Source organism: Legionella maceachernii (assembly GCF_900167045.1).
GTDB classification, from domain to species: Bacteria; Pseudomonadota; Gammaproteobacteria; order Legionellales; family Legionellaceae; genus Tatlockia; species Tatlockia maceachernii.
Window position 1 is genome coordinate 55,799 of sequence record NZ_FUXJ01000011.1, and the last position, 54,523, is coordinate 110,321.

Consider the following 54,523-nt stretch of genomic DNA (forward strand, 5'->3'; position numbering starts at 1 on the left):
GCGTGATGACGATGAGGAGCGCTATGAACGCGGCCGATTAAAAATGCTCGAAGAAAGGAAAAAGCATCCTTTTAGCTTAGATCAGTTACAGTTCCGTTATTTTAAATCTCCTGCCACTGAAGAGGAGATAGACGCTTTACAAGACTATATTGGTCACCCTTTACCGAAATTATATAAAGAAATTTGCCGTCGTTTTAATGGGGGAAAGCCGAAAATTAATTATTTTAATGACATAGACGGCGACGTAGACCAAATTGGTTATTTTGAGCAAGTTACCAAAAAAGGAGAAGAAGGTTATACCATTTGGAATGTAATGAAAAATTTTAGTGCTGCGTTAAAAAGGGATGAATTACCGTTTGCTAGCGATAGCTTAACGCAAAGTATTTTTTACCTAAAATGGGTGGGTGAAAACGTACAAGTTTGGCGCCTTTTCTATGGTGCATTAGCCTATGCAGTAGATCCCTATGATGACGATGATGAAGACGATGACAATTACAAGCCTAAATATGTGCATGTATTAATCAATGAATCCTTTGAGGCGTTTCTGGAGACTTTGTATGCAGTCGAAGAATGATGGCTCTGTTACCCCCTCAAAGGATTACCCGCTCAAGCCAACTGCCTATAGTAACTATTTTGCAGTCCATCTGGATGAAGATGATTATGGTAAATCCCCAGCAAAGCATAATGCAATATGCAATCAACAGTTGTTAGTCCATTTAGAAGAATTAAGTGCAGAAGGAATTGAACTTTGTGAAATAGTGAGTAATGCTGAGCTAATAAACGCTATTAAAAAAAATCCACAGGAATCTCCCGATGAACGCCTAACTTGGCATCACTGTCATAGCAAGACCACCTTTGGTAATCAGCAAGGGCTTATGCACTTAGTCCCTCGAGGACAACATGAAGAGAAGAATTTTGGTGAGGTTTTTCATGTCTCAAAAAAAGGGGGCTATCATGAGTGGGCAGTGCCAAATGGAGCACCCGAACGTAAGCGTAAGGGCTATCCACCTAAGGTATCTGAAAACGACATCAAAACATTGCCTGTCGACAAACTTGGCCCGGCTATATTGGTGGCTGTTGGAACTAATGACCATAAGAAACTGAATTTGGTGTTAGCGCGAGCAAGGGAACTTAAACTTTCTGAAGAGGCATTAACCGCCCTGGTAACGCAAAATTATTCGGTAGGCTTTCGTAACAGACAAGAAAACCTGCTTCACTTAGCGACTGCGCATGGCAATTTGTCACTTATAAATCCGTTGTTAACCTACTTCACTAAGCTTCCCAATTTTTCTCGATTAGTTGATTCAAAAGGTAATACTGCGGCCCACATTGCTGCTGGGCGTAACCGTAAAGAGGCTCTCGAAAAATTAGCCGAGCTGGATATCGATTTATCGATAAGAAATAAAAAGCGGCAAACTGCATATGATCTTGCGCAGGCTAAACACTCAACCGCTTGCATAACTATATTGAGCATAAAATTATCTGCGTCATCCCACAAAGATGAAAAAGCAGTATCTCACCATGATACAGGGAGTAGTTCAAGTACTGATCAAGAAAATAGGGCCGATACTGAGAATAAACGAGAGAGGGGTGTTATCGATGGTCGTGATCCGTATTTTGTCTATGGGGATAGAGCCAGTCCACGTCCTAAGTTATCCGGATCTACAAGTATTGAAGGTAGAGCAAATAGTGTTTCAACAGTCACACCTCATAAATCTTTTCGAGAACTTATAAACTACAAACCTACGACTAAATCCGCGGAAACGCAAAATAGCTCCAAAGAAGTAACCCCTCCAGCGCCACGAAAAACGTTCAGAGAGCTTATTAACTATAAGCCTGTTCCTAAACCTAGTGAGGCACAACAGTCTGAGAAAGAGAAAACTGATACGCCTCGTAAAACTTACAGAGAGCTTATCAACTATAAACCTACACCTAAAGATCCTCAAAATACTCCTACGGAAACAACTGCTAGGAGGAAAACCTTTAGAGAGCTTATGAATTTACCCCCAATAACCTCTCAGGATGCCCCCAAAATAACCGCTGTTCAACCACGTAAGACTTTTAGAGAGCTTATGAATTTACCTAATTCTATAACCCCACAGGAGCCTTCCAAAGAAACCGCTGCCCAACGGCGTAAGACTTTTAGAGAGCTTATGAATTTACCTAATTCTATAACCCCACAGGAGCCCTCCAAAGAAACTGCTGTCCAACCACGTAAGACTTTTAAGGAACTTATTAACTATAAGCCATCTAAGCCGACAGAGACTGAGCAAAGCTCTGCTTCTCAATTTTCGGCAAAAAAAGCAGTCAGGCCTGAAGGAAAAAACAAAGCTGTAAAACAACAGGAGGAGGCTCAAAACTCGCTTACGGGCAGGCCTAAGTCTAACGAGAAAAAAACATTTAAAGATTCTTATATCAAGATTTTATCTAAAACTAGCCCTGAGAGTTCTAAAGGGAAATCTAAGCCGGATCAGAGCAATCAACATGTGCACGTGGAGCAGCAACAACAAATTATAAGAGTTCGCCACGCACAACAGCAAAGACCGCAGCCGGCTCAAAACCGGCAGCAAGAGCAAAAAGAAACACAGCAACAGACTCAACGGCAAGACCGACAACGCGTTCTGCAGCAAATACAGCAGCGCGCGGCACAGCAGCGGATATTACAACAAGCCCAACAGCGTGCAAACCAGCAAGTGCAAGAACGCTTGCAACAACAGCCATTGTATCGGGCTCAACAGCAAGCCCAGCAAAGACTTGAACAGCAAAAACAGCAGCGGGTTGAGCAGCAAGCCCAACCAAGAAATCAGAACCAAACACAACAGCATGCTCAAAAATCTGAGCACCAGGTTGCGCATATTCAACACCAAGTACAGCAGCGTGCAGAACAGCAGCGGATTTTACAACAGGCGCAACAGCGTGCGGCACAACAAATACAACACCGGTTACAGCAGCAGCCATTGTATCGAGCACAACAACAAGCCCAGCAAAGGCTACAACAGCAAGGACAGCAGCAGCGGCAGCAGCAACAAGCTCTACAAAGAAACCAAAATCAGTTACAGCAACGATTGCAGCAGCAGGCCCAGCAGCGCGTTCAGCAGCAGGCCCAACAACGTTCTCAGCAGCAGGTCCAGCAACGATTACAGCAGCAGGCTCAGCAACGTGCCCAGCAGCAGGCCCAGCAACGTGCCCAGCAGCAGGCCCAGCAACGTGCCCAGCAGCAGGCCCAGCAACAAGCTCAGCAACGCGCCCAGCAGCAAGCCCAGCAACGCGCCCAGCAGCAAGCCCAGCAACGCGCTCAGCAGCAAGCCCAGCAACGCGCCCAGCAGCAGGCCCAGCAACGCGCCCAGCAGCAGGCTCAGCAACGTGCCCAGCAGCAGGCTCAGCAACGTGCCCAGCAACGAGCTCAACAGCAGCAGGCCCAGCAACGTCAGCAAGCCCAGCAACGCGCTCAGGAGCAGGCTCAGCAACGCGCTCAGGAGCAAGCCCGGCAACGCGCTCAGGAGCAAGCCCGGCAACGCGCGCAGGAGCAAGCCCGGCAACGCGCTCAGCAGCAGGCCCAGCAACGCGCCCAGCAGCAGGCCCAGCAACGCGCCCAGCAGCAAGCCCAGCAACGCGCCCAGCAACAGGCAGCAGCTCAACGAGCAGCCCAGCAAGCAGCTCGCGCACCCTTCCGGCGCTAGGAGATCTATGCCCAATTTGTTTGTTATTTTTACCTAGAAGGTATCCGCTGAGAAACCACACAGCTGCTTGATGTTGAGCGCTAATCTTTTGTCAATAATCGATTAGCGAAAGCAATAGCCAAGACAGAAAGTAGCAGCGTTAGGTGAATGACCACTTGCCACATGACGGTAAAATTAGTTTGTTTTGTGGGATCAATGAAGGTTCTCAATAGGTGAATAGAAGAAATCCCAATTAGGGCGAGGGCAAGCTTAATCTTCATTGCCCCCGCGTCCAGATGGTCGAGCCATTCAGGTTGGTCTGGATGGGTTTCTAGCTCAAGGCGGGAGACAAACGTTTCATAACCACCAAGGACCACCATGATGAGCAAATTGGCAATCATCACGACGTCAATTAAGTCCAGGACACCGAGCATAATATGCGTGTCATCAAACCCATTGATATTGGTAACGAGATGAAATAACTCGATGACGTAACGGTAAACATAGGCCGCTAAAATAATTAAAAGGCCGATATAGAGAGGTAGCTGTAACCAGCGCCCCATAAAAAAGCCATGACCGATAATTGTTTTGAGTTTATTCATTCATTGTCCTGTTGGTGTGCAGACTTGTTTCATAAAGAGCATAACCAAGGCATTATGCCTCCTCGCTCAGGTTAGTCAATAGATCCTTTAGCCATTGCTCGATTTGCGCAAATTGATCCAGTTGATAAAAGCCTTGTAAATGACTCGCGCTCAGTTGGCTTTTGAAATAATAACGCACCAGGGATTTACTTTGTAATAAAGCTTTATGCTCATTTTCTAAAAGGGCTAATCCTTGCAGGTGCTGCATGAAAAGCCTAAGTTGCTCAGCCGTATTCACTTGCATGGGCTCATCGTTGAGCAATGCTTGATACAGCCACGGTTTGCCAGTTCCAGCACGGGCAATCATGAAAGCATCACAGTGAGTTTGCTTAAGCGCTTCGTTTATACTGAAGCGATCACAAAAGTCACCATTAGCAATAACAGGGATGTTTAAGTGTTGTTTTATTTTGGCGATTTGGATTAGGTTGTTGGCTTTATCGTAATCGTCATTCCAACGCCTACCATGGATAATTACTGCGTCTGCACCGGCATCGGCAACTCGTTTCGCAAGCTCAAAATCCAAAGGGTTACCCAAAATGCGAAGTTTTACCGTTAATGGGATTTTAATCGCTTTACGTATCGAGCTTACGATTTCTGCGAGCTGTTCTGGTTCTTCAAGTAGAGCACTACCCGCGCCTTTTTTACGAATCTTTCCTTTAGGACAGCCGCAATTCACATCAATGAGATCAGCACCGATTTCCTCAAGACGCGCTGCTGCTTGTGCCATAATTAAAGGATCCGTACCGGCAATCTGATAGCAAAGCGTTTTTTCTTTTTCTCCGCGATGCAAGTAGCGAGAATGTAGCGGGTGTTTATGGACCACATCATGGGCTGAAATCATTTCTGAAACAGAGTAAGCGGGAGGTGTGAATTGATAAAAGAGCTCTCTGAAGGGAGCACAGCTAAATCCGGCAAGTGGCCCTTGAATGAGGCGATGGGTTAGGTTGAGTGAACCAAGCGTCCATGGGCTGTGGAAGAAAGACGTCATTTGCGGATAACAACAAGATGAAAAGAGCTAAGATTGCTAGTATTATACCCCGCTCTTTGTGTTTTTAGGTTAATAATGGATAAAAAATATTATTCCCCTTTAGAGCTAATTAAAATCGCTACTCAGCACGCGTACTGCGCTGAGCACTTATTGCTTGATAATGCGGAAATAACCCTTTCTGGTCGTGGTGTGGTTGATACATTGAGCCCGTTTACCTCACTGATGTATTTAGCGTTTGAATTAACCCTGAAGGCCTACTTATTACATGACTACAAGACGAATAATCAGCATAAAAATTTACTTGAATTGCTTGCTCTAAGTCCCGAGTTAGGATTGTCTAATCAGGATATTCACTTATTAAAAAAATTATCTCGACAATATGCATTTCGTAAAGGTATCGATTATGAATTATGGGATGACAGACAACAATTACAAGTTTTTTGTGCGGAGATTATTGAGCTATATGAGCGTTTACAAGAGTTGATGCCTTTAGAATTGCAGAAGGATTATCATCAATAGACGCTTCCTTGCCCTACGCTTGGCATTCCTCTGGTTTCACGCTAGGATAGTATTTTTGTGCACAAGGTATGATGAATGGAGCAGTTAGATCTTGGTTCAACGCAAACAGTTCAACAGCAGTTTTTGCAATTAAGCGATTATCTTAATAGCCGAATCCTTGGACAAAAAGGGTTAGTTTCGCGATTGCTTATCGCTTTACTCGCGGACGGCCATTTATTAGTTGAAGGCGCCCCTGGACTTGCAAAAACGCGTGCTGTTAAAGAACTTTCTTCAGTGATTGAAGGTGATTTTCATCGGATTCAGTTTACCCCTGATTTATTGCCTGGTGATTTGACGGGTACGGACGTGTATCACCCTGAAAACAGCTCTTTTGTTTTTCAACCTGGTCCTATTTTTCATCATCTTATTCTTGCTGATGAAATTAATCGTGCGCCTGCGAAAGTGCAATCCGCATTATTAGAAGCAATGGCAGAACGACAAGTGACTATAGGAGGCAAGACTTACCCTCTCCCCGAGCTTTTTTTAGTCATGGCAACGCAAAACCCCATTGAGCAAGAAGGAACCTATCCCTTACCTGAAGCTCAGCTTGATCGGTTTTTAATGTATGTCCGTATTGGTTATCCCGATGCACGGGTGGAATATGATATTTTGACCTTGGCGAGACGAGAAGCAGCAGGGGATGAAGGGAAAGAATCGGCTACAATTAAGCCTCTCAAGCAAGTGACCTTATTTGAAGCAAGACGCCAGGTCTTGCAAGTTCACACCAGTGAAGCTTTGGAAAATTATCTAGTGCAATTGGTTGTCGCTACACGAAATCCTGCGGTTTATAGCGATGAGCTTGCGCGTTGGTTGCGATTTGGAGCAAGCCCCCGTGCAACGATAGCGCTTGATCGTTGTGCTAAGGCACATGCTTGGTTAGCAGGGCGCAATTATGTGACGCCTGAAGATATTCATGTGATTGCTCATGATGTGCTACGCCACCGTATTCTGCTGAGCTTTGAAGCAGAGGCAGAAGGAGTGAATAGCGATGATTTTATCAATTCATTATTACGTTTAGTTGCTGTACCTTAGGGTTTTACTATGACTGAAGGGATTACTGTCCAACTTGATGAGTTAATTGCTCTGAGGCGGTATGCGCAAAGAGTAAATTATAAGCCCGCTGGCAAAGCGATGCGTGCGGGTAATCATCTTTCTAAATTGCGCGGTCGAGGGATGGACTTTGCTGAAGCACGCAATTATCAAGCGGGCGACGAAATCCGCCATATGGAATGGCGGGTCACTGCACGCACTGGACGTCCACACGTCAAGCTCTACCAGGAAGAAAGAGAACGTCCAGTTGTCATTTTGAGCGATTTCAATCCGACGATGTTTTTTGGGACGCGATTGGCATTTAAATCAGTAACCGCCGCTCGCTTAGCCGCAATGATTGCCTGGACTGCGATAAAGCAAGGCGATCGAGTGGGGGGACTGTTGTTCTCAGCAAAAGCACATAACGAATTTACTCCACGCAGCCGCGAAATGGGAGTATTGCCGCTATTAGCGTCGTTAAGTCACTACACAAACAACGGCATATTAACGAATGATCATGCTAAGCCTTTAAGTGAAGCGTTAATTCGCGTTCGTCGAGTGACTCGTCCTGGAAGCATTTTGGTTCTCATCAGTGATTTTTACAATATGGATCCAGACAGCGAGCAACATTTAAGCCGGTTGCGTTCACACAATGATCTATTGGTGTATCATGTTTGCGATCCTTTGGAACTTTCGCCTCCAAAGCCGCAATATTATGCGATTACTGATGGCGAGCAAGAATTTTTACTGGATACCACAATGGCTGACGTCACCAAAGCCTATAAAAGCTATTGCGAAGAGCGAATGGCCACTGTACAAGCCCAATTCAAGCGATTGCAAATCCAATATGTGCAATTAACCGCGGAAACGAATTTACCTCAATTAGTGCGTCAGACTTTTCCTAGGAGGTCGCGTGGCTGAGTCACAAGCTGTGTTGGCAAAACTACACGATATCCATCTTCCTGCCCCTATTGGCTGGTGGCCTTTGGCACCCGGTTGGTATTTTTTGCTATTGTTAGGATTGATCCTCATTGCGTTGGGCATTTATTTCATCCGGCGCCAGTACATCCATGGACAAGCAAAGCGTCAGGCTTTGAAATTGCTTGAAATGTATGAACAAGAATATCGGCGTGAACAGAATAGTCAGGTGAGCAGTATGAAAGTTTCTGAGCTCTTGCGTCGTGTAGCGCTAGTTTATTTTCCTAGAGAAGAAGTGGCCAGTTTGCAGGGCGAGGCTTGGCTTGAATTTTTAAACAAGACGTCGAAAGGCATTGATTTTACCAAATTACGCCACTATTTATTGGACATTCCTTATCAACCGGCCACTGATATTGATTTACAACCCTTATTCCAATCGGCAAAGGCATGGATAAAACAGCGAGGTACACCATGTTCGAGCTAATTGCGCCTTGGGTTTTACTGGGTTTACCGCTGCCTTTGCTGATTTGGTTTTTAGTTCCCCGAGCTGTTTTGCGATTGCCGTTAGCACTAAAGGTTCCGTTTTATCAGGCCATGATCGCTGTCATGGGCAATAAAAAAACAGCTATCGCAGGAAAAGCACAAATGAGTATGTTATTCGTTATTTGGTGCCTATTAGTCTTTGCGGCTTCAGGGCCACGTTGGGTGGGCGAGCCTCAGCCCTTAACACGCGAAGGACGCAATATTATGCTAGCGCTTGATTTATCCGGTAGTATGGAGCTGGCAGACATGTTAGTAAAGGGGCGCCCCGTTAGCCGCTTGGATGTGGTCAAACGAGCGGCAGAACAATTTGTGCAAGCTCGCGCGGGTGATCGCATTGGTCTAATTCTTTTCGGTACTCGTGCTTATTTGCAAACCCCGCTTACTTATGATCGACAAAACGTTTTACTTCGCTTAGAAGACGCAACAGTCGGCTTAGCAGGACAAACGACCTCCATCGGCGATGCTATCGGCTTGGCCGTGAAGCGCTTGCAAGATGTGCCAGCAAAAGGGCGAATTATTATTTTGTTAACTGATGGAGCAAATAATTCCGGCATGCTGCCCCCTCTAAAAGCGGCTGAGTTAGCAAAACTGGATAACATAAAAATCTATACGATTGGACTAGGAGCAGAATCTGATCCCCGTGCGACGGGTGGGATCTTTTTTAATCCTAACCCTTCTTCTGATTTGGATGAGGACACATTACAAGAGATGGCTAAAATAACGGGTGGTCGTTATTTTCGCGCAACGGATATGCAGTCTTTACAGGAAATTTATGAAAGCATTAATCAGTTGGAGACAGTGAGCCAGGATCAGGCAACCATTCGTCCGCAACACGATTACTACCCTTGGCCTCTCGGGTTGGCGCTTTTACTATTGTTTTATTGGCTCGGCGAAAAAGCAGAGTTTAAGGCTATTTTTTCTCGTCGGAGGAGCCTGGGTTATGAGTGAATTTCATTTTCTTCGCCCTTGGTGGCTTCTGGCCATGTTGCCTCTGTTGGGATTATGTTGGTTGTTATGGCAGCAACGTCCACAATCGGAGGCGTGGACAGCAGTTTGTGATAAACATTTGCTTGAGCATTTAATACAAGCGAAAGGACAAGGTCGACGGCATCTTGCTCTATTTTCTTTATTCTTAAGCGGGTTCTTTATGTGTATCAGCTTAGCTGGCCCTACTTGGACCCGGTTACCGGTGCCTGCTTTTAGGCAAATTCAACCTAGAGTACTGGTCTTGGATATGTCAAATGCGATGCTTAATAGTGATTTGACTCCCGATCGCCTGACTCGGGCTAAATTTAAGTTGCATGATTTATTTAAACGCCGTGATGTGGGACAGTTCGGGTTAGTGGTTTATACAAGCGAACCTTTCGTTGTTTCCCCGCTCACCGATGACGCTCAAACCATCGACGCACTGTTGTCTTCACTGAGCCCAGAAATTATGCCGGTAGAAGGTCAGCAACTGGATACCGCTTTAGAAGAAGCCGGACAACTGATTGTTAACGCTGGATATAAAGAAGGCCAAATCTTGGTTCTAACGGGGGAAACACCAAACCCAATTGCTGTGACCGTCGCAAAAAATCTTGCGGCTAAGCACATTTACACCTCAATCATGCCCGTCATAGGCAATAAGACATTCAATCCGTTGTATCAAGATTTGGCTACTGCGGGGCAAGGCCAGCTCATTCATTTTGCGGATACCTCCGATGATCTTGATCAATGGCTAAAAGAGTCGGTAAACCGAAAGCAATTTAGTTTAAGTGAGAACGATGAGGTGCCTTTGTGGCGAGACGAAGGCCGTTGGTTTTTATTACCCGCATTACTCTTTTTTCTACCGGTCTTCAGGCGAGGTTGGTTGCAGAGGATAACGGTATGACTATTTTGGGCATTTTTTTATTATCCATTTTTACATGCAGTAGCTATGCATTTAGTTGGACAGACTTATGGTCAACCAAAGATCAGCAAGCGCAAGCATTGATGAAAATAGGGCAATTCAAACAGGCCGAGACCACCTTTCAGCATGCCGATTGGCGTGCTGCTGCGGCTTATCGTGCGGGGGATTATCAGCAAGCTGCAAAAGAGTATCAATTACTGCAGAATGAGCAAGGTTATTATAATCAGGGCAATGCACTTGCCCATCTGGGCCAATACCAGGAAGCGATTAAAGCATACAATCGAGCGTTAGCAATGAATCCAAACAATAAGGACGCGTTATTTAATCGTAAATTGCTAGAGGATTTACTGAAAAACAATAATACTCAACAAAACCAACAAGGCCAGAGCCAACAAAACAAAGACCAGCAAAGCCAAAATCAGCAAGAGCAAAACAAGCAGAATCAGAATCAATCAAAGAATGGCCAAGATAAAAACCAAGGTCAAAATCAACAAAATAAAAATCAGCAGGAACAGGGCCAAAATCAGCAAAATAATAATCAGCAAGGCCAGAACCAGCAGGGTAAAAACCAGCAAAATAATAATCAGCAAGGCCAGAACCAGCAGGGTAAAAACCAGCAGGGTAAAAACCAGCAAAATAATAATCAGCAAGGCCAGAACCAGCAGGATAAAAACCAGCAAAATAATAATCAGCAAGGCCAGAACCAGCAGGATAAAAATCAGCAAAATAATGATCAGCAAAGCCAGAGTCAGCAGGGTAAAAATCAGCAAAATAACAATCAGCAGGGACAGAAGCAGCAGGATCAAAATCAACAAGCAAAACAAAAAGACAACGAGAAAGGGATGAACAATGCGCAATCAGCTGAAGAATTAGAAAAGCAACAAGCCAAAGAGCAATGGTTACGGTTAATTCCAGATGATCCTGGCGGGTTAATGCGAGAAAAATTTTTACGCGATCATCTGCGCAGAGAAGGTGGGTGGTATCAATGAAGCGAATATTATTAGGTCTACTTTTGTTATGCTTTAGCAGTATTGCCTCTGCTATCGTGACTTTACAACTTGAAGCACCGCAGGTGCAAATGGGTGAGAATTTTTCTTTGCATTTAAGAATTGAAGGGACTCAAATTAACGCAGTTCCTGATCTTACTCCACTGCAAAAAGATTTTACGATTATCGGTACAGAAAGTAATATCAGCTACAGTATCATCAGTGGCAAGGTTCGGGCAGTAAGCGAGTGGACCATTATATTAACACCGAAACGTGCGGGCGTATTACCGATACCCGCTTTACGTATAGGTCAGGAAAAAACGAATCCTATTAGTATCGAGATCACTCAATTGCCTCCCGACAGCAATAGTAATCCATCAACAACCACAAACCCCAGCTCAGGAAACACGCAACAGTCGCAGCAGCAAGATGTTATGCTCACAGCAGAGGTGGACACCCATCAACCCTTTGTCAATCAACAAGTCATTTACACTGTTAAATTGTTTAATAGCAGTCGATTACTGGATGCGAATTATTTACCTCCTCAAGTGGAGGATGCCTTGTTTGTTCCTTTTGGGGAAGGCCGGCGTTATCAAGTAACCCACAATGGTAGGCTCTATGCGGTAGAAGAGCAGCAATTTGCTGTGTTCCCGCAAAAAAGTGGGGATCTAAAGATCAAACCCCCGGTTTTTAATGCGTTAGTCTATGATATTGCTGGACCAAGACGAGTGAGCGTACAAGCACAATCAACTGTGCTTAACGTGCAACCTATTCCTGCGCAATATCAAGGCAAAACATGGTTTCCAGCAAAAAAAGTTACTCTGAGTGAAAGCTATGACAAAAGCACAACTACTTTAACAGAAGGAAGTACTTTAGAACGCACGGTAACACTGCAAGCAGTGGCTGTGCCCGCTCAGCTTTTACCTTCCCTTAATTTTGGTAGCTCAGACCAATTTAGTATTTACCCAGAAAAGCCAACGGTGACTAATCGTTTTAAACAACAAGACCTTGTGGGAACGTCGACGGTTAAAGTCACTTACTTACTCAATAAAGCAGGTAAGATCACTATCCCGCCTTTAATCTTACCTTGGTTTAATACGGTAACTGGAAAAGAAGAAGTCAGCTCCTTGCCAGGATTTACTATCGATGTGCTTTCTGCAATGGGTCAAACTAAGCAAACAACGTCGCCAAAACCGACTACTACAATACCTTCTTCTTTGCAATCCGTCACTGCTCCTCAGCCCAGTGAAAATAAAACACTGGAAAAACCAATAATGAATCCGCCTAGCCCACAAAGTAATCTTGCCTGGTGGGCTGCAGGTGTTTTCGCTCTTGCTTGGTTATTGACAATCGCTGCTTGGCGTTGGCCACGTTCAAAGGATATGGCGGCGAAGCAAACTAAGGCTCAGGTATTAAAGCAATTGCAAGAGGCCTGTTTGAGTCATAATCCTCGATTAGCACGAGACGCCATGCTTAAATGGGGACGCTTGCTATGGCCAGAAGCCAATTTATTGAATTTAATTGACTTAGAAAATTTGGTCGAAGATCCAGACTTAAAGCAGCAGATAAAAGCACTTTCCGAAGCCCTATATCATGAAGAGGCCCATAAAGAATGGCAAGGGGAGTTATTGTGGCAAGCGGTCTCGCGTTTTCAACCTTCTTCTACCAATAAAGATAAAGGAAATCGGTTACCTCCCATTCATCGTCTTTAATTTGAGGGAAATGGTATGCAGCTGAGGGAATACTATAAGCAAGATGCACAAGGCTTGGCGAGGCTAATTAAAACTAAACAGATAAGTCCTACGGAAGCTCTCGATTGTGCGATACAGCGAATGCATGAGGTGAATCCTGCACTCAATGCTGTCATCACAGACTGCAGTGATTGGGCGTATGAACAGCTTAAATTAATGCGAGGTGATGAGCCTTTTTATGGGGTTCCTATTTTAGTGAAAGATCTAGGATTTATGATAAAAGGGATGCCCTATACTGCTGGGTCACGCTTTTATGCATCGGCGGTTTCACCCGTAAATAGTGATGTTATCGAGCGACTGCTGGATTTTGGATTGTTGCCTTTTGCTAAAACAAATGTCCCAGAGTTCGGATTGTCTTACGTCACCGAATCGGTCCTACATGGGCCATGTAGAAATCCTTATGATTTAAGTCGAACACCTGGTGGATCATCAGGAGGCTCTGCTGCAGCGGTTGCTGCTGGAGTGGCGCCTGTGGCCACAGCCAATGATGGAGGTGGTTCGATTCGTATTCCTGCTGCCTGCTGTGGTTTGTTTGGTTTTAAACCAACACCGGGCCTCATTCCAACCGGACCATTGGCCGGTGAAGCATGGTCTGGATTAGCGACTGGCCATGTGTTAACTCGCACCGTACGCGACTCTGCACTTTTATTTGCATTATTTACAACACCTCATTTAAATCCAGGACAGTTAGCTACTCGATTTTCCAGGAAGCGTCGACACCAACAACCGCTTACGATTGCCTTATTGGAAGGCGCTTTTCCAGCAGTGTCTGTGGCAAAACCTTGTATGGAAGCAAGGGATCAAGCCATTGAAGTATTGAAATCGCTGGGTCATCGCATTGTCCAACGAAAATTAAGCCTGGACTTGCAAGGCATTGACGAATCGGTGATGGTGATGATTGCCGCAAATACTTGCGCCGAAATAGAAAATGGAGAAGCCATTTTAAAGCGTAAAGTAAAAAAAGAGGAGCTAGAACCGGTGACTTGGGAATTTATGAGGCAAGGTAAGGCTATCACTGCGTCACAACTGATTATGGCAAAAAATAGAGTTTATCAATTGCTGCGACCCCTTCACGAGTTATTTGAGGACATTGATGTAATTTTAACGCCCGCCTTGGCGCAGTTACCGCTTCCTATTGGTCGCTTAGCGACAAACGATGACTTCATGGATTATTTACAAAAAAACACAGAATTTTCTCCGTTTACATCATTGTATAATCAGGCGGGACTTCCTGCGATGACTATGCCGGTTATGTCTCATCATGGGCTGCCGCTTTCAGTCCAATTTGCTGCAGCAAAAGGCCAAGATCGATTGCTTTTAGAGCTGGCTATGCATTTAGAGAAATCATTTCCTGATTTTTCAAAACCGGTCACTGTACTTCAAAATCGATCAGTTTGATTTTATCGAAGGCTAATCTCGCTGATGAAATGATAAGGACAGATAACTTGATAAATATTTATCAAGTTATCTCGCTATTTAACAAGCACTAGGATATAATCATAGTACTTGAGCTTTTTTGTATTCTCAGTCGGAACATTTTTTTCGTGAAAATCCCTCCTTTTGTAGTTCAAAGTAGCGAGTTTGTCGTCGCAAAATAAATGCTTCTACACGAATCCTAACTAGCGCAAGGTGTTTTTAATTTAACTTGGAAAGTAGAAATGTCTGGTACAATAGAAACCGGCCACGTTAAGTGGTTTAATGATGAGAAAGGTTATGGCTTTATTAGCCGTGACAATGGTCAAGACGATGTATTCGTTCATTTTCGTTCAATCAATAGCACTGCTAATCGTAAGACCTTACAAGAAGGTCAACGAGTAGAATTTAAAGTGATTAAAGGACCTAAAGGTCTACAGGCAGAAGAAGTAACTGCTTTATAATTTTTTTATTTCTCTCATCTCTTTCCCCCTCTATTAGTACGCACTCGGTGTGGCTATTAGAGGGGATGACTTCCCTCTGGAAAAGCCATAGTGCTTTGCTGGCTCAGGCCCCTCTTTTTTAAATTACAAATTAAAGTAATAATTGTTTTTTAATGCCTGTGCGGATGACTCAATGATCCGATTGATTATACTATTGTCGCTTATACAGCCTCTTTTTTGCCACGCTTCAATTAAAGCAACGGGCTATTTTAGTGCGAGCAAAACCTGCCCGGCCTATGTTTCTAAAAATAAAAAAATCAATCCTGATCATTTATTCATCTATCCAGGACAGCAATATAGCATTAAAGAAATTAATCGTTCTTATCATCCTGAGTGGATAAGGATAGAACTTAATAATGCCATAACAGCAAACGCGTTAAGATGGGTAAGTGCTCATTGCGGGGAATCGCATTACCAGGCCATGAGTCAAAGCTCTTGTCAACGGGGGCCTGGTTTCGCTGACTCCTATGTGTTAGCTCTCAGTTGGCATCCCGCTTTTTGTCAAACACGGGGTTATGAGGAAGGTAAACCGGAATGTTTGCACTTAATGCCGGATTCTTTCCAAGCAAGCCATCTCGTTTTGCATGGCTTATGGCCAAATCAGCAAGCGTGTGGCCAACAATATGGGTTTTGTAATGTGAGAATACACACCCATTATTGCGACTATCCCGCCGTTGCTTTAAGCACAAGGGTTGCCAACAACTTGCGGCAAATGATGCCGAGTTATGCGTATGGGGGTTGTCTTGAGCGATACGAGTGGGGTAAACACGGCAGTTGCCAAACCCTTTCTGCAGACGACTATTTTTCATTGGCAATGCGTTTGAGCCAAGAAGCGAATTCAACACCCCTGGGTAAATTTTTGCACGCACAGGTGGGGCGCGTGGTGCAGCGCACACAACTTACAGAAATGATTCGTCAATCGTTTGGCCAAAATGCGGAACGTAAAGTTTATTTGAGTTGTAAAAAAGGGTTGCTGGTTGATATTTATATCCAATTGCCTGCGCTAATTCCCGCCAATGGATCGTTGCAAAACTTAGTGCAACAGGCCCCTGATTTTATGCGTTATGAGGCCTGTCCAGCAAGAATCTCCATTTCTAATTTTAAAAATAGACCAGAGTAGTCTTCTTTATTTCAAATGAATAAAAAGACGCATGATACCGCAATATCTGATTGATGTTAGCCCTTATAGATTAAATTTCATCTATTTAACGATGACTTCTGTGAGGAATCTTGCGTACAACAGTAACTTCATCTAATGTAGAGAGATTCGTATAAATAGAACGTGGATTAGATTGATGCGGCTTTTCTTATTGCTTCTTTCATTGTTATTGCTATCAAGTTGCGCGCATCATTCACAAGTACTGCCCGCTACACTAAAAGGAAGGACGGAAGAGTATTTTCTGCCTCCTTTTACGAAGGTACGAGCTGAAGGGTTAATTAATGTGAGCCTACATACGGGCTACAAAAATCAAGAAGTGATTTTACACGGGGATCCGCGTGATTTAGCGGATGTCCTCATTGAAGTGAAGGATGGTCACTTAAACATTAAAATTCCTCAAGGCCACCCTCATTACGGTGAAGTCACCGCGGAAGTGCGTGCTCATTTCCTAAACTCGTTTACTTACAAAGGTGAAGGAACTATTGGAGGAAGTAACATTCACTCTGGACTTCTCGATTTAAATATTGATAACTCAGGCCAAACCACGCTTGGCGGGTATATCGTTTTGCGTAAATTGAAAGCCAGTGGCGGAGGTAATATCCAAATTAGTGGAATTCATACGCAATATTTACAATTAGATATTACCGGTAAAACAAAAGTTCAATTGGCTGGTGTCATTAACGTGTCCAAATTAAATCTTGAAGGGGATGCGTTATTGAGTATGTACTGGATAAAAGCACCAGTGTTGTCTGTCTGTCAACGAGGTCGATCATTTATCCAGTTAGCTGGGGTTGTGGATCGATTGGATGTTGAATTATGGGATACAGCTCATTTTAATGGGCGTTATTTAAGGGCCCAAAGTGCGTTTGTTAAAACACACGATCGTGCTGTCGCCGATTTAACAGCGACTAAGCATCAGCACACTTTGGCGACAGACGCTAGTGATATCTATTTCTATAAAATGCCACAGACTTCAGCGGATTTTATGGCTTATGCAGGTTCTGTCCTCGATATGCGCGATTGGAATCGTCCCGATTTGAATGATTATACACGCTATAATAGTCCGAGTTCCGCACCTGGCGATATCCCTTTGATTGCAGGACTTTCGAAATAATGACTCGTCAGATAATTCGACTTCCCTGAGCGGATTACTTGGAGCGTAACTCATAACTCGAGTAATTTAAAAATAGCTGGGCTATCTTGCCGAGTTTTCTTTTACACGCGAAAGAATCACCGCTTGATCACCATCCAAAGGTAATACATGAGCAGAGTTGGGAAGCCAATGAATATTGACATTGTCTTTATTCGCAAAACGGTCGGCCACTCGCCATGAGGAAACAACAAAATCATGACACCCAAGAAATAAATCAGTAGAGCAAGAGGGAATTGTAAATGGAAACTGCTGAACTAAAGTGAGCATTTCAATGATGGTCGTTAACGGTAATTGCCTGTAAGCAATTTCGCAGTTTTCCGAAGTGTATAAATTCCCTGCAGCAGCGCGTATGTTTCGAAAACCAAGCCAGTTTAGGGATTTTGCCAATTTCAGTGCTTTGCTAAGACCAAGCCGTAAATCGAGGGCAGGGGCTAATAAATAAAGATGATGTAAGCTAAAGCGAACGCTTAAATGACACGCTAATATACCGCCCAACGAAAGGCCCATGACATCCACTTCGGTAAATTGCTCTAGCAAAATCTCGCAGGTTTGTTCCGTTTGTGCAATCCAATCGGTTGCTTTTACTTTGGCAAAGGAATCAAGATTTTCGGCATGACCCATTAAAACAGGGCAGATCACGGCATCATAGTAAAGAACAAGCGAGGGTAGTAATAGACGAAACACTGCAGGTGTAGACGAAAAACCATGCAGTAACAATAAAGCACGATGAGTTTTGTCATTACGCTGTTCAATAGGTGCTAAAAGAAAAGCGTCTTGTTGGCTCAAAGTAAAAAGCTGTCTACCTTGCCGCATACAGCGAAAAGCATCAATGTCCATAAATTCCCTTTGTCTAAAATTTTTGCAAAATTTCTGTAAATAAAACATAGCGGCGATTTTTAACATCGCTAGTTTGCTATGATGAGGATACAATGATCCAAGCCGACAAAATAGTCATAAATTACGATTAAATGGATCAAAAAATGATAAATAATTAGAGAGGGTTATAGGTAAACGATTAAATTCCCTAAAAGTAGCACTCATTCATTGTGCTATCTTTAAATTATGAAGCAATGATGTGTAGGTGATGATATGGCGGATGATACAGGCAGCAGCGGCGGCCAAGAAGAACAAGACCAAGAGCCAGCAGCGGAACAAACAGAAGAGCAAGCGCCACAACAAAATGGACCAACTCCACTGCAGACAAAACCCAAGCCTGCGGAAGCGGAAGATGAGGAGAACCAAAATTGGGCAGCTCAAGAGTTCAACATGATGATGAAAATGAAGGAATCTCTGGAGGGCATGAATGACCTTCTCACCACCGTAGCGAACCAAGCCGTGCAGGGAGTTAAAAATGTTGCAAGTACGATAGGAAATTTAGCGAGTGGGAACGACGATGCGCCGGACCCAGGAAATACGCAACAAGCGAGCACGAATCAAGGTGATACACCAGAAGCAGCGCAGGGCGATGCACCAGAGGCAGAACAGGGCGATGCACCAGAGGCAGAACAGGGCGATGCACCAGAGGCAGAACAGGGTGATGCACCAGAAGCAGAACAGGGTGATGCACCAGCGAAAGGTCAAGGCCATACGTTGACTCTCGATTTTTCTAGGCTTGGGTCAGCTCTGCAGCAAAGTGGAATGGAGACAATGGGTGGTGAAGATAACCAAGCCTCTCAAGGAGATGACTTTGAATTGGAAGATTCCACTGAAGATTCAGGGATGGATAATATGGATTCTGCAAATGATTCGTCTTATGAAGAGGCAGCTCAAAGCAATAACGACGCAGCTCAGGCACAAGATAATTCTGCTTCAGCAGCGCCACCAGCACCTAGCGCAGGCGGTGGAGGTGGTGGTGATTAGTGACCGCCCGACAAGGATTTTTGAATAGGTAGTAACGAAGGTGATGATATGGCTGATGAAACGAGTAGCAGTGACCAAAAAAAGCAGGCGCAGGTTACCGATAACAAAGACCAAACACCTGCTCCAAGCGGAGTCGATCAAAAAGGCCCAGGGCCAAATCAAGCCCAGGAACCTGAACCGCAAAAAGTAAAAAAAGGGGATAAGCCAAAACCCAAACAACCTCAACAACAACCCCAGCAAAACAAGCCTAAAGGGTCGGCGTACGCAGATGACGAAAGTAAAGACTGGGCTGCACGAGAGTTCAACATGATGATGAGGATGCATGAGGCTGTGAAAGACGATTTGAGCCTCCCAAGTAAGCTAATAAAAGGCGCTTGGAATGGAATTAAGAATGCTATAAATAAGCCAAAGGAAGAAAAAAAGGAGCCTCAAAAAGAGGAAAAGAAAGCTGAACAGGAAGTCAAAGAAGAAACAAAAAATGAGGTAAAAGAAGAGCCTAAAGAAGAGGCAAAAAAAGAGTCCAAAGAAGAAATTGAAGCGCCGAAAGGAGAGGAAACAGACGAATACGAGGGAGTCAAGCAATTATTTGAGGATGCTGAGTTTGATGCAGATAATGAGTATGCAGGAGTCAAGCAGTTGTTTGAAGAAGAGGAAGATGTAGAAGAAATGGAGGAACCGCAAGAAGAGGAAGCAATCAGCGAAGAAATGCAAGAGCCTGAAGAAGAGCAAGCGATCAATGAAGAACCTAAAGGAGAAGAAACAGACGAATACGAGGGAGTCAAACAATTGTTTGAGGATGCCGAGTTTGATGCAAATAATGAGTATGCAGGAGTCAAGCAGTTGTTTGAAGACAAAGAAGATGATTTTGGCTTGGAAGAGCCCACTGAAAGTACCGTGGGAAATTTAGAGTCTGCCAATACGGATTCTTATGATGAGGCTATTGAAGCTAAAAAAGAACCCGTTGTTGAGGGTGAAGAGGTCCCTTCTACACCCGTGCCCAGCGGATCAAGTGAATAGTGAGTGAAAGCTCACTATCTCCCCTCTAGAAGTTTATGAGGCAAACTTTCTAATCGACCTGCTTGGGTAACTATCACATAATCCAATTTCCGCTGCAGCTCGCTGATTGTATCTGCGCCTGCGTAGGTCAAACCTGAACGTAAACCGCCAATGATATCAGCAATAATTGCATCTTGGGTATCACGATAGAGCACTTCGGTGGCAACGCCTTCTGCTGTTTTCCATTCTTGCATTTGACCTAAAAACTCTTCTTGTGCTTCGCGTGAGGCCATGCCTCGGTAGCGTTTGACTTGGAGACCATCTTCTTTAGTAATCACTTGACCGGGTGTGGGTTCAGTGCCAGCTAACATGCCACCGATCATGACAAAATCAGCGCCAAAAGCGAGTGCTTTAACGATATCGCCTGAGGTGCGAATACCGCCATCGGCGACGATGGAGCGATCCGTACGGGCACAATCCTGAATGCAAGTCAGCATGGGGATTCCAAATCCGGTTTTAATGCGAGTGCTGCACACTGACCCACCACCAATGCCTGCTTTAATGATGTCAGCCCCGCATGAAGCAAGATAATCAGCCCCCGCATAAGTGGCTACATTGCCTGCCATAATACAGCGACCGCCGAGTATTTTTCTTAAACTTTTTAATGTCTTACCCACGTATTTTGCATGTCCATGAGCGACATCCACACAAAAGAAATCGGCTCCCGCATCGCGAAGTGCTTCAGCGCGTTGCAATTCTGCTTCAGTACAACCCACCGAAACAAACACTTGTCCCGTACAGCGTTTAAACTCTTTAATATTGTCTTCAATGCTTAAAAAGCGGTGTAAAGCACCGATGCCTCCTTTGCTGTGCATAAAATTAGCCATCTTGCTTTCGGTGATTGTGTCCATATTGGAACTGATCACTGGCAATTGAACTTTAAGCTTACCTAGCCTATCTGACATACTAATGTCGACTACACGTCTTGATTCATGATGATTGTAAGCAGGAACCAGCAAAACATCATCGAAAGTGATGGCTTGGTTGTTCATAGTGATCCTCTCTAAAAAGCACAGTTATTGAGCAGCATTATATAAGCAGACCGCATTAACTACATAGCGTTTTCTTCAGTCTGGCGTCCGAAGGCAGGAGGGATCTCCTGAGTCTTGGGATGACAGATTTCGACCTACAAATGTTCAGCAGCATAATAAGCAAGTCTTGAACGCTCTCCCCTTGTTAACGTCATATGTGCACTGTGCTGCCAATGTTTAAATCGATCGACAGCAAAGGTCAGACCGGAAGTGGTTTCAGTGAGATAAGGTGTATCAATTTGCTTAATGTCACCTAAACAAATGATTTTGCTACCGGGTCCTGCACGAGTAACTAGTGTTTTTATTTGTTTGGAAGTTAGATTTTGCGCTTCGTCAATGATGAGGAAGCGGTTTAAAAAGGTGCGACCGCGCATGAAATTCAAAGAGCGAATTTTAATTTTATTTTGCAGCAAATCTTGAGTTGCCCCTCGACCAAAGCTGCCTCCTTCTTGTGAGCTATGCAGAACCTCTAGGTTATCCATCAACGCACCCATCCATGGTGTCATTTTCTCTTCTTCTGTTCCCGGAAGAAAACCGATATCTTCTCCAACAGGAATGGTAACTCTGGTCATTAAAATTTCACTATAGCGATTTTGATCTAAGACTTGAGTTAATCCTGCGGCAATGGTTAAAAGGGTTTTACCTGTTCCTGCTGAGCCTTGGAGCGTGACAAAATCAATGTCAGGGTCAAGCAGAAGATTGAGGGCAAAATTCTGTTCGCGATTACGGGCATTAATGCCCCAGACTGAGTGTTTGGCATGTGTAAAATCGCGAGCCAATTGCACTACCACACTGCCTTCGACAATTTCTTTCACAATGGCTTGAAATTGATTGTCATGCGTACTAACGCAATCGTTGTAGTTCCATTGGTTAGTTAAGGGGCCACTGATACGGTAAAACGTTTTGCTATTTTCCTTCCACGCTTCGATGTCTTTACTGTGCGTATCCCAAAAATCATTCTCAAGCAGATGCAAGCCGCTGTGTAAAAGATTCACATCATCTAAGACTTTGTCGTTATAGTAGTCTTCTGCAGGAATACCAAGGATACCTGCTTTAATGCGCAGGTTAATGTCTTTGGAGATAATAATCACCTGGCGTTCAGGATATTTTTTTTGCAACCCCAAAGCCGTAGCCAGAAGGGTGTTATCAGCCTTATGTCCAGGCAGTGAAGTTGGGCGCAGTTGCTCAAATTCATCCGTTTGAAAAAACAAACGGCCGCTGCTTTTTACTTTTTCAGAAGCTAAAAAACTAGGAATAGGTAAACCGGCTACGATTTCCTGATGGCTGGCATTACTCATTAATTCAACTAACATGCGATTGGTTTGGCGTACGTTGCGAGCCACTTCTGAAAGCCCCGTTTTGTGCGCATCGAGCTCTTCTAAAACAACCATGGGTAAATAAATGTCATGTTCTTCAAAGCGGAAAATAGCAGTAGGGTCATGCATTAAGATGTTCGTATCAAGTACAAAAAGCTTAACCCTTGTGTTTTCGTTGTCCATGCATTCACCTCTAAGCCAAATTAATCATTGTGATGACGCCTGCAACCTCAGTCAAGCATTATTCCTGCCAGGTATTTAAAGAAAAGGAGTAGAAAGAATGAGTTAATGCATTTTATTTTTTGAGCGCCTGCAACGCTTCCAAAGTTCGTATTACCTCGGTCACATGCTCTTTAACATTCACTTTTCGCCATTCATGACGTAAAACACCATCAGGGTCGATAAGAAAAGTGCTACGCTCAATGCCACGAACTTGCTTTCCATACATGGATTTCATCTTTATGACATCAAACAAGTGACACAAGTTCTCATCTTGATCACTGATCAACTCGAAAGGCAATTGCTGTTTGCATTTAAAATTTTCGTGTGATTTTAGACTATCACGAGAAACACCAAGTACTTCGGCATTTAATGATTTAATTTGCGTATAAGCATCCCGAAATGCTTGACCTTCAGTAGTGCAACCAGGTGTTGAATCTTTAGGATAAAAATACAAAATTAACCATTTCCCTTTGTAATCACTGAAATTGGCTTGTAAATGAGTGGTTGCGCTAAAGGCTTGAGAAGTTATTTTATCGCCGGGTTTCATAGTCATCTCCTAGAAAATCAATAGAAGATATCCTAGTGTAAAATAGAGTATTTCGCCAATGTGGTTAGGTGCATAGGATAAAAATTATTTCCGCAATCCTGGAGTATCTATACCGTGATCCTTCAAAATGCTATGTTTTGGGCAACTTGATTTTTTTGGCTGGGATTATTTTAAAAACGAGTAATAGCAAGCCCTATTGCGAGGTTTTAAAATAATCTCAGGCGGAAAAAGCAATAGACCAAAAATAGCGTTTTGAAGGATCACGGGTATATATATATTGTTAACTCAACAATTACGATTAATTTCACTTTGCATACACTGCAACTTATTTAACGCAATGGAGATAGCGTCTTTATTGAATAAACGAATTTTTTTTTGAGCAGCTAAGTCATTTTTCCAGTAAGTTAAGCCTTGCAAAAGACTAGTCGTATCTGGGGCACACTTATCTTGCTCTATTAACCAATCAATAGTAGCAAGTAACTCCATTCCGAATGACTGATATGGTCATGTGCAAATGCATACTCGCATTGACAAAATAGGGGTAAAATTTAGGATTTTAAGGTATCTTGAGTATAATCATTCTCTTTTTGATTTTAAATTGACTCCGGGTCCTTATGACTTCTAAGCAAAATACTAACATTGTCGTCAATCGAAAAGCACACTTTGATTATTTCATCGAAGATGAGTATGAAGCTGGCTTGGCTCTTGAAGGCTGGGAAGTAAAAAGTTTGCGTGCAGGCAAAATAAACTTATCTGATGCGCATGTGATTATCAAACATGGCGAAGCCTTTTTGCTAGGTGCACAAATTCAACCATTGCCCACTGCAGCCGCCTATCTTTTTCCGGATGCAAATCGAACACGCAAGTTATTACTCAACCGGCGCGAGTTAAATCACTTAATTGGCAGTGTAGAACGTCAAGGCTATACGCTAATTCCATTGTCGCTGTATTGGAAGAACAATCGTGTTAAGGCAAAGATTGCTTTAGCGAAGGGTAAGAAAACCCATGACAAACGCGATACGATCAAAGATAGAGACTGGCAGCGCGATCGAGCACGGCTAATGAAAAAACACAACTAAGGCTTTGGGGCCGGTTTCTATCATGGCATAATCGGCCAAATTTTACGAATTCATTGCCTGTATTCTACACTGAGAATATCGGGTGATATAAAGGAGTAATTATGTGTGGGATCATAGGAGCAGCGTCACAACGCGATATTTCTAAACTCTTACTTGAAGGATTAAGGCGCCTAGAATATCGAGGGTACGATTCTGCCGGTATCGTCGTTATCGATGCAACAGGTCATTTAAAACGTATAAGAATACAAGGCAAAGTCCAAGCTTTGGCGGATGCAATGAAAGAGACTGCCATTGCTGGCACGGTTGGCATTGCTCATACTCGATGGGCTACGCACGGAAAGCCATGCGAAGAGAATGCTCATCCACACATGTCCCATGATGAAATTGCTGTAGTTCATAATGGTATCATTGAGAACCATGACACGTTACGCTTAAAATTAGAGCAGGCAGGTTATGAGTTTACTTCAGAAACCGATACGGAAGTGGCTGCACATCTCATCCATTATTATTACCAGCAGCATGAAAATTTATTGCGCGCTGTACAGGACGCAGCACTTGAAATGCATGGGGCTTTTGCTTTAGGGGTAATTCATCAGCAACGGCCACGTGAAATTGTGGCAGTACGCAAAGGGAGTCCTTTAGTGGTCGGATTAGGCATAGGTGAGCAATTTATTGCGTCCGATGCACTGGCCTTACGATCATTTGCTCAATCTGTCCTCTACCTGGAAGAAGGTGACAGCGTGCTTCTTGATAATAAGTCAATTCAAGTGTTTAATGCGGCAAGGCAGCCCGTAGAGCGCAAAATTTACCCTCTTAATGACGACAGCCAAGACATAGGCAAAGGGCCTTACCGTCATTTCATGCTCAAGGAAATTTACGAGCAGGGTAAGGTACTAGCTGATACTTTGGAGGGGCGAATCAAGAGCCCAGAAGTCCTTCGTGCTAGCTTTGGTGAACGGGCTTCCTCTATGTTTAATCAGGTAAAACAGATCCACATTGTTGCCTGCGGTACAAGTTATCACGCTGGCTTAGTGGCTCGGTACTGGCTTGAATCATTAGCCGGTCTACCTACCTTCGTAGAAATTGCCAGCGAATATCGCTACCGTGACGTAGTGGTCAGTGATCAAACGTTGTTTATTACTGTCTCGCAGTCTGGAGAAACAGCAGATACTCTCGCTGCTTTACGCAAAGCCAAAGAAAAGAATTACCTCGCTACCTTAGCGATTTGTAATGTGGCTACCAGCACTTTAGTACGTGAAGCCGATTGTGTGTTTTTGACACGTGCGGGTGTGGAAATTGGGGTGGCCTCCACTAAAGCGTTTACTACGCAGCTCGCAGCTTTCCTTATGTTGGCAGTTGCTCTTTGTAAAGATGAGCGTGCTGAAAAAGTTTTAACTCAGCTGCAAGAATTACCTGCTTGCTGCGAACGTGTTTTAAAAATGAGTGAGGAAATTAAAGCTTTAGCTGCCACGTTCGTGAACAAAGAGCATGCTCTCTTTTTAGGCCGAGGTGTACAGTATCCTGTGGCTTTAGAAGGCGCATTAAAATTAAAAGAGATTTCTTATATACATGCAGAGGCTTATCCTGCTGGCGAACTTAAGCATGGTCCTCTTGCTTTAGTCGATAAAAAAATGCCAGTCATTGCCATAGCACCGAATGACGAGCTTCTTGATAAATTAAAATCAAATTTGCACGAAGTGAGTGCACGCGGCGGCCAATTAATTGTTTTTGTCGATGATTCCAAAGCTTGGCCCCCAAATGGCGCCCACATGATTCATGTGCCCACCTGTGGCCAATGGATAGCACCTATCCTCTATACCATTCCATTACAGCTATTGGCGTATCATGTTGCTGTTGCTAAGGGAACGGATGTGGATCAACCGAGAAATTTAGCGAAGTCAGTGACAGTGGAATAACAGCTATCGAGATAAGATAGAGGTGGCAGCTTTTGTGCGACGTCATGAATTTTAAAGATCGCTGGATCTCGCGAACAAGTCGTTGGATGTTAAGAAGAATTGTTGAATCATTTTAAATTTAAAAAACCGCACTTTTAATCGTATTCAACAGTAGGCTAAAAATAGCATTTTAAAGTGTCTTGGGTATATAATAACCAGGTTTTTTTTATTTGTTTTACGGGGATGTGAATGGCTCAAGAGATACAAGCAGCAACAGTTATTGCGCAGGAGCTTAAAGTCAAGGTTTCGCAAGTGGAAACAGCGATAGCCTTATTGGATGAGGGAGCGACTATCCCTTTTATTGCCCGCTACCGTAAAGAGGCGACAGGCGGTCTTGACGACACACAGCTAAGGCTATTGGCTGAACGCTTGCATTACATAAGAGAACTGGATGAGCGTAGAGCTGTCGTACTCCAATCGATTCGAGAACAAGAAAAGTTAACACCAGAACTTGAAAAAGCGATTCTTGCTGCCGACAGTAAAACTCGGTTAGAAGATTTATACCTTCCTTATAAACCCAAACGTCGCACAAAAGCGCAGATTGCTCGAGAGGCCGGATTGGAGCCCTTGGCTCAGGCATTATGGCAAGATCCGACTAAAGAGCCAGAAACTTATGCACAAGAGTTTTTGAATGTTGAGGCAGGTATTGAAGACGCTAAAGCCGCCCTCGAAGGGGCTCGTCAAATTCTCATGGAGCTTTTTGCCGAAGATGCAGAGCTTATCAAGGAATTGCGCGAATACTTGTGGGAGCATGGGGTATTAAAATCCACTGGCAGCAGCGATAAAAAAGGAGCGGGTAATAAATTTGCTGATTATTTCGATTATGCTGAAGCCATTAAAAAAATTCCTTCTCATCGCGCTTTGGCGCTGTTTCGGGGGCGACGTGAAAGCGTTTTACAACTTGCCTTAATCCTGGATGATCAAGATTACGGTGAAAAACGCATCGCTTCTTATTTTAAAATCACTGACGAAAATCGACCTGCGGATTCCTGGTTGCTGGAAACGGTGCGCATGACTTGGAAGGTCAAGTTGTTTACTAAGCTTGAACTCGAATTGTTTGCTCGCTTGCGTGAAGCAGCAGACGAAGAAGCCATTCACGTGTTCACACGTAATTTACGTGATTTGCTCTTAGCCGCTCCGGCTGGTCCTCAAGTGACGATTGGCTTAGATCCTGGAATTCGTACAGGTGTTAAAGTAGTTGTGGTTGATTCGACGGGTAAATTACTGGACTACACAACGGTATTCCCTTTCGCGCCTCAAAATGAATGGCATCAAGCGATTGCCGAACTTGCCAAACTCGCTGCTAAGCATCAGGTCAATTTATTCAGTATCGGTAATGGAACCGGCTCAAGAGAAACGGAGCGCTTGGTGTCGGATTTGATTAAAATGTATCCTGATCTGAAATTGACTAAAGTCATGGTCAGTGAAGCGGGCGCTTCAGTGTATTCGGCATCAGAATTAGCGGCTAAAGAATTTCCTGATTTGGATGTGACATTACGAGGAGCAGTTTCGATTGCCAGACGATTGCAAGATCCTTTGGCCGAACTGGTAAAAATTGAACCGAAATCAATTGGCGTCGGCCAATATCAGCACGATGTTAATCAGGCACGTTTAGCTCGAAGCCTCGATGGAGTGGTTGAGGATTGTGTGAACGCAGTAGGCGTTGATGTGAACACCGCTTCCGTGGCTCTCCTAACGCGTGTATCAGGTTTAAATGAAGCATTAGCAAAAAATCTTGTGCAATACCGTGACGAACACGGCGCCTTTGTAAATCGTGAGCAATTAAAAAATGTGACTCGCATGGGAGAAAAAACATTCCAGCAATCGGCTGGTTTTTTACGCATCATGAATGGCGATAACCCGCTGGATGCGTCTGCTGTTCATCCAGAAGCCTATCCGCTTGTTGAAAAAATACTTGCCGATCAGCAAGTGGCAATTAGCCAAATCATTGGTAATCGTGCGCTTTTACAAAGTGTCAATGCCGAGCGTTACGCGAATAGTGAATATGGCCTTCCTACAATTCGGGATGTATTGCGTGAGCTTGAAAAGCCAGGCCGCGATCCGAGGCCTGAGTTTAAAACGGCTAGTTTCAAGGAAGGTGTCGAGGACATCAGTCATCTGCAAGAAGGGATGATTTTAGAAGGTGTCGTTTCAAACGTCACTAATTTTGGTGCCTTTGTCGATATTGGTGTGCATCAGGATGGTTTAGTTCACATTTCTGCAATGACGAACCGGTTTATTAGCGATCCTCATGCCATCGTGAAAGCGGGCGATATTGTCACTGTGAAAGTGGTTGAAGTGGATAAAGAACGCCGCCGTATTGGATTAAGCATGAAGCTGACTGAAGAAAAAGCACCAGTCGTTCAGAAAAAAACGGTAAAACAACCTCCTCAATCAGCCAAAAAAGCTCAAATAGTCAAGAAAAAAGAGGTGGATAAAAAATCCGGTCCAGATAAAAAGACGTTTGCGGCCAAGAAAACAGTGTTTAATACAGCCATGGCAGATGCTCTGGCTAAATTGAAGCAGCGTGGCTCCTAATGGCTACAAATCCACGGGGTGAAGTCACTATCCAAACATTGGCCATGCCCGCCGATACCAACGCGAACGGTGATATTTTTGGCGGTTGGTTAGTTTCACAAATGGACTTAGCGGCAGGGGTATTGGCCAAAAGAATATCTCGTGGTCGCGCAGCGACTGTTGCTATTCACAGTATGAGCTTCTTAAGGCCCGTGCATGTGGGGGATGTAGTGAGTTGCTATGCGGAGTTAATAAAATACGGTAAAACTTCGATGACCATCGCAGTAGAGGTTTGGACAACGCGCTCGGACAGTGGGGAAAATTATCAAGTGACTGAAGGAACTTTTGTTTTCGTTGCGATTGATGAAAAGGGGAAGCCAAGGGTACTTGATATAAAATGACTGCTGATCTTAAGAGCTTGAAGCAGTGGATCGAAGACATGGCTAACTTAATTGAACAAAGTGCCGAACCCGAACCACAACATTATACCCCTTTTTTGCAAGAACCTGATCTTGCTTTGCGGCTTGTGGAGCTGATTGCCGCTTTAAGTGATGATGAGGCAGATAGCGAACGATCTTATTACTCAGCCTGCGTTTTCGCCTTAGATATATGCGTTGCTCAGTTGCAATCTGCTCAAGAAATGGGTAATAAACCCGCGGGTAAAACGTTAAATCAACTGATGGCTAAAATTGCGCACGCTATCACTCAGGGTAAGCAAACACTGAGCTTCTGGTTGCCGATTCTAAATGCATTTTATGAAGTGCACGTTGAACTGTCCCTCGAATTAAAAAATGCGTATTTGGCTTTAGTGGGTAATGAAGACGATTTATCAGACGAAGATGAAGCGGATCATATCAGTGCTATCCGTGAAATGATTAATGAGTTATCCGATCTATCGGCCTTTGATATTGCTGAAAACTTCTTTGCTCAAAGCTACGCCATGCCTCCTGATTTTTTTACCGATCTTATACTGGATTTATACAGTATCGAAGAAGGACAGGATATTGCTCTGTTGACATTGCTACATCCTAAGCAAGAAGTTAGGGAAATTGTAGTGGCTACATTTGAGTATTTGATTGAGAAAATTACGTTGAGTTCCCTTTCCCTTTCACGGTTGCAGACCATTAAAACATGGTATCCAACCCACTATCACGCGCAATTTGATCGTTGGATTAAAATTCAGCGTAAAAAAGGTGTGATCTATAAGATGGAAAGTGAAAAACCAATCATGCGAATTAAAGCCAGCGAGATTGATGGAAGTGGCGCTCAAGGGATTTTTATTCATGTAAAAAAGAATAAATTAAATCGCTTGTGTGGTTTACTCTTCAAGCAAGATTTAGGAATAAAAGACGCTTGGATCACTCCTGAAATCAACGCAAAAGAAGTGATGAAGTATTACGATGAAGCTTTTGATGACAGTGTAACCTTACGCGAAGTCGATGCAAATTATCTCACCATGGCAGTTGGTCATTTTTTAAACTTAACTGTCCACCAAAGTGCAATGCCCGATTTGCATTTATTGGAAATCCAAGAATTGCTTGGTTTACATTTCCAACCTAAGGCGCTTGATATTCCGCATATGATGGACGATTTGAGTGTACAGATTATTCCTTTTACACCAGAGACTATGCAAGCATCGTTGCGGCGCTCCAGAGGATGGGCAAAAACTAAACGTTTTACCGAATCCTGGTATGTCGAAAATGCTCATGTGGATAAAATCGTAAATCGCTGCTGCAGTTTTGTAAACGGGATAAAAGTGTGTGCTTTGGAGGACGCAATGAAGGCTGTGTTTGAGCAAGAGCTTGAAGCGCAGCGAGGAAAGTGGCTTCTTCATTTTTTATGGACTGCTTTATGGGCCCGGGCAAAGGAAAATAAAAGAGAAAAAATATGGCAAGATAGTTTTCTCATTGCCTATGCTATCTACAAGGGACATCCTTTAACGACTATCCCGATCATGCAGGAAATCTGTCGGCAGACGGTTCTCAATAGTATTGAAACAATGCAAGAGCGACGAACATACCTCAACAAAGAATAAACGAAATTGTTGGGCCAAGGCTCCCAACCTACATGGAGAAATTGACCTTTGATGAAATCACTCTGGTCGATGCTGAAGAGCAGTGACTGGTTGCGAAATCAGACAAAATTCATCCATAAATGCCGGCAATGAACGTTAAGAGAAAAAAAAGCTGGCGAGGACAGTTGGGAATTTTCATTACTTCGTTGAAGCAAGTTCCGGGAAATGTCTTACTTCTTTCTCGCGTAAATCATGTGGTGATTAAACCCTAAATTTGCAAAAGCTGGGCTTCTGTAAATTTTGATCTCATAGTCTTTTTCTTTCAAAAACGTGGCAACATGTTCAACGCGATTATTAATATCATGAACTTCTATAGCCATTTGTTTAACAATGGAAAATTGATGAGGCAGAATGCTCTTAATGACTTCAAACTCTGATCCTTCCACATCTATTTTTAAAAAATCGATTTGAGTGATTTTAGACTTTTCGATAAAGCGTCCAAGCGAATCAAGTTTACATTGAATTTGAGTAGAGGTTGTTCGAGTATTATAATTTTTTTTAATCAAATAATTGCGCAAAAAAGGGAGGTATTTTAATTGATAATATAATTTTTTGTCACGGTAGCGGGATAGTTTTAACAACGTGTCGTAATTCAGCTGTGGTTGAAAATTGGAAATAATTTTATCTTTCGGGCGATAGGTTGCTGTTACTGTTGATGCTCCAAAAACAGTAAAATCAGCCGTACACTCTTCGGCAACATTGGCAAATCCTAAATTATAAACATGAACCTGCTCATGGAAGGCGCTTAAATTTTTTTGGAGGCATTCGAAGGTAGCGGGGATAGGTTCGAAACTATGGATTTCTGCCTTTTCATCACATTTATAGAGGGCATACAACGAAAAAATGCCAATATTTGCCCCCACATCAAAAATAACTGAGTCAGGTTCTAAAGTAAGGAAATCCCGTAGGTAAGCTTCCAGCTTGAATATTTCATAAATTAATATTGGAACTTCACGTTCATTGACATAATATAATTCCCCAATTGCGAATTCTTTTTGAAAAATCATTAGTATTTACTCATTCTAAATGAGACTGGGCTAAATCAGACGATCGTTGCGTCATGCCGACTAAAATTAAGCGATCCCCATAATGGGCTGTTTTTCCATGCAAACAGGAGTAATTATCAATCACCATGACATCCCCTTTTTGCCATGGAGTCATGACCCGGCTGTTACGCATCAGGGTATTGATCGAGTTGATTTCATTTTTTGAAAAAGAATCGCCATTGCCAAAAAAAGCCATCAACGGAAGTAGCTGACTTCGGGTCATAATATAACGTGAAATAGGATTTTTTAGTTTTTTGTAAACGTAATCCGCAGAGGTATTAAAGTAAGAATTGAGATTATGGCATTGATTGAACCATATGATTTTATCCAATAGAGGGTGCTTACGAAAAGCAGGCATTATTTTTTTGGTTATTAACCCATTTCCCATGGTCCACTCATGTTGGTAGATTGTATTGGCAAGTGTATTGTCAACCACGCTTTTTTCTCGCGTGTTAAACTGTTCCATCCATGTTCTGCAGTGAATACCGCCCCCTATTTTTTTAATTAATTTAAGTTTTATTCCTTCTCCATAATAGTATCGACGATACAAAATGCCATGGGTTTCAAGTTTATTCCTTAATTTATCAGGAAGCGCGGACCATAATTTATTACCATCAATTAATGGTGTATATCCTCCAGTTTGAGAGGGTTGTGCGCAATTAAAATAAATATGGCTTGGGGTATCGTAATCATAAGCTTTTTCATTATGCATAGGGATATCGTTATCCGTATAATTGATGGAAGTGTAGATGCCTTTTTGAATTTTTGTGCGCGGAATGGTGCACAAATCATAATTAAAAACCTTACCTAGAGAACAAGCATCGATTACTTTTGAAAATTCGTCCGGCGAGTTTATGTGAAAGTCACGAAATAACACAGCCCCATACTTAAGTATCAGCGCTTGGAAAACGTTATTTTCCTCGTTAAGAAATTGCAGTAAATAATCAGCGCTGGCGTGTATCTCTTCTTGGGGTTGTATGATGAGTGGTAACTTATCTTGATTGACAAAGTTAAAAGTAACATTAACTTTTCCCATAAACTAACCTTTTACATTTTGTATTAAGAAATAAATTCGCTTAAGATTTTCCGGGTGATAATAATAATTCCTTTCACGATAACGAAAGTCATTTTGTCAGATAAATCTTTGCGGGTATAACCATCTTTTCGATTTAAAACCAGCGCGCATTAAAATATTACTTTTAAAGTATAGTGTATAACTTTTTGTACGCAAAAGGAAAATTGAGCAAAATTACAATAAAATAAGAGAGTTGTGGATAAGTTTGTAAAATATTAGAATATTCGAGAAAAAAAAGTGCATTTATTTTGGTAACGTCATGATATAAAATAATATTTTTATGAATGGTCGTTATTCGTTTAATCCACAAATTCTGTGGGTAACTCTGTGGGTTTGTACCTGAATTCTTGAAAAAACTTGATGTTAGCTGGATGTTCGGAATTTATACCACTCAAAAAAGGAATTAACAGTCATGATTTAAATTTATTGCATTGTATAAAGGGTTTCTATATGATTTTTACTTAAAATAACCCCTGATTTTCGCTAACTGTAGGTCTATGCAGGATCAAATCGCCCAATTTTTTCTTCTCTTTAGTGATAATATCGTCATTATCCCGTTACTTATTCTTGGATTTATTTGGCTAGATCGTGCAACCTTCTATCATGCGGTTTGTTTAATTCTCTTATCCATTCTGGTTAATGTCGCATTAAAAGTGACTTTCCAAATCCCTCTCTCTCCTTCTTTAGGTAAAAAAGGGTATGCATTTCCTAGCGGTCATATGCAGCTAGTAACGGTTTTATACACTTGGTTGGCTTTTAAGATTGAAAATTTGGGTTTCAGAGTAGTGGCTGTCGCTCTTCTTATGGGTATAGGTTTAAGCTTAATCCATTTTGATTATCATAATTACTATGATGTGCTGGCCGGGGTGTTTTTTGCCCTATTGTTACTCATCAGTTATTATTTTTCCTCATTAAAATGGCCAAAAAATGTACCTTGGTTTATTTTACTGATAGCAAGTCTTCTTATGCTCTACATCCATTGGCGCACTGATGAAATATTGAGTCATCCTTGGATGGCGTATTATGCACTTTGGGGATTAATCATTGCTGAGCAAATTGCCAATAGAAAAGCGGTTGCGATGGTGCGTTCCCACAAATTGTTAGCCACATTGCTTTGTTTTGTCGCAATATTGGGGGTACATACTTTTTTCCGCTACGTCATCACCTTTAATCAACCGGTACCGCTTTATCAATTGCAATGGTTGCTAATTGGTTTCATTATCCCGTGGGCGAATTTTGGTGTGGCTGGGTGGATGAAAATAAAACAAAAAAGAGCCCTATAGTTGTCGTTTTTGAGATTCTGAAAAGACTTTTTTTCTACAGTCGTGCGTATGGGATTCTAGTTTCAAGAGACAATTTACTTTTTAAGTCGTCAATCAATGCCTGCGTCTTTACCGACATCCGGTGCAAAGAATCCTCTTTTTTAAAATCAACCACGGTAAGATTCGCATTTGCTTTAAGTGTGAAGCAAATGGGTATTCCTTCTTTAAAACCCACTAAATCGATTTGGTTGTATTTCTCACCTTCTTCGGAATTAGCTCCTCTTAAATCAGCGAGGTATAAAGAGTGAGTCATCATTTTTTTTAATTGTATGAAGGGTTCATCCTTTCTATTGATGTTAGCTGCTCGATCAAGGTAGGTCCTAATCGCCGCGTTTAAAAACATCACCGTTCCTTCCAGATGAGACTGGGTTTCAAGCGTCTTAATTGGCATATTAACCCTTTATAAACCTCAACTCTTTCTAGTATAGACAGAATGTGCAAATTTTATTTATATAGTTATAAAAAAATCGTTTGTGCTCAAAACATAATTATTTTGGTCTTTTGTATTACACTTAAAAGACAATGGTTACTATAAACCCTGATTATGTATTTCCCATTTGATGTGATTTCTAATGATATTAAAAGGTACTTTTTACAAAACCAAATAACCCTCTATGAATTAACGAGTGCTAATTTCCCAATGGTGGGTGAGCCCCTAAAGGCGCTGTTTAATAGCTCAATATCTGCAGTCTTTGAGGATGATGCTTTTGTCGAAGAATTGTTTGAGGAAGAAGCAATCACCAATTATTTAACAAGTACAGATTATCATTGTCTATTCTTGATAAAGCCCGAAACCGTTTTAGTAAATAATTTGCTTGTTACTCAACCTATTGTGGTAGCTGGGATGATGGTTCATTGTTATAAAAATACGTTGATATTACAAGCATTAGGCGTTAATCCAGCGCTTCAAAACCAGGGTTTAGGTTCTTTAATGATGGCAATGCTGTATCAGTATAGTAATCAGCAATACTTGCTTAACAATGTCACAAAAATAAAATGTAATCCCCTACATGATGAAAAGACATTCCGTTTTTATAGCAAAGATCTGCGATTAACGAAGTTAAAGGAGTTTGTAGCAGAGTTACCAATCAATCCAGCTGCGATTGCGGCTCGCAAAAAACATATTTATCCTGCATCAGTTTCACCACACGGTTTTTTTCATCATCCTGATAAAAAGAATGAAGCACAGACACATTTAGATGTTTCTGTAAGTCAACGAGAAGGCAAAGATCAGCGTGGCCCCCGATAAAAAAGATTTTTATCATGTCAATCAGGCAAATTTTATTGGATTTGCTCTTCCCACTGTAAAACTTTGCTACAGTTAAAAATAGATACTGATTATCAAAATGGTATGCGCTAAAAAAATAAGGCTTTGAGAATTATGGATTTTTATTTAAATTTATTCATCATTATTGCCGATCAATTCATGTTGTTTATTATTAATATGATTGTGGCTCGGCATGCAGGTGAAGAGTTATTCGGCGATTTTTCAGTGGCAACAAGTGCATTATTATTAATCGCCACCGTCATTACTTTTGGCATCGATTCCATTATTGCCTATTATATTCCTAAATTTTATGTGCGCAAAAAATACGATGAAATCGGTAATTTGACAGCATCGCTTAAGAATTTTCTCCATCCTATCTATACGACGTTAATTACCTCTGGCGTGCTCTTAAGTGTAGCTATCGTTGCACTTAGTTATATGATTAGTGACATTGACCTTTTTGAAATTAGTCATCCTCTTTTTTTATTTCTTTGGGGTGCTGTAGCACTGTCTTTATATAACATCTTTATTCAATTTTTCCGCGCCATTAACCATATGCGCACAGCAATTCTTTTAAGTTTATTGCAAACGATATTTTATTTTTCTTTAAGCTTAATTACCTATTTTTACCTTTATCCCGTATTGTTTCATGAAAATAAGCACTACTTTCCTCATGTCATGCTGATTAGCTTTATTATAAGTTATGTCCTCATTGTTTTAATCTCAGTTGCCCTGGAACGAAAAACAACCATACAGCGTCTTTACCGCGAATGCCCAATCACCGGTAAAACTCAAATTGAATGGAAAGAAAAAATGTATGGGTATATGGTGCAAAATCTAAACAAATATGTTTTCGCTGCCATTCCCTTATTGATGATTGAATGGCTAGGGCCAAATGAAGAGTCCGTTGGCTTATTTTCAGCAGTTGTTTCTATCATTTCTTTGGCATTTATTGCAATTAGTCCGATAGGTATTTTAATTGGTCCGGATATTTCTGCTGCTTTTGCTCAAAGTCGAGATTTTTTGAAAACCACCATGATGAGATATCTATTAATGACATTTGGTATTTCGCTGATTCTTGTGACAATTATTGCCGTTTGTGCTTCACACATTCTTCTTCTTTATAAATCGGATTTCATCCGGGCGCTGCCTTATACTTATTTTTGTTTGATCAATATCATTACCTATTCTATTTCTATGCCGCTGTCCAAGATGATTCAGTATTCAAAAAATGGCAATAAAATCGGTGCGCGATTGACCGCATCAATGATGCTGTTACAAATTGTATCCTGCTTTATTTTCATCCCTTGGTTAGATTTGCACGGCGCAATTATTTGCTACGTTGGAATTAATCTTGTTTACAATGTGGTGATGATTGTGATGGCTATAAGAATTTATCGTTATGATCCTTTTGGCCATGAAGCAATTTAAAGATTTAGAACAATCCTCTACCACTGAATCCTCTAACTATTCTCTGACAGTAATTCTTTGGCATGTGAACGAGTTTGCTCAGTGATCGTCAGTCCACCAAGCATGCGAGCAATTTCATCAACTTTTTCAGTTTGAGTTAATTGAATGATGCGCGAGAAAGTTTGCTTGTTATCAGAATATTTTTCCACGACAAAATGGTGATGGGCGCAAGAGGCCACCTGCGGTTGATGAGTGACACAAAATACTTGCAGGCGCTCGCCGAGTTTACGCAGGAGTTGGCCTACGAGAGCAGCAGTCGCACCACCAATTCCGACATCCACCTCATCAAAAAGTAGCGTCGGTGTAGAACCGCGTTGTGCCGTGATCATTTGTATGGCGAGACTAATGCGTGAAAGCTCTCCCCCTGAAGCAACTTTAGTCAATGAATCGGGCTGCATGCCGGGGTTAGTGCAGACTTTATACTCCACTTTGTCCATGCCGTGAGGTTGCATTTTATCTAAAGGCGTTATCTCAATCTCAACAAAGCCTTTGGGCATACCTAATTGACAAATGATTTGTGTGATTTCTTTAGCCAATTTTTCAGCATGAGTTTGCCTTGACTCCCTCAGCTTTAGCGCAGCAATTTCAAAAGTGCGTACTTGCTGACGGTATTGCTGTTGCAGCCGCTGTAATTGTTTTTCCGTATTTTGAATTGTGTCTAGTTCCTGCTTGAGGTGGTCAGCATGCATGGGTAACTGACTGGCTTCAATATGATATTTACGGGCAGCTTGATGTAAAATGCTGATCCGGGTTTCCACTTCGCGCAAGCGCTCTGGATCTAATTGCACTTGTTCGGCGAATTGGTGTATTTCATCCAGTGATTCCTCACATTGAATCAATGCTGAATTGATGAGTTCATACGCATTTTTTATTTGCGGTTGTTCTTGTGGTAATGCATGCAAGCACTGCAGAATTTGGCTAAGCCCCTGACAAATATTAGGGGCATCCTCTGCATTGAGAAGATGGCAGATTTGTTGTGTGTGTTGTAAGTAATCCCGTGCATGATGAAGCAATTGATGTTCTTCATGCAGAGCTTGCATTTCCCCTTCTTTCGGATCAAGCACGGTTAATTCGTCAATTTGAAAACGAAGTAAATCAAGCTTGTCGTTGTGCTTCTCTTGATTTTGTAAAGTATCCAATTCTTGCTTGGTTTTTTGGCACTGCTTATAGAGAAGATTCACTTCATTTAAAAGCGCAGAGTGGCCTGCATAGAAATCGAGTTGCTGTCGATGGGTTGGATGATGCATTAACGTTTGATGCTGATGCTGTCCATGGATGTGAACAAGCATCTCACTCAACTCCTTCACTTTTTGCAGTGGAAACGGTTGGCCATTAATGTAAGATTTAGAGCGGCCTTCCGCATACAGCACGCGGCGAAGTAAAATTTCGCCTTCATCGCATGGCATGTCATGTTCTAACAGCCATTGTGCAGGCTCCGATTTTGCCTCGAATTGAAAGGTTGCACTGATATCACATTTTTCTTCGCCTGCGCGAATGACTGAAGCATCAGCACGCTCCCCTAAAGCAAGCATAAGGGCATCAATCATGATGGATTTACCGGCTCCTGTTTCTCCAGTAAATGCGGTCATTCCGCTCGTGAAATCGAGGTCGAGTTGTTTGACAATGGCAAAATTTTCAATGCGGAGAGCGGTTAGCATCGGTTTTATCCCTGGTGTTTAGATTCCCAGCCTAGTTTAATTCGTAATGTATCATAATAATGATAATCACAGGGATGCAACAGGCGAAGTTGCTGAGCGTTTTTTTCAATGGAAACTAATTGGCCGGGTTTTACCATCCGTGACTCATGGCCGTCGCAGCTTACTCGTAAATCACTTTCATTACGTGTGCTGATTTTTAAATCAATTTTTACTTGGCCATCAACCACTAGTGGACGAGAACTTAAACTATGCGAAAACATAGGCACTAAAACAATGGCATTCAATTGCGGGTGCATAATAGGGCCACCGGCTGATAAGGCATAAGCGGTAGAGCCTGTTGGTGTTGAAAGGATTAAACCATCAGAACGGTAATGGCAAACGAATTGCTGGTTAATAATCACATCAAATTCAATTAAATGGGTTTCAGTGCCCCGGCCTAAGACAACATCATTAAGCGCATCGCCTTGGAAATAGGTGGTTTCTCCGTCATGAATTCGGGTATAGAGTAAAAAACGCTGCTCTTCTTCATACTTGCCTGCTAACACAGGTGCAAGATGAGTTTCGATATTATTCGGTGAGATGTCGGTTAAAAAGCCGAGTCGGCCACGGTTAATGCCAATGACAGGGACATTGATTTTAATGGCCATGCGTGCAGCAGAGAGGAGGCTACCATCACCACCGACTACCACGATAACATCTTGTTTTTCTCCCATTGCTTCACGCTCAAGAACAGGGAGATCGATATCAAAACTCGATGCCGTATCCACGTCTAAAAAGGCAGCGATTTTCTGATCCCGTAAAAAATCAACCAGGCGATGCATGCTTTCAGTGACTCCACCATTCGCGCGATATTGGCGGGCATAGAGAATAACGCGTTTAAATTTTTGCTTCATGGTTGTCGGTTGAGTAGGTGATAGCACGAAAAGAGAGTTTCATTTTACCTGATTCTTATTTTTTTTGCTTAAATTTTCTAGCATGAGGATCCGAGTTTTGAGGGCTTTTTTTTCGCGGGAAGTTGCGATAAACGCACCAATTTCTAGCAAAATTCGTGCGTTGCAACAGTCATGGCCATTAATCTTCGCTTGCAGCGCGAGAAGCACGCTTGCGATCCGTTTCTTTCAATGCTTTTTTGCGTAAACGGATGGATTGAGGGGTCACCTCCACTAATTCATCATCGTCAATAAATTCCAATGCTTGCTCTAAAGAGAGCTTAATGGGTGGCGTTAGAATAATATTTTCATCGCTACCTGAAGCACGAATGTTGGTGAGTTGCTTTTCTTTTGTGACATTCACCACCAGATCATTGTCCCGTGCATGGATCCCGACAATCATTCCCTCATAACAGGCCGTTTGTGGCTCAATAAACAAGCGGCCGCGCTCTTGCAAATTAAATAAAGCAAACGCACGCGCAATGCCTTGGCAATTGGCAATCAGTACCCCATTATTTCGTTTGCCAATACGGCCGCGTACTGCTGGGCCATAATGGTCGTAAACATGGTAATTTAAGCCGGTGCCGGAGGTGCTTGACAAAAATTCAGTGTGAAAGCCAATCAAACCGCGCGTGGGAATAATATAATCTAACCGGACACGGCCTTTTCCATCAGGCAGCATATTTTGTAATTCACCGCGCCGCTCACCCAGTTTTTCCATGATGGAACCCTGGTGAGCCTCTTCAACATCGACAGTAAGGCGTTCATAAGGTTCTAAAAGCTCGCCGTTTTCTTCGCGCATAATGACTTCGGGCTTAGAGATAGCCAATTCAAAACTTTCACGGCGCATGTTTTCAATCAGAATTGACAGATGCAATTCGCCGCGGCCAGAAACCCTGAATTTATCCGGGTCTTCGGTGTCTTCTACACGAAGTGCCACATTATGAAGCAATTCTGTTTGCAGGCGTTCACGAATTTTACGGCTGGTCACAAATTTTCCTTCTTGGCCAGCAAAAGGAGAATCGTTGACTTGGAAAGTCATACTGATGGTGGGCTCATCAACGGTCAATGGGGGTAATGCTTCGACGGTATTCGGATCGCAAATGGTGTCAGAAATATTAAGCTGCTCTATTCCAGTAATCGCCACTATATCACCAGCACTTGCTTCTTCAACCTCAATACGGTCAAGTCCTTTGAACCCTAGAAGCTGTAGCAGGCGTCCCGTGCGAATATTACCTTCTGGATCAATGACCTTAACTGCCGATTTTGCTTTAATATGGCCCCGGCTAATCCGTCCGATACCAATTGTGCCGACATAAGAAGAATAGTCCAAGGAGCTGATTTGCATCTGGAATGGCCCATTGCCATCCACATCAGGCGGAGCCACACGATCGACAATCGTTTGCAACAACGGGTTCATATCGGTTGATTCATCATCCAAATCAAGTTTGGCATAACCATTTAAAGCAGAAGCATAAACGACAGGAAAATCGAGCTGCTCGTCTGTGGCACCTAGGTTATCGAATAAATCAAAAACCTGATCCATCACCCAATGCGCCCTAGCGCCTGGACGGTCAATTTTATTAATGACCACGATCGGTTTTAATCCTCGGGCAAAGGCTTTTTGCGTCACAAAACGCGTTTGTGGCATGGGGCCATCCACGGCATCCACCAACAGTAATACACTATCCACCATCGATAAAATACGTTCCACTTCGCCACCGAAATCGGCATGGCCAGGGGTATCAACGATGTTGATCTGATAACCGTGCCAATGTACGCAGGTGTTTTTAGCGAGAATGGTAATGCCGCGTTCTTTTTCTAAAGCATTTGAATCCATTAATCGTTCGACTTTCGGCGCGCGCTCATTTAAGGTGCCGGTTTGTTCTAGTAATTTATCGACTAACGTCGTTTTGCCATGATCAACGTGAGCAATAATGGCAATGTTTCGAATTTTTTCAATCATTTAAGTAACCTGTCTCGCAATAAAGCGGCTACATCGCTTTATGACGATGAAGCAAAGTGCGTATTTGTTGAGTGCAGTTTAAACTGCGGTTTTTAATTTTCTCTCCATTCTCGATATCCCGCGGCTTGACCGTGGGAATCAGTGGATTTTGAATACTCATGGACCCGCGGTCAAGACGCGGGGCATCGGCTAAGAAAAAACCGCAGGTTTAATTGCACCCCTATTGTTCATGAATTCGCCATTATACCCTAGATCGTTCAAAATACTAGGTTTTAAATACCTAGTTTTTTGCTTAATGAATCGCCATTGGGACACACATAAAAAAGGTCATGACATAAAAAACCGCCTTCCTTAATGCGTGCATTTCTTTCAGCAAAATTGCCATAACCGTTAAGGCAATGACCCCAGGATAGGTTAATTCGAGAATGGGTGATAGAAAAGCAGCGATGCCCCGAAAATCGAGCAGAGAAATAATGAAAGAAACACCCGTTGTAGCTAGGAGGAAAAGGTAAAATTTATCTTCCTTCACTTTTAGCGCGGAGCAAAGATAGCGAGCATACAAGTTATTTAAAGCCACCGCCGTCGTGAGGCAAGAAAAAAACATCGCAACACCAATAAATAACGTCGCATAATTACCCATTGTTTGTGCAGCGATGCGGGGTAACATCAGCTCAGGTGCTGTATTTTTAAGAAGAGAGGTGTAGTGCGAGCCTAGAAAGACAAAGCCGAAATAGATTAAAGCAAGGAGAGACGCTCCAAGAATACTGGGTTTAATCGCAAATAAAAGAACTTCTCGATTGCTGGCTTTAGGATATTGTTGTTGGATCTGTGTAAAAATTAATGCCGAAAAGAAAAAGGCAGCAAACAAATCCATTGTTTGATAACCCGTGGTGAATCCATTCAGAAAGGCAGCATCTGCCAGTACGGTACTTTCGGTTGTCGGTGCTTTGAATACTGCGACCACGATCATGACAATTAAACTGATCAACAAAATAGGGCTCATCCATTTCCCCAAAATTTTAACCATGACCTTATCGTTTAAACAAAAGAAAAAAGTGATAAGGCAAAATAGAAGGCTAAAGGGCATTAGCTTTATCTGGGGCATCATATAGCTAAAGCTGCCGTAAGCCACTGTAATGCACCGAGGGACGACGCCGAAAGAGCCGAGGAGTGAAAGCATAATGAGAGGTAAAAACACGCCAGCCATTTTGCCAGCACTTCCAAAGAAAGCCTGGTAATTCCCATGGTAAAGCTTGATAACAAAAAGCCCCATGAGTGGCAATAAAATGCCCGTTAGCATTAAGCCAGCAAACCCCATCATCCAGCTATCACCAGCTGCATAACCAATTTGCAGCGGGAAAACCAGATTTCCTGAGCCAAAAAACATCGCGAAAATCGCGAAACCATAAATTAAAATGGATTTATAGTGTTGCATAAGCCTAGTTCCCAAGTTTTTGTTGGTTAGGTGATTAAAAAGTGTGGTTTTAGTTGGATGAGGTAGTTAGATGGCCGCGGGGGCCACGACAGCATGGACGACGACAGCGAGGCTTAAGCAATCGGCCTCTACTGAAAAAAATGATTGTTGGGTTGGTAAATTATTCATTCGTTAGTCGTCTAAAATGCACAAATAAATCGCACTGAAATTCCTTTATACCCATTTTGCCGGTAAATTGCAAGTTCAGGATGCATTTAAATGAACGGTTTTTTTGTCGCATGGGTTTAGACAGGAAAAGGAATAAGTCCTGATGGGTCTATTTGAGGTGCGCCAGCATGGCGCACCTGATGGTTTTTAGCGGCGTTCGGTAAGGTGGTTTCACATAGGTTTTGGTAGTTCACCTTGGTCAATCTCGGTTAATGTCTCCGTAGCTGTCGGTGGCAAAGGATTACTGCCACCAAATAAGCCGATATCGGCTGCTGTTTTTGCACTACCGGTGGGGATAATCGCTTGCGTTGCTAATTGCTCCGTCGAGGGCGCTACTGGTTTGACTGCTGGTTTTGTATCATCGAGTATGACTTTACCATCACCATCCATAAGCGTTAAACGCAATTCGTCATCCTTTTTACATACCATGGACTTTAAAGCAGTAAACTGCCCGGACAAATCATAAGTGCTAACGTAGGTGGTTTCGTTAAAGTCGGAGTTACTCGCTGCAACCGCAATGCGACAGGTAAACAACTCCCTAGCAGCAGCCCATTCCTGCATTTTATTATGTGCAGACAAGGCATCAGCGAAATCTGCACTGTCCGTGTTGATAATGGGTGAGTTGAATATTTCGGCAACCGTTTCTAAAATCAGAGGTTGTTGTTTCACACCGTAACTGATAATAAAAAATTTGTTACGGGCAGGAATTAAAGACGAGCCCCGCTGTATCGAACGAATTTTTGCTTGCAAATCCTCCTCAGCTGAGTCTGTGTTTTCACCATCTGTGAAGAGCAAAACATTAGTATGCTTGGTTGAATGAGAGAAAGAAGTCAATTCGTTCAGTGTAGCAGTAAAAAGGGAAGTACCGCCGTCAACAGATAATTGATTAACACGCATTCTTAAAGTAGCGAGATCTTTGCTTTTAAAAGAACCAACCTCTTCGGTTTCATCATTAAACTGTTTGATGTTGATCTTGGCATCGGGATGAAACTCAAATAAAGCCTCAGCAAGTTTTATTGCGCTCTTTTGTAACCTTTGTAATCGTGTCTCTGGATCCTGTGGCACGTTTTTCTCAGCCATACTTCCACTCGTATCCAAAATAAAAGTATAGACAGGGGGCTTCGCTGCGTAGGGAATGAAAGCATGGGGTGTTACCTCGACTTTGGTTTCACTTAACTCCTTTTGCGCATAAAATACTTTTTTCTTTTCAAATTGGGCGGCCTCACATAACACCAAGGGTGCTTTTCCATCAATCAGAACGAGTTCATCACGATGGTCTTTTAAAAATTCTTTTAGGTTCAATCTTAGTGTTTCCCCCTCAAGCTTCACGTACTTATAAACCAATGAACCAAAAAGTGGCGCATACGCTATTGATGGGAGTTGGATGTTCAAATATTCTTGGTCTGCATCAAGCGCAAAATCAAGTTCCAAAATAGGCAACAAAGCTTGCAGTGATCGTTTATTTTTTTCAGTGATTTCAATATTGATAGATTGAGCCGCGTCAATTTCAGCGCTGAGTAACCCATTCAGGGTGAACTGTTGAACAATAGGCTTTTTGGATTCGGTAGCAAGGAGTTCCTGTATTTCTCCAGCAAGGTGTTTCGCCTCTTCCGGTGTGGCTGGTTTTAAAATAACAAGTTCATCCTTGCAGCTGACTTTAGTCTTATCCTCTTCGTTCATACCTACATTAATACCCATACCTTGCAGTAAAGCGACCATGTTTTTTGTACGCAAAGCGTTGTTAGCAAGTTTCATACTTTCTCATCCATTTAGTTTTATTATATCGATCGATAGGCGGTCATCATAACTAGGGTAAAGAGGAAAAAAAAGACATTTTACGAGATATTTTAACAGTCCATATAAAAAATTTTCAAAGCTTGAGTTCAACATTCAAATCCAAAACGTTTATAACCAAAAATTTAATCACTTGAGAGTTTTCTTCCTCTTTAAGGATAATGAATAATGTTATGGAAAACAGCCCGCGATGAATGTTGATTGCGATAGCCATGCGCTTGGCTTGCAGCAAAACGAAGGGCATCACCTTGCTCTAAAGATTGCCAGGTATTATTAAGCAATATTTCCATCTGGCCGCTTACCACGATGACATGCTCAATAACGCCAGGCTCATGAGCAGTTGATAAATGTTCGCACCCGGGGGGTAATTCGATGGAAAACAGCTCAAAGTGTAATTGTTGATCAAAAGGGAAAAGGGTTGTGATACGAATTTGATCATCGACGTGACTGAGGCGCTGAGTTTGTACAGAACGATAAATAACGCCTTCTGATTCAGTAGGAAATGTTTCGATAAAGGAAGAAAACGAGGTTTGAAAGCCACTGGCAATTTTCCACAGTGTAGCAATAGTAGGGCTTGATTCTTCACGCTCAATCTGACCTAACATGGCTTTACTCACACCTGTTAATTGCGCGGTTTTATCTAAACTTAAGCCGCGTTGTTGACGCAATTGTTTTAATGTTTCTGCAATGTGGCGAGAGATATTTTTCAAGGATGGCTCCAAACGGCATGTGCGTTATAGCGCACATGGGTTAATATAAGGGTTCGTGCGTTAAAACGCACGTCATCGATCGATACATGGGGATAGTTATTATGGTTAATAAGTTTTCTTTTGCCAATCTTACTGCTGGCTTTGTTGCGGTAATGGTGGGTTTTACCAGTTCTGTAGTCATTATTTTTCAGGCTGCTGCTGCAGTGGGGGCTAATTCTGCAGAGGTAGGCTCATGGTTACTTGCATTAGGTTTAGGGATGGGTATAACCAGTATCGGACTCTCTCTTTTTTATCGCATGCCTATTCTAATTGCTTGGTCGACACCGGGGGCTGCGTTGTTGGTAACCAGTTTAGCTGGAGTTTCCATGCCCGAGGCCATAGGTGCTTTTATTTTTTCTGCGCTACTTATTCTTATAGCGGGATTAACTGGTTGGTTTGAAAAACTAATGACCTATATTCCTCGTTCACTGACTTCTGCCATGTTAGCTGGGATTTTATTGCAGTTTGGAATGAATTTATTTGTAGCCATGCAACAGCAGTTTGTCTTAGTGACTGTCATGTTGATAGGCTATTTGTTTGGTCGGCAGTTATTTCCTCGCTACGTTATTATTCTTAGCCTTACATTGGGTATTGCCATAGCAGTGTATGAAGGGTTGTTTGATTTAACGCATTGCCATTTTGCTTTATCGATTCCCCAATGGGTTTTTCCAGTGTTCTCATGGCCAGTGCTTGTCAGTATTGGTATTCCCCTTTTTGTGGTCACAATGACTTCCCAGAATATGCCTGGTGTTGCGGTATTGCGTACTGCAGGCTATAACCCTCCTATTTCGCCGCTCATTAGTTGGACAGGATTGACGACTTTAGTCTTAGCGCCTTTTGGAGGTTATGCGTTTAATTTGGCTGCTATCACCGCGGCAATTTGCATGGGTGAGGAAGCAGATGTTAACCCAGCCAAACGTTATCGCGCCACAGTCTGGGCGGGAATATTTTATGTGGTAACAGGAATTTTGGGGGCAAGCGTTGTGGCTCTATTTGCAGCCTTTCCCAAAGCATTAGTGTTAGCTATAGCAGGACTTGCTTTACTCAATACGATCGGGAGTAGCTTAAAACTTGCTATCGAGGATGAAGCGCATCGCGAGCCTGCGCTTATTACTTTTCTCGTCTCTGCGTCGGGTATGTCCTTGTTGGGTATTGGTTCGGCTTTTTGGGGGTTAGTGGCGGGTGCACTAGGTTTTGTCATTAATTCAACTATACTTTCTGCTAAGCGTGAATTAGTCGAAACCTAAATGTGTATCAAGCAATGAATAATTCGCTTTGCTTTTGTTTGAAGCAATCACAATCACCGACTCATTATAATTTGCATCGATATTTAAAGGCACAAGGCTGGCGTTCGCGTCGATTTAATTGGCAAGCAAATTTTAGTGATGCGAACTTCCAATTTAATCCACAAGCTGCTGAAACCCTTGAACATAAACATCGATTAGCCCAGCTCGTTGATCGCTATTGTCCTGAAGTGATGCCAAAAACGTACTGCATCAACGATGAAAATTGGCCCGATGTTTTAAATCAAATGGCAAACAACCATTATCTGTTTCACACGCAGGTATTGGATCACATCGACAATTTAGTTTGGATTTTAAAACCGGCCCTGCTCAATAATGGAAAGGAAATTAAACTGTTTAAAAAATTGAGCGAATTGGAGCAGCATTTTCTCAGTAGGGAACGTTTAGGAGGAGAGCATGTTTTGCAGCAATACATTACTCATCCTCATTTATTAAGGGATCAACGTAAATACAGTATTCGCATGTTTGTAGTGTTAACGAATTACGCAGGCACTTATTTGTACCCGCATGGTTACTTTAATGTGGCTATGCATCCTTTTACGCCTACGGATTTTTCTGATCTTCGCCCGCATTTAACCAATGAGCATTTACGGGAAGATGAAACCAATGTGATTCAGATCCCTTCTCAACGTTTCACCGCTTTAACTCCATCGCTTTACCCGCAGATTATAAGGATTGTGGCTGCCATAATGAAGGGATTGCGTCAACTATATCCCGAAGCATTTACTTGCGATGCATTACGTACATTAGCGATTTATGGCTTTGATTTTCTTGTGGATAGCCATGGACGATTATGGTTACTGGAAGCCAATCATGGTCCGTGTTTTCCAGTCTCTGATGACCATCCTCTACAGAATTACTTGTACTTTGATTTTTGGCAAGATTTTATTGCGAGTTTTGTACTGCCTATTGCAAGCAAGCAAGCATTTAAGCAAATCCAGTATCATTTGTTTGAATTTATAGACTAGGCTATAGGTATATTCCGATTAAATGATAAGGATATGAGAATGAAACGATTAATCGGGTTTCTGAGCTTTTTTTTCACTACGTTAGCTATGGCGGCCACTCTGGACACGGATCATTATCGCATTGTCATCACTTGCCTAAGCCAAGATCATGAAGTTGGTTGTGAGCGCGTCAGCTATGAGGGTACAAATAAAGAAACGGGTTCTACTATTCGTTTAATTGGAAAACAGATTATGCAAATGTGTGCCGATAAAACGACCCCTTGCCATTCACTGGGCTACGAATTCAGCAATGGCAATACTTATTATTTTGTCTCTGAAGATGGTCAGCTTAAAGTGATCGATGGCTCCAAAATACTCATTAATGAGCATGGTGAGTGGACTTATGAGTGAAGTAGAGGTTTAGGCTTTTTAAAGAGTGATTGAGAATGGTCAGTGTGAAAGTAATTTATACAAAAAGAAACTAAACTATAAGTAGAGGAGAAATTGATTGCATTTTAGGACAACTAGTATGAACAAGTTATTTTATGGACTGCTTGTTGCATTAATTGCACTTGTCATCATTTTCTTTGCGCCAGCCGCTAATACGGATTCATCCCAAGTCACTTTACCTGGTAGCTCTGCAGTTGGGGTGCCTGAACAAAAAAATGAAGTTCACCCGAATGTGACCAATGAAGGCGTAAATATCAATGCGGGGTCTATAGGGCCTAATACCGTACCCAATAATGTGAATACTAATGGCACTGTGAATACAACGCCTGGCATGTTAGAGGGAACGGATAATATCCAAAGGTGAGGCTTGCAAGCGATTGTCATTGTTCCTTAGAAAGAGGAGATGCTTTGTTCAGTATTGTTCAAAATTTAAACAAAATCAACTGGATACTGGTACACAGTTTGCTACACTAAAAGTAAGTAGTAGAAGCAGGGGATATCATGAGGAAGTTAATTTTACATCCCACCGAGATTAGTCAATGGCATGCGCTGGTGAATGAGGCTCAAGCATCGACTCATTTACTGCTTAATGAAAGCACGGAGAGCTATCTAGTCTTCCTACTGATGCGCTTTTCTCAAGGAAGTAAATTAATTGAGTCTGTGATTGCGCTCGATTTCCTTGAGTCATTACATTCACCCAGGCGGCGACAAGCGGAAGTATTACGTGATGTGGGTGATAAAAGTCTACTTTTCTGTGGCCTTTTTCCTGGCATGGCTGAGAAGCGTCATGTGAGCTTGGAGTATTTTGTGGACATGGGGCAAGCTGCTTACTTAACTGTCGGCGAACTGTATGAGAGCCAATCAAGACTGTATTTTCAATTAAGCGAGCAATTTCTGAACTTGCAACAAATTTTACGCGCTATGCGTGGCGAGGTTCTGGAATCTTCTTTAGGGGATTATAAAATGGTTTCCTCGCCAGATAGTCCATTGCAGTAATTGATTTATAACAGGTCTCCCTTTCTCCCTTGCCCGAGGTCCGCTGTAAGCAGCCGGAGGAGATGGCCCATTATTTTAAATCCAAGTATTGCTCACCAATCACCGATTTGAGCCATAAGTAAGCAGGATGCTTTTTTGAGGTGACTCGATTCAGTTGCATTTGTCCACCACGGTTTTCCATATAAGTAGGCTGATAGCTGATTTTATTAATAAAAATCAAGCCATTTTCTTTAGCCAAATACAACGACAATAGGCCGCTAGAGCGATTTTTCAAACTTCCTTGATTCGAAACAAAATTTCCCAAGGAATAAGCCACAAAAACTTTTCTGCCCGTGTTTGTTGTTATCCAAGAAAAAGGTTGAACGCAATGGGGATGCGACCCTAATATGGCCAATGCGCCGGCTTCAGCGAGTTCTTGAGCAAATTTTCGCTGTAATTGGTTTGGTTTTGTTTGATATTCAATCCCCCAGTGAGGAGTAACAATGACGGCATCATGGGTTTTAGCCAGTTCACTGACTAACTGAAGAACTTGCTGCTTATCACGGTAACAGTGCAATACCTGATTATAGGAGTCGGCAATACCATTCGTGTCTTGTGTACAAGCGAGCCAAGCAATCGAGATATCTCGAGTCCTTGTTTCACTATACCAAGGATCATCACTGTTTTGCCTTCTCGTCCCTGTGAAGGCGAGCTGATTTGCCTCTAAACCAGTGATCGTTTTATCAATACCCACGCTTAAGCGATCTAAGGTGTGATTATTGGCGGTAGAAACGATATCGAAACCAGACGATTTCAATGCACTGATGAGGGTTGGAGGGTAATTAAACATGGGATAGGCAGTGTAAGCCCGCTTAGCGCTCTCAGTGGGCTTCCCGCGCATATCAAGCATTTCTGCGGTGGGACCTTCTAAATTACCATAGGTAAGATCCGCTTTTTCTAAGAGGGGAATGATGGGAGCCCATAGCTTATTAAATCCTTTTTCCAATCCTTTTATTTGCAAAGGAGGATGCAGCAAGACATCCCCCACAGCAATAATATGCACTTCTTCAGCAAAGGCAGGAGGAAGTATAAATAAACCTAGCAAAGCGATTAGCCATCGCATCATTGACTCGCATTATTAATCCTTGCGATAATTATTCAAAATTTATACCAATTGTCTTTATAAGGTGCTGAGTAGCTGTTCTATGGTTTGCGGAATAATAAGGTAATATCAATCGCGTCGTAGCTGTAATGCTTGTTACAAAAATCACAACTGATTTCTATTTTTCCTCTCTCTTCTAATAGTTTTTTTGCTTCCTCTTCGCCGAGAACGATTAGGACTTGTTTCATTTTTTCTTCACTGCAGCGGCATTTAAAGCGGACACCGCGGCTATCGAAAAGACGCAGCTCGGTTTCATGATATAAACGATGCAAAAGAGTTTTATTGTCTAAATTTAACAATTCCTCTTCACTGACAGTTTGTCCAAGCTGAATGGCATATTCCCAAAATTGTTCACGTTGAAGCGTATTCTGTTCGGGCATGAGCTGCAGCAACATTCCTGCAGCCATATCCTCGTTAACAGCCAGCCAAAGGCGGCTTGCAACTTGTTCAGATTGAGCAAAATAATACATTAAATTTTCGCTCATTGAGGTTGCCTGAATGGGAACCACGCTTTGATAGGCTTGGGTTGTATTGTATTGGTTGATTGTTAAGGCCATTTGCCCTTTTAAAAATGCTTCAGCGTAGTCAGGAGTTTCCAAATCCTCTTGATAAGAGGCAAAAGCTCTTAAATGCAATTGGTCATCACACTGTACAATCAATAAGGGAAGGCGTTTATCTCCCTGAAACTGTAGGCTCAACTCTCCTTTAAATTTGATGCTCCCCACCAAAAGGAGGCAGGAAATCAACGCTTCACCTAGTAAATGCTTGACCATCGGCGGGTAGGGGCGCTGAGCCATGATAGTTTGATAGGTTTCCTTCAAATGGGCAATTTCACCGCGAATACTGGCGTGTTCAAACATGAAGCGCTGTAGGGAATCGGTTTCTTTCATTATTAGCCTTATAAAGCAACATCTAATCTTCAATTGATTTATTCTAACACAGGGTGCGATTTAAAGTGCGGTTTTTCTTAGTCGACGCCCCACTGCAGGACTGAGGAAAATTTTGATGTAATGTGCCTGATTTCACTGCTTAATTTAGGCTATTTGATGCGTAATTCTGAGGCGGAAATTTGCTCCTCCGCAAGGGGCAGCCAACGCTTATTTAATTCACCTGACAAAATTATCATAAATAACGCGTTAAATTGTGTTGATGCCAATCCTTGTGCATAAGCTTTAAGGGCACCAATCTTTTGATCAGTACTATTAAGTGCATCGATTTTTTCTAATTCCAACAGCACCCGATTTGTTGAAGAGTTAATCATGGATCGTCTTTCAATAAGCCCGGGAACAGCATCGTCGCACACATTAGCATATCGTTCTTGATCTTTCCTGTGTTGGCAATGCTTGCTGCAACGTTCTACCGTCCTATTTAATAGAAGGCCAAAAGCCTCTTTCATTTTTGTATATTTTTCTTCTAATGTATCGTTTTGAAATAAACCATATTGTGCTAACAAGCGCTGTTGTTTCATCGTCTAAACTCTTAAGTTCGTAGAATCTGTTCAATATTCCTAGTAGATGCAGTACTGCACCCAATATAGGTCAATTTATTGAGCTAATTGTAAATAAAAAATCGTAAATTATCAAAATTTATTCTGATTGGGGAAGAGGTTGGGATATATGCATTATAAGTCTAATTCATTTAAAACCGCTTTAAATCGCACCGCTTTAATACAAAGATGATTGCTTGCCTGTGCTAGGCGCGCGATAATGCGTGTTTTTTGATAAGTACCCATGTCACTTTTTTTATTCAGGCGAAGTAATGCTTAATCCACAGCAAATGGCAGCAGTTAAATACATCGACGGTCCTTTGTTGGTACTGGCAGGCGCGGGCAGTGGCAAGACCCGGGTTATTACTCAAAAAATAGCTTACCTTATCGAACATTGTGGTTACGCTGCGCATACCATTTGTGCAGTCACATTTACCAATAAAGCGGCTAATGAAATGCGTGCGCGCGTTGCCTCCATTTTATCGAGTAATCATCGTCGCGGTTTGAAAATATCCACTTTTCATACTTTGGGTTTAAGCATGATTAAGCGTAATGCAAGTCTGTGTGGGCTAAAGACCGGTTTTTCAATTTTTGATAGTGAGGATTGCCAGCAGCTGCTGCGCCATTTTTTACCCGCGGGGAAAGCCAGTGATCGCGACCATATCATACAGGTTCAACAGCAAATTTCTCAGTGGAAAAATGATCTACTGGAACCCGAAGACGTGATGAAGCATGCGATGAATACCCCTTTTTTTGAAGAAGTGGCTCAGCTTTACCCACGCTACCAACAAGCGTTGAAAGCTTATAATGCCGTTGATTTTGATGATCTAATTCGCTTGCCCGTGAAGCTTCTATCGCAGCATGAGAACTTATTGGAGCATTGGCAAAACAAAATTCGTCATTTATTGGTCGATGAGTATCAGGACTCCAATACTAGTCAATATAAATTGGTTAAGTTGCTTGCCGGTTTACAGGCAAGGTTCACCGTTGTTGGTGATGATGATCAATCGATTTACGCTTGGCGCGGTGCAAAACCTGAAAATTTAGCCCAATTGCAACGGGATTATCCCAATCTAAAACTCATTAAATTGGAGCAAAATTATCGCTCTACTCGCCGAATTTTACATGTGGCAAATCATTTAATTGCGCATAATCCCCATTTGTTCGATAAAAAGCTTTGGTCTGAATTAGGACAAGGTGAATTACTGCGTGTTTTATGCTGTAAAGATGAAAATGATGAAGCAGAGCAGGTTGTGGCTGATTTGATTAGCCATAAACTGCGTCATCGAAACCAATACGGCGACTATGCCATTTTATATCGCGGCAATCATCAATCCCGAATTGTTGAGAAAGTATTACGCCAACAGGGTATCCCTTATCGAATTAGCGGTGGACAGTCTTGGTTCGCTCGTGCGGAAGTCAAAGACGTTTTTGCTTACCTCAAATTGCTGTGCAATGAAGCAGACGATGCTGCGTTTTTGAGAGTAATTAATACCCCAAAACGAGGTATTGGAGAGACGACCCTGGATGCTCTGGGCCATTATGCACAATCGAGAGGCCAGAGCCTTTATGCGTGTGCTGACCATCTTGCTCTCACAGAGCATATTGCTGATAAGCCACGTGCTGCTTTGCAAACATTTAAGAGAGGGCTTGAGCAAATCAAAGCACGAATCTTGACTGAGCCCATTCTTGAAGTGTTACGGGAAATGATCGAAGACAGTGGTTACGAAGCTTACCTTTATGAACAATGCGATACACCTGCAAAGGCACAAAAGCGCATGGATAATGTATGGGAATTGTTGGAATGGGTAGGGCGGCTGTTAGCGAAAGACCCTAATCAGGGTTTAGCGGATGTCGTGAATAAGCTTATCTTGATTGATATCCTCGAGCAGGCTGATGAACAAGATGCAGAAACACTGCAATTAATGACCTTACATGCTTCGAAAGGCCTTGAGTTTCCTTTTGTCTATCTAATGGGGATGGAAGAAGAGTTGCTGCCCCACAGAGTGAGCATTGATAGTGATCAAATTGAAGAAGAACGGCGCCTTGCTTATGTGGGAATAACTCGCGCTCAAAAAGAGCTATGTTTCAGCTTAGCTAAACAGCGGCGTCGTTTAGGCGAATTACAAGACTGCCAGCCGAGCCGGTTCTTAGATGAATTACCTCAGGATAGCTTGGAATGGTTTGGGAAGACCGGTGAGCGAAATGAAGAAAAGTCCAAAACATTAGCTAAATCCCATTTGGCGGGATTAAAGAGTTTATTGGAGCAGTGAATAAGGTTGGCTCTAATTCAATGAGAGGTCCTTCGCGTTGCGCAGGATGAGAGTGAGTGGTATTGTCGTCCTGAGCGAAGCGAAGGATCTCCTTGGTGGAGTTATTGCCAAGAGTGGGGAGGTCCTTCGCGTTGCTCAGGATGACAGTGAGTGTTGTCGTCC

49 protein-coding genes are annotated in these 54,523 nt (G+C 42.5%); 30 read left to right on the forward strand and 19 right to left on the reverse strand.

Annotated elements, in window-relative coordinates; all coding sequences use genetic code 11:
- Positions 1–574 (forward strand): SMI1/KNR4 family protein (locus B5D33_RS16750; RefSeq protein ID WP_214608091.1); only part of this gene is annotated, 574 nt, incomplete at its 5' end.
- A complete protein-coding gene (locus B5D33_RS10490; protein ID WP_078767417.1) occupies positions 558–3,680 on the forward strand; it encodes an ankyrin repeat domain-containing protein in 3,123 nt (1,040 codons plus the stop codon). The genes B5D33_RS16750 and B5D33_RS10490, both read left to right, overlap by 17 nt.
- Before the next feature lie 80 nt (positions 3,681–3,760).
- On the opposite strand, the gene B5D33_RS10495 is transcribed toward B5D33_RS10490, so the two are convergent.
- Both B5D33_RS10495 and B5D33_RS10500 read right to left on the reverse strand, forming a co-directional pair.
- The gene (locus B5D33_RS10495) at positions 3,761–4,261 is read right to left on the reverse strand and encodes a TIGR00645 family protein (protein WP_058451026.1); all 501 of its coding nucleotides are present in this window, start codon (positions 4,259–4,261) and stop codon (positions 3,761–3,763) included.
- A 52-nt stretch (positions 4,262–4,313) separates the two neighbouring features.
- Positions 4,314–5,288, reverse strand: a complete 975-nt coding sequence (locus B5D33_RS10500; protein ID WP_058451025.1) for a tRNA dihydrouridine synthase — start codon at positions 5,286–5,288, stop codon at positions 4,314–4,316.
- A gap of 75 nt (positions 5,289–5,363) precedes the next feature.
- Here B5D33_RS10500 and B5D33_RS10505 point away from each other — a divergent pair, with 75 nt between their 5' ends.
- From B5D33_RS10505 to B5D33_RS10560, 12 genes are all read left to right on the forward strand, one after another.
- Positions 5,364–5,807: a hypothetical protein gene (locus tag B5D33_RS10505; protein ID WP_058451024.1), complete on the forward strand. Its 444-nt coding sequence runs from the start codon at positions 5,364–5,366 to the stop codon at positions 5,805–5,807.
- Between the two features lie 75 nt (positions 5,808–5,882).
- Positions 5,883–6,878 carry an AAA family ATPase gene (locus B5D33_RS10510; protein ID WP_058451023.1) on the forward strand — a complete coding sequence of 332 codons (996 nt, stop codon included), beginning with the start codon at positions 5,883–5,885 and terminating at the stop codon, positions 6,876–6,878.
- Positions 6,879–6,887: 9 nt separating this feature from the next.
- Positions 6,888–7,796: a DUF58 domain-containing protein gene (locus tag B5D33_RS10515; protein WP_058451022.1), complete on the forward strand. Its 909-nt coding sequence runs from the start codon at positions 6,888–6,890 to the stop codon at positions 7,794–7,796.
- Positions 7,789–8,277 (forward strand): DUF4381 domain-containing protein, encoded by a 489-nt coding sequence (locus tag B5D33_RS10520; protein ID WP_058451021.1) that lies wholly within the window; start codon positions 7,789–7,791, stop codon positions 8,275–8,277. The genes B5D33_RS10515 and B5D33_RS10520 overlap by 8 nt, the downstream gene beginning before the upstream one ends.
- Positions 8,265–9,284: a vWA domain-containing protein gene (locus B5D33_RS10525; RefSeq protein WP_078767418.1), complete on the forward strand. Its 1,020-nt coding sequence runs from the start codon at positions 8,265–8,267 to the stop codon at positions 9,282–9,284. Before B5D33_RS10520 ends, B5D33_RS10525 begins: the two co-directional genes overlap by 13 nt.
- On the forward strand, positions 9,277–10,206 hold the full coding sequence (locus tag B5D33_RS10530) for a VWA domain-containing protein (RefSeq protein WP_058451020.1): 930 nt from the start codon (positions 9,277–9,279) through the stop codon (positions 10,204–10,206). Before B5D33_RS10525 ends, B5D33_RS10530 begins: the two co-directional genes overlap by 8 nt.
- Positions 10,203–11,213, forward strand: a complete 1,011-nt coding sequence (locus B5D33_RS10535) for a tetratricopeptide repeat protein (RefSeq protein WP_058451019.1) — start codon at positions 10,203–10,205, stop codon at positions 11,211–11,213. Before B5D33_RS10530 ends, B5D33_RS10535 begins: the two co-directional genes overlap by 4 nt.
- Positions 11,210–12,922, forward strand: coding sequence for a BatD family protein (locus B5D33_RS10540; protein WP_058451018.1), 1,713 nt, complete (start codon positions 11,210–11,212; stop codon positions 12,920–12,922). The genes B5D33_RS10535 and B5D33_RS10540 overlap by 4 nt, the downstream gene beginning before the upstream one ends.
- Before the next feature lie 15 nt (positions 12,923–12,937).
- Positions 12,938–14,359, forward strand: coding sequence for an amidase (locus B5D33_RS10545; protein ID WP_058451017.1), 1,422 nt, complete (start codon positions 12,938–12,940; stop codon positions 14,357–14,359).
- Positions 14,360–14,619: 260 nt separating this feature from the next.
- The gene (locus B5D33_RS10550) at positions 14,620–14,838 is read left to right on the forward strand and encodes a cold-shock protein (protein ID WP_058451016.1); all 219 of its coding nucleotides are present in this window, start codon (positions 14,620–14,622) and stop codon (positions 14,836–14,838) included.
- Positions 14,839–15,010: 172 nt separating this feature from the next.
- Complete coding sequence (locus B5D33_RS10555) at positions 15,011–15,997, forward strand: ribonuclease T2 family protein (protein ID WP_058451015.1); 987 nt, start codon at positions 15,011–15,013, stop codon at positions 15,995–15,997.
- A gap of 175 nt (positions 15,998–16,172) precedes the next feature.
- Positions 16,173–17,150: a GIN domain-containing protein gene (locus B5D33_RS10560; protein ID WP_058451014.1), complete on the forward strand. Its 978-nt coding sequence runs from the start codon at positions 16,173–16,175 to the stop codon at positions 17,148–17,150.
- A gap of 81 nt (positions 17,151–17,231) precedes the next feature.
- On the opposite strand, the gene B5D33_RS10565 is transcribed toward B5D33_RS10560, so the two are convergent.
- On the reverse strand, positions 17,232–18,026 hold the full coding sequence (locus B5D33_RS10565; protein WP_058451027.1) for an alpha/beta hydrolase: 795 nt from the start codon (positions 18,024–18,026) through the stop codon (positions 17,232–17,234).
- A gap of 252 nt (positions 18,027–18,278) precedes the next feature.
- Between B5D33_RS10565 and B5D33_RS16625 the strand changes: the two genes are divergently transcribed.
- Entirely contained in the window at positions 18,279–19,049 is a 771-nt protein-coding gene (locus B5D33_RS16625; protein WP_058451013.1) for a hypothetical protein, read from the forward strand.
- 48 nt (positions 19,050–19,097) lie between these two features.
- Positions 19,098–20,066, forward strand: a complete 969-nt coding sequence (locus B5D33_RS16350) for a hypothetical protein (RefSeq protein WP_058451012.1) — start codon at positions 19,098–19,100, stop codon at positions 20,064–20,066.
- Between the two features lie 14 nt (positions 20,067–20,080).
- Here the strand turns inward: B5D33_RS16350 and B5D33_RS10585 are convergent, their stop codons facing one another.
- From B5D33_RS10585 to B5D33_RS10595, 3 genes are all read right to left on the reverse strand, one after another.
- Positions 20,081–21,097 (reverse strand): guanosine monophosphate reductase, encoded by a 1,017-nt coding sequence (locus tag B5D33_RS10585; protein WP_058451011.1) that lies wholly within the window; start codon positions 21,095–21,097, stop codon positions 20,081–20,083.
- Positions 21,098–21,231: 134 nt separating this feature from the next.
- Complete coding sequence (locus tag B5D33_RS10590) at positions 21,232–22,635, reverse strand: PhoH family protein (protein ID WP_058451010.1); 1,404 nt, start codon at positions 22,633–22,635, stop codon at positions 21,232–21,234.
- A gap of 112 nt (positions 22,636–22,747) precedes the next feature.
- On the reverse strand, positions 22,748–23,221 hold the full coding sequence (locus B5D33_RS10595) for a peroxiredoxin (protein WP_058451009.1): 474 nt from the start codon (positions 23,219–23,221) through the stop codon (positions 22,748–22,750).
- Between the two features lie 614 nt (positions 23,222–23,835).
- On the opposite strand from B5D33_RS10595, the gene smpB reads away from it, so the two are divergent.
- The 5 genes from smpB to B5D33_RS10625 all read left to right on the forward strand — a co-directional run bounded on the left by smpB (position 23,836) and on the right by B5D33_RS10625 (position 30,807).
- Positions 23,836–24,300 carry an SsrA-binding protein SmpB gene (gene smpB / locus B5D33_RS10605; protein WP_058451007.1) on the forward strand — a complete coding sequence of 155 codons (465 nt, stop codon included), beginning with the start codon at positions 23,836–23,838 and terminating at the stop codon, positions 24,298–24,300.
- Between the two features lie 101 nt (positions 24,301–24,401).
- Complete coding sequence (gene glmS, locus B5D33_RS10610; protein ID WP_058451006.1) at positions 24,402–26,216, forward strand: glutamine--fructose-6-phosphate transaminase (isomerizing); 1,815 nt, start codon at positions 24,402–24,404, stop codon at positions 26,214–26,216.
- A gap of 228 nt (positions 26,217–26,444) precedes the next feature.
- Positions 26,445–28,793, forward strand: a complete 2,349-nt coding sequence (locus B5D33_RS10615; RefSeq protein WP_058451005.1) for a Tex family protein — start codon at positions 26,445–26,447, stop codon at positions 28,791–28,793.
- Entirely contained in the window at positions 28,793–29,173 is a 381-nt protein-coding gene (gene yciA / locus B5D33_RS10620) for an acyl-CoA thioester hydrolase YciA (RefSeq protein ID WP_058451004.1), read from the forward strand. Before B5D33_RS10615 ends, yciA begins: the two co-directional genes overlap by 1 nt.
- Entirely contained in the window at positions 29,170–30,807 is a 1,638-nt protein-coding gene (locus B5D33_RS10625; RefSeq protein WP_058451003.1) for a hypothetical protein, read from the forward strand. The genes yciA and B5D33_RS10625 overlap by 4 nt, the downstream gene beginning before the upstream one ends.
- A 209-nt stretch (positions 30,808–31,016) precedes the next feature.
- Here B5D33_RS10625 and B5D33_RS10630 read toward each other — a convergent pair whose 3' ends face one another.
- Together B5D33_RS10630 and B5D33_RS10635 are read right to left on the reverse strand one after the other, a co-directional pair.
- Positions 31,017–31,853: an FkbM family methyltransferase gene (locus B5D33_RS10630; protein WP_058451002.1), complete on the reverse strand. Its 837-nt coding sequence runs from the start codon at positions 31,851–31,853 to the stop codon at positions 31,017–31,019.
- A 10-nt stretch (positions 31,854–31,863) separates the two neighbouring features.
- On the reverse strand, positions 31,864–32,928 hold the full coding sequence (locus tag B5D33_RS10635) for a TauD/TfdA family dioxygenase (RefSeq protein WP_058451001.1): 1,065 nt from the start codon (positions 32,926–32,928) through the stop codon (positions 31,864–31,866).
- A gap of 536 nt (positions 32,929–33,464) precedes the next feature.
- Here B5D33_RS10635 and B5D33_RS10640 point away from each other — a divergent pair.
- On the forward strand, positions 33,465–34,250 hold the full coding sequence (locus tag B5D33_RS10640; protein ID WP_058451000.1) for a phosphatase PAP2 family protein: 786 nt from the start codon (positions 33,465–33,467) through the stop codon (positions 34,248–34,250).
- Between the two features lie 34 nt (positions 34,251–34,284).
- Here B5D33_RS10640 and B5D33_RS10645 read toward each other — a convergent pair whose 3' ends face one another.
- Complete coding sequence (locus B5D33_RS10645; RefSeq protein ID WP_058450999.1) at positions 34,285–34,680, reverse strand: hypothetical protein; 396 nt, start codon at positions 34,678–34,680, stop codon at positions 34,285–34,287.
- Positions 34,681–34,833: 153 nt separating this feature from the next.
- Between B5D33_RS10645 and B5D33_RS10650 the strand changes: the two genes are divergently transcribed.
- Together B5D33_RS10650 and B5D33_RS10655 are read left to right on the forward strand one after the other, a co-directional pair.
- Positions 34,834–35,538, forward strand: coding sequence for a GNAT family N-acetyltransferase (locus B5D33_RS10650; protein WP_058450998.1), 705 nt, complete (start codon positions 34,834–34,836; stop codon positions 35,536–35,538).
- A 132-nt stretch (positions 35,539–35,670) separates the two neighbouring features.
- Positions 35,671–36,987 (forward strand): lipopolysaccharide biosynthesis protein, encoded by a 1,317-nt coding sequence (locus tag B5D33_RS10655; protein ID WP_058450997.1) that lies wholly within the window; start codon positions 35,671–35,673, stop codon positions 36,985–36,987.
- Between the two features lie 32 nt (positions 36,988–37,019).
- Here the strand turns inward: B5D33_RS10655 and recN are convergent, their stop codons facing one another.
- The 7 genes from recN to B5D33_RS10685 form a co-directional block, all read right to left on the reverse strand.
- A complete protein-coding gene (recN, locus tag B5D33_RS10660) occupies positions 37,020–38,684 on the reverse strand; it encodes a DNA repair protein RecN (protein ID WP_058450996.1) in 1,665 nt (554 codons plus the stop codon).
- A 5-nt stretch (positions 38,685–38,689) separates the two neighbouring features.
- Positions 38,690–39,577 carry an NAD(+) kinase gene (locus B5D33_RS10665; protein WP_058450995.1) on the reverse strand — a complete coding sequence of 296 codons (888 nt, stop codon included), beginning with the start codon at positions 39,575–39,577 and terminating at the stop codon, positions 38,690–38,692.
- Positions 39,578–39,755: 178 nt separating this feature from the next.
- Positions 39,756–41,579, reverse strand: coding sequence for a translational GTPase TypA (typA, locus tag B5D33_RS10670; RefSeq protein WP_058450994.1), 1,824 nt, complete (start codon positions 41,577–41,579; stop codon positions 39,756–39,758).
- Positions 41,580–41,607: 28 nt separating this feature from the next.
- Complete coding sequence (locus B5D33_RS16950) at positions 41,608–41,739, reverse strand: hypothetical protein (RefSeq protein ID WP_267889335.1); 132 nt, start codon at positions 41,737–41,739, stop codon at positions 41,608–41,610.
- 132 nt (positions 41,740–41,871) lie between these two features.
- A complete protein-coding gene (locus B5D33_RS10675; RefSeq protein ID WP_058450993.1) occupies positions 41,872–43,014 on the reverse strand; it encodes a branched-chain amino acid transport system II carrier protein in 1,143 nt (380 codons plus the stop codon).
- 378 nt (positions 43,015–43,392) lie between these two features.
- On the reverse strand, positions 43,393–44,976 hold the full coding sequence (locus tag B5D33_RS10680) for a VWA domain-containing protein (protein WP_058450992.1): 1,584 nt from the start codon (positions 44,974–44,976) through the stop codon (positions 43,393–43,395).
- 191 nt (positions 44,977–45,167) lie between these two features.
- Positions 45,168–45,725 carry a helix-turn-helix domain-containing protein gene (locus B5D33_RS10685; RefSeq protein WP_058450991.1) on the reverse strand — a complete coding sequence of 186 codons (558 nt, stop codon included), beginning with the start codon at positions 45,723–45,725 and terminating at the stop codon, positions 45,168–45,170.
- A 101-nt stretch (positions 45,726–45,826) separates the two neighbouring features.
- Here B5D33_RS10685 and B5D33_RS10690 point away from each other — a divergent pair, with 101 nt between their 5' ends.
- The 5 genes from B5D33_RS10690 (at position 45,827) to B5D33_RS10710 (ending at position 49,461) form a co-directional block, all read left to right on the forward strand.
- Complete coding sequence (locus tag B5D33_RS10690) at positions 45,827–47,011, forward strand: benzoate/H(+) symporter BenE family transporter (protein ID WP_058450990.1); 1,185 nt, start codon at positions 45,827–45,829, stop codon at positions 47,009–47,011.
- Positions 47,012–47,025: 14 nt separating this feature from the next.
- On the forward strand, positions 47,026–48,036 hold the full coding sequence (locus tag B5D33_RS10695) for an ATP-grasp domain-containing protein (RefSeq protein ID WP_058450989.1): 1,011 nt from the start codon (positions 47,026–47,028) through the stop codon (positions 48,034–48,036).
- A 39-nt stretch (positions 48,037–48,075) separates the two neighbouring features.
- Positions 48,076–48,426: a hypothetical protein gene (locus B5D33_RS10700; RefSeq protein WP_058450988.1), complete on the forward strand. Its 351-nt coding sequence runs from the start codon at positions 48,076–48,078 to the stop codon at positions 48,424–48,426.
- 118 nt (positions 48,427–48,544) lie between these two features.
- Positions 48,545–48,829, forward strand: a complete 285-nt coding sequence (locus B5D33_RS10705; RefSeq protein WP_058450987.1) for a hypothetical protein — start codon at positions 48,545–48,547, stop codon at positions 48,827–48,829.
- Between the two features lie 137 nt (positions 48,830–48,966).
- Positions 48,967–49,461, forward strand: a complete 495-nt coding sequence (locus B5D33_RS10710) for a hypothetical protein (RefSeq protein WP_058450986.1) — start codon at positions 48,967–48,969, stop codon at positions 49,459–49,461.
- A gap of 70 nt (positions 49,462–49,531) precedes the next feature.
- On the opposite strand, the gene B5D33_RS10715 is transcribed toward B5D33_RS10710, so the two are convergent.
- The 3 genes from B5D33_RS10715 to B5D33_RS10725 form a co-directional block, all read right to left on the reverse strand.
- Positions 49,532–50,566 carry a CapA family protein gene (locus B5D33_RS10715; protein ID WP_058450985.1) on the reverse strand — a complete coding sequence of 345 codons (1,035 nt, stop codon included), beginning with the start codon at positions 50,564–50,566 and terminating at the stop codon, positions 49,532–49,534.
- A gap of 77 nt (positions 50,567–50,643) precedes the next feature.
- Entirely contained in the window at positions 50,644–51,492 is an 849-nt protein-coding gene (hslO, locus tag B5D33_RS10720; protein ID WP_058450984.1) for an Hsp33 family molecular chaperone HslO, read from the reverse strand.
- A 149-nt stretch (positions 51,493–51,641) separates the two neighbouring features.
- Positions 51,642–52,070 (reverse strand): hypothetical protein, encoded by a 429-nt coding sequence (locus B5D33_RS10725; protein ID WP_058450983.1) that lies wholly within the window; start codon positions 52,068–52,070, stop codon positions 51,642–51,644.
- 290 nt (positions 52,071–52,360) lie between these two features.
- Between B5D33_RS10725 and rep the strand changes: the two genes are divergently transcribed.
- On the forward strand, positions 52,361–54,361 hold the full coding sequence (gene rep / locus B5D33_RS10730) for a DNA helicase Rep (RefSeq protein ID WP_058450982.1): 2,001 nt from the start codon (positions 52,361–52,363) through the stop codon (positions 54,359–54,361).
- Positions 54,362–54,523: the final 162 nt, after the last annotated feature.

What these genes read in the sequence shown, in the direction of transcription:
- B5D33_RS10490 (WP_078767417.1), top strand. Translation starts at nt 558, where the DNA reads ATGCAGTCGAAGAATGATGGCTCTGTTACCCCCTCAAAGGATTACCCG.
- B5D33_RS10680 (WP_058450992.1), bottom strand. Translation starts at nt 44,976, where the DNA reads ATGAAACTTGCTAACAACGCTTTGCGTACAAAAAACATGGTCGCTTTA.
- B5D33_RS10495 (WP_058451026.1), bottom strand. Translation starts at nt 4,261, where the DNA reads ATGAATAAACTCAAAACAATTATCGGTCATGGCTTTTTTATGGGGCGC.
- B5D33_RS10725 (WP_058450983.1), bottom strand. Translation starts at nt 52,070, where the DNA reads ATGAAACAACAGCGCTTGTTAGCACAATATGGTTTATTTCAAAACGAT.
- rep (WP_058450982.1), top strand. Translation starts at nt 52,361, where the DNA reads ATGCTTAATCCACAGCAAATGGCAGCAGTTAAATACATCGACGGTCCT.
- B5D33_RS10530 (WP_058451020.1), top strand. Translation starts at nt 9,277, where the DNA reads ATGAGTGAATTTCATTTTCTTCGCCCTTGGTGGCTTCTGGCCATGTTG.
- hslO (WP_058450984.1), bottom strand. Translation starts at nt 51,492, where the DNA reads ATGAAAGAAACCGATTCCCTACAGCGCTTCATGTTTGAACACGCCAGT.
- B5D33_RS10585 (WP_058451011.1), bottom strand. Translation starts at nt 21,097, where the DNA reads ATGAACAACCAAGCCATCACTTTCGATGATGTTTTGCTGGTTCCTGCT.
- B5D33_RS10625 (WP_058451003.1), top strand. Translation starts at nt 29,170, where the DNA reads ATGACTGCTGATCTTAAGAGCTTGAAGCAGTGGATCGAAGACATGGCT.
- glmS (WP_058451006.1), top strand. Translation starts at nt 24,402, where the DNA reads ATGTGTGGGATCATAGGAGCAGCGTCACAACGCGATATTTCTAAACTC.
- B5D33_RS10705 (WP_058450987.1), top strand. Translation starts at nt 48,545, where the DNA reads ATGAACAAGTTATTTTATGGACTGCTTGTTGCATTAATTGCACTTGTC.
- B5D33_RS10590 (WP_058451010.1), bottom strand. Translation starts at nt 22,635, where the DNA reads ATGGACAACGAAAACACAAGGGTTAAGCTTTTTGTACTTGATACGAAC.
- smpB (WP_058451007.1), top strand. Translation starts at nt 23,836, where the DNA reads ATGACTTCTAAGCAAAATACTAACATTGTCGTCAATCGAAAAGCACAC.
- B5D33_RS10525 (WP_078767418.1), top strand. Translation starts at nt 8,265, where the DNA reads ATGTTCGAGCTAATTGCGCCTTGGGTTTTACTGGGTTTACCGCTGCCT.
- B5D33_RS16350 (WP_058451012.1), top strand. Translation starts at nt 19,098, where the DNA reads ATGGCTGATGAAACGAGTAGCAGTGACCAAAAAAAGCAGGCGCAGGTT.
- recN (WP_058450996.1), bottom strand. Translation starts at nt 38,684, where the DNA reads ATGCTAACCGCTCTCCGCATTGAAAATTTTGCCATTGTCAAACAACTC.
- B5D33_RS10630 (WP_058451002.1), bottom strand. Translation starts at nt 31,853, where the DNA reads ATGATTTTTCAAAAAGAATTCGCAATTGGGGAATTATATTATGTCAAT.
- B5D33_RS10565 (WP_058451027.1), bottom strand. Translation starts at nt 18,026, where the DNA reads ATGGACATTGATGCTTTTCGCTGTATGCGGCAAGGTAGACAGCTTTTT.
- B5D33_RS10555 (WP_058451015.1), top strand. Translation starts at nt 15,011, where the DNA reads ATGATCCGATTGATTATACTATTGTCGCTTATACAGCCTCTTTTTTGC.
- B5D33_RS10535 (WP_058451019.1), top strand. Translation starts at nt 10,203, where the DNA reads ATGACTATTTTGGGCATTTTTTTATTATCCATTTTTACATGCAGTAGC.
- B5D33_RS10505 (WP_058451024.1), top strand. Translation starts at nt 5,364, where the DNA reads ATGGATAAAAAATATTATTCCCCTTTAGAGCTAATTAAAATCGCTACT.
- B5D33_RS16625 (WP_058451013.1), top strand. Translation starts at nt 18,279, where the DNA reads ATGGCGGATGATACAGGCAGCAGCGGCGGCCAAGAAGAACAAGACCAA.
- B5D33_RS10560 (WP_058451014.1), top strand. Translation starts at nt 16,173, where the DNA reads ATGCGGCTTTTCTTATTGCTTCTTTCATTGTTATTGCTATCAAGTTGC.
- B5D33_RS10515 (WP_058451022.1), top strand. Translation starts at nt 6,888, where the DNA reads ATGACTGAAGGGATTACTGTCCAACTTGATGAGTTAATTGCTCTGAGG.
- yciA (WP_058451004.1), top strand. Translation starts at nt 28,793, where the DNA reads ATGGCTACAAATCCACGGGGTGAAGTCACTATCCAAACATTGGCCATG.
- B5D33_RS10510 (WP_058451023.1), top strand. Translation starts at nt 5,883, where the DNA reads ATGGAGCAGTTAGATCTTGGTTCAACGCAAACAGTTCAACAGCAGTTT.
- B5D33_RS10540 (WP_058451018.1), top strand. Translation starts at nt 11,210, where the DNA reads ATGAAGCGAATATTATTAGGTCTACTTTTGTTATGCTTTAGCAGTATT.
- B5D33_RS16950 (WP_267889335.1), bottom strand. Translation starts at nt 41,739, where the DNA reads ATGAGTATTCAAAATCCACTGATTCCCACGGTCAAGCCGCGGGATATC.
- B5D33_RS10640 (WP_058451000.1), top strand. Translation starts at nt 33,465, where the DNA reads ATGCAGGATCAAATCGCCCAATTTTTTCTTCTCTTTAGTGATAATATC.
- B5D33_RS10645 (WP_058450999.1), bottom strand. Translation starts at nt 34,680, where the DNA reads ATGCCAATTAAGACGCTTGAAACCCAGTCTCATCTGGAAGGAACGGTG.
- B5D33_RS10650 (WP_058450998.1), top strand. Translation starts at nt 34,834, where the DNA reads ATGTATTTCCCATTTGATGTGATTTCTAATGATATTAAAAGGTACTTT.
- B5D33_RS10545 (WP_058451017.1), top strand. Translation starts at nt 12,938, where the DNA reads ATGCAGCTGAGGGAATACTATAAGCAAGATGCACAAGGCTTGGCGAGG.
- B5D33_RS10615 (WP_058451005.1), top strand. Translation starts at nt 26,445, where the DNA reads ATGGCTCAAGAGATACAAGCAGCAACAGTTATTGCGCAGGAGCTTAAA.
- B5D33_RS10665 (WP_058450995.1), bottom strand. Translation starts at nt 39,577, where the DNA reads ATGAAGCAAAAATTTAAACGCGTTATTCTCTATGCCCGCCAATATCGC.
- B5D33_RS10635 (WP_058451001.1), bottom strand. Translation starts at nt 32,928, where the DNA reads ATGGGAAAAGTTAATGTTACTTTTAACTTTGTCAATCAAGATAAGTTA.
- typA (WP_058450994.1), bottom strand. Translation starts at nt 41,579, where the DNA reads ATGATTGAAAAAATTCGAAACATTGCCATTATTGCTCACGTTGATCAT.
- B5D33_RS10595 (WP_058451009.1), bottom strand. Translation starts at nt 23,221, where the DNA reads ATGAAACCCGGCGATAAAATAACTTCTCAAGCCTTTAGCGCAACCACT.
- B5D33_RS10550 (WP_058451016.1), top strand. Translation starts at nt 14,620, where the DNA reads ATGTCTGGTACAATAGAAACCGGCCACGTTAAGTGGTTTAATGATGAG.
- B5D33_RS10500 (WP_058451025.1), bottom strand. Translation starts at nt 5,288, where the DNA reads ATGACGTCTTTCTTCCACAGCCCATGGACGCTTGGTTCACTCAACCTA.
- B5D33_RS10655 (WP_058450997.1), top strand. Translation starts at nt 35,671, where the DNA reads ATGGATTTTTATTTAAATTTATTCATCATTATTGCCGATCAATTCATG.
- B5D33_RS10715 (WP_058450985.1), bottom strand. Translation starts at nt 50,566, where the DNA reads ATGATGCGATGGCTAATCGCTTTGCTAGGTTTATTTATACTTCCTCCT.
- B5D33_RS10690 (WP_058450990.1), top strand. Translation starts at nt 45,827, where the DNA reads ATGGTTAATAAGTTTTCTTTTGCCAATCTTACTGCTGGCTTTGTTGCG.
- B5D33_RS10700 (WP_058450988.1), top strand. Translation starts at nt 48,076, where the DNA reads ATGAAACGATTAATCGGGTTTCTGAGCTTTTTTTTCACTACGTTAGCT.
- B5D33_RS10675 (WP_058450993.1), bottom strand. Translation starts at nt 43,014, where the DNA reads ATGCAACACTATAAATCCATTTTAATTTATGGTTTCGCGATTTTCGCG.
- B5D33_RS10695 (WP_058450989.1), top strand. Translation starts at nt 47,026, where the DNA reads ATGAATAATTCGCTTTGCTTTTGTTTGAAGCAATCACAATCACCGACT.
- B5D33_RS10710 (WP_058450986.1), top strand. Translation starts at nt 48,967, where the DNA reads ATGAGGAAGTTAATTTTACATCCCACCGAGATTAGTCAATGGCATGCG.